This window comes from Paracoccus sulfuroxidans (assembly GCF_007830335.1).
Lineage (GTDB): Bacteria > Pseudomonadota > Alphaproteobacteria > Rhodobacterales > Rhodobacteraceae > Paracoccus > Paracoccus sulfuroxidans.
In genome coordinates this window covers 277,973-334,045 of record NZ_VLKU01000002.1, presented here as the reverse complement: position 1 = coordinate 334,045, position 56,073 = coordinate 277,973, and the positions used below count along the sequence as shown (strand labels likewise).

Genomic DNA, 56,073 nt, shown 5'->3' with positions numbered 1-56,073 from the left:
GTCTTCGGCCTGACCATCCCAGAGGAATTCGGCGGGCTGGGTCTGACCAAGGCCAGCATGGTCGTCGTGTCCGAGGAACTGTCGCGCGGCTATATCGGCGTGGGCTCGCTGGGCACGCGCTCGGAAATCGCGGCCGAGCTGATCATCGGCGGCGGCACGGATGAGCAGAAGGCGCAATGGCTGCCGAAGCTTGCCTCGGGTGAGATCCTGCCGACGGCGGTCTTTACCGAACCCAACACCGGCTCGGATCTGGGCAGCCTGCGCACCCGCGCGGTCAAGGTGGGCGACGATTGGGAAGTGACGGGCAACAAGACCTGGATCACCCATGCCGCGCGCACGCATATCATGACCCTGCTGGCGCGGACCGACCCGAACACGACCGATTATCGCGGTCTTTCCATGTTCATCGCCGACAAGACGCCCGGCACCGATGAAGAGCCCTTCCCGACCCCCGGCATGACCGGCGGCGAGATCGAGGTTCTGGGCTATCGCGGCATGAAGGAATACGAGCTTGGCTTTGACGGCTTCAAGGTCAAGGGCGAGAACCTTCTGGGCGGTGAGCCGGGGCAGGGCTTCAAGCAGCTGATGCAGACCTTCGAATCGGCCCGTATCCAGACCGCGGCCCGCGCCATTGGCGTCGCGCAGTCGGCGCTGGAGATCGGGCTGCGCTATGCCGAGGATCGCAAGCAGTTCGGCAAGTCTCTGGCCGAATTCCCGCGCGTTGCCGACAAGCTGGCGATGATGGCCGTCGAGATCATGATCGCCCGCCAGCTGACCTATTTCAGCGCCTGGGAAAAGGATGAGGGGCGCCGTTGCGACCTGGAAGCCGGGATGGCGAAGCTTCTGGGCGCGCGCGTGGCCTGGTCCTCGGCCGACAATGCGCTGCAGATTCATGGCGGCAATGGATTCGCGCTGGAGTACACGATCAGCCGTGTTCTGTGCGATGCGCGCATTTTGAACATCTTTGAGGGTGCAGCAGAGATACAGGCGCAAGTTATTTCGCGCAGGTTGCTGGGCTGACACCATAAAATCGCCCTGAGCGCTGGAACAAGGCGGGTTGGCTTGGCATTATGCACGCAATTCTATCTATGGAGCTGCCCATGACCCGCCTTCTGACGATTCCCGCCGCGCTGGCCGCGACGCTTGTGCTTGCGGCCTGCGAGCCGACTGCGCCTGCCGAGCCCGGCAGCGTGATCCCGACTGGTCCCTATGTGCTGGTCGGCATCGGCCAGGACACCGTGCCGCAGCGCAACGTCGGCATCCAGATCGACGGCCTGAAGCTGTCGGGTCAAGGTCCGTGCAACAGCTATGCCGCGAACCAGACCGGCACCCCTCCGGGCTTCAAGGTCGAGGGTCTGACGACCTCGGGCCAGTCCTGCAGCGGGACCGCTGGCGCGCTTGAGTCGCGTTACTTCCAGCGTCTGCAGGAAGCCGATGGCATCAAATATCTGGGCAGCGTGCTGACCATCACCGGCCCCGTCGATTACCTGACCTTCGAGCCGGGCTATCGCAAATAAGCCCTGCGCGATGACCCAAGCGTGATTGCGACTTCAGGAACGCCGCCCCTCGGGGCGGCGTTTTTCATGGCATTCAGATGGAGAGCCCTGGCGATGAAACAGCTGCTGATCGCGGCAAGTCTGGTGGCGCTGAGCGCCTGCAGCGTGCTGTCTGAGAATTCGAACGCGATCCCCGGTTCCTACCGGTTGGTGGACATCGACGGCGAGACACTGACCGGGACGGCCACCGCCAGGATCGAGATCAATGGCGCGATCAGCGGGCAGGGGCCTTGCAATATGTTCTCGGGCGCGAACCGCGCGGCGCTGCCCACGCTTGACTATGCCGCGTTGGCGACGACGCGACGGGCCTGCATCATCGAGGGCGGCGAGGGGCGGTTCCTGACGGCTCTGGCTGCGGTGCGTGAGGCCAGCACCACGGGCGACCGGCTGGTGATGCGTGGGCCGGGCGTGACCATGACCTGGCAGCGGGTCAGCGATCTTCCCGCGCAATAAGCCGCGCGACCAGCCGCGCCCTTGCGGCGGGAAGCGGTCGGGCGGCATGCGATTCGGCCAGGCGCTGCTGCAGGAAATGGCCGGTGAGGGCGAAGGCGTCCTCATAGCCGCCATTTCCAACTCCGCCCAGCAGGGCGGGCAAGGGCAAGAGGCGAGGGGCCCAATCTCCGGCCGCTGCCGCGCTGACCGCGCGACCGCTGCGCGGGCTGACATAGGCGAGACCCGCGCGCGTGCCGGTCACCGCGCAGGTTTTCAGGTCGAGGCCGAAGCCCATTTCATCGAGAAGCAGCATCTCCCACGCGAGATAGTCCTGTGCCCAGCCGGGGCCTTCGTCCATGAGGTCGAGAAGCCGCTCGGTCTGGTCGGTCAGGCGCGGGTGCGGGTCGTGTTCGGGCAAGGCAAAGCGCAGAAGAGTGGTGACAGCATTCACGCCCGCCAGCGCATCGCCATCGCCCAGAAGGCCCGGGCGAGCGCGGGCAGGCTCGATGGTGAAGGTGCCGAGCTGGCCCTCGATCCGGGACCGCCAGCGTAGCGCCAGCCGGTTGCCGGGTTGCAGGAGTGCCGCGCGTTTCGAACTGGCCCCGCCCGGGACCATGCCCGAGATCAGCCCGGCGTCCCGCGCAAGCACGGTGAGGATCACGGCATTCTCGCCATGTTTGCGTTGGCCGATGACGCTGGCTTCGCCGCTCCATTCCATGGGTGAGGGCCCTTTCCTTGCGGTCACCCTGCCGTGAAACCGGGGGCGGGGACAAGATGCGGGGTGGGGGCTGGCGTCGCCGGGTTTTGGGTATTTTTACAACAGAGAAGCGGTGGAGGTCGTGCCTTCGCGGCTGACGGCGAGCCTTTGGGCCGAGGGGCCGAGGTCTTCGAAGAGGTCAGAGCCGGTTCCGGTCAGGAAGGATTGCGCCGGAAGGGCGGTGATTTCGGCATAAAGGGCGGCGCGGCGGTCGGCGTCGAGATGGGCCGCGACCTCATCGAGAAGCAGAATCGTGCGTTCGCCCGTCAGCGCGCGGGCATTGGCGAGGATGAGCGAGAGGAGGAGCGCCTTCTGCTCTCCGGTCGAGGAGAGGGCGGCGGGCATGTCGGCGGGGCCCCAGCTGGCGCCAAGGTCGGCGCGATGCGGGCCGGTGAGGCTGCGTCCGGCGGCCATGTCGCGGCTGCGGCCCTGAGCGAGACGGTCGGCGATGGCTTGCGCGTCCGGGTCATCGGCGAAGCCTTCGCCCGGCAGAAGTTGAAGCCGGGCGGCGGGGAAGCTGGTCGCCGCGCCCTCTTGGGCATCAATGAGGCGGGCGAGGGCGTCGAGACGGTTGCGGGTCAGGGCCGCACCTGCCGTCGCCATCTGCGTCTCGAGCGCCTGATACCAGCCCCGGTCGCTGATCTGATCCTTGAGGAGGCGGTTGCGTTCGCGCATGGCCTTTTCATAGGCCAGCGCGTCCTCGGCATGTCCCGGCGCAAAGCTGAGCGTGATGCGGTCGAGAAAGCGGCGGCGAGTTTCCGGCGTATCGGTCCAGAGGCGGTCCATCGCCGGGGTCAGCCAGATCACCCGGACCAGACGGCCAAGTGCGATCTGCGGTGCGGGTTTGTCGTCAATCGTGACTTCGCGCGGTTGGCCCGGCTGGGCACGGATCTCCAGCGGGTGGTCGCCGATGGTTGCGGCGATCCGCCAGCCTACATCCGGGCCCCGCCGCGCCTGATCGCCGGGCGCCGCGCCACGCATGCCGCGACCGGGGGCAAGCATCGAGATCGCTTCGAGAATATTGGTCTTGCCCGCGCCATTCGGGCCGTAGATCGCCAGCGGGCGCGTGTCGGGGTCCAGTTCCAGCCTGGCCCAGCTGCGAAACTGGGTCAGGTGCAGGTGGGAAAGCGTCACACGCGCATCGGCATGACGACATAGACGGCGGAATTGTCGCCGCCTTCGCGAATCAGCGCCGCGTCGCCCGAGCCGTTGAAGAGGAAAACGGCATTCTCGCGGTCGATCTGACCGGCAATTTCGTGCAGATATTTGGCGTTGAAGCCGATTTCCAGCGGCTCATCGGCATAGGCGACCGAGAGCTCTTCCTCGGCGGCACCGGCATCGGGGGCGTTGACCGAAAGGACCAGCCGGTCCTCATCCAGCGCCAGCTTGACCGCGCGCGAGCGTTCGCTGCTGACAGTCGCAACCCGGTCGACGGCCTTGGCGAAATCGCCCGCGTCCACCTCGAGCTTGCGGGTGTTGCCCGAGGGAATCACCCGGCTGTAATCGGGGAAGGTGCCGTCGATGACCTTCGAAGTCAGGGTCAGCGTGGGGGTGGCAAAGCGCACCTTGGTCTCGCTGACCGAAACGGCGATCTGCGCCTCATCATCGTCGAGCAGCTTGCGCAGCTCGGTCACGGTCTTGCGCGGCACGATGACGCCGGGCATGTCGGCCGCGCCTTCGGGCAGGGCGGCGTCGATGCGGGCCAGACGATGACCGTCGGTCGCCACGCAACGCAGCGTCGGGCCATCCTCATTCGACGTCACATGCATATAGACGCCGTTCAGGTAATAGCGGGTTTCCTCGTTCGAGATGGCGAATTTTGCCTTGTCGAACAGCCGGCGCAGTACGGTCGCAGGCGCCGAGAAATTCGCCGTATATTCGCTGGTCGACATGACCGGGAAGTCCTCGCGCGGCAGCGTCGCAAGGCTGAAGTTCGACCGCCCGGCCTGAACCGACAGGCGGCCCGAGGCGGCGTCGAGGCTGATCTGCACCAGCGCACCATCGGGCAGTTTGCGCGAGATGTCGTTGAGCATGCTGGCCGAGACGGTGGTCGCGCCGGGGCGTTCGACCTGGGCATGGGCGCGGTCGACGATCTCGGTGTCGAGGTCGGTCGCGCGGAAGCTGATGCCCTCGGGCGTGGCTTCGATCAGCACGTTGGACAGAATCGGAATCGTGTTGCGCCGCTCAACGACGGACTGTGCCTGGGAAACGGCTTTTACCAGATCGGCACGCTCGATCGAAAATTTCATGTTCGGTCCTCTGTACGTCTCGCGGGCCGGGGAAACGCGGCGCGGTGCAGGGCAATTTCGGTAAATTTGCCCCCGTGGTCAAGCAGATCAGGTTTCCAGCAACCGACGAAGCAGGTCGATGTCCTCGGCAAGGCTGCGGTCGGCCGAGCGCAATTCCTCGATCTTCTTCACGCCGTGCATGATGGTGGTGTGATCTCGGCCCCCGAAACGGCGGCCAATCTCGGGGAGGGAACGCGAGGTCAGCTGCTTGGCCAGATACATGGCGATCTGGCGCGGACGGGCCACGGTGCGCACCCGCTTGGGCCCGATCATGTCGGCCAGACGGATGTTGTAATGCTCGGCGACTTTGCGCTGGATTTCTTCGATCGAGACCTTGCGGTCGCTGGCGCGCAGGATGTCGGCCAGACATTCCTGCGTCATGTCCAGCGTGATCGCGCGGCCCATCAGGCTGGCAAAGGCAAAAAGCCGCTGGAGCGCGCCTTCCAGAACGCGGACGTTCGAGGTGATGCGATGGGCGAGGAATTCGATCACGCCGGGCGCGATCTGCAGGTCCTGATGCTGGGCGCGGAACGCCTCTGCCTTCGATTGCAGGATGCCAAGGCGCAGCTCGTAATCGGTCGGGTGCAGGTCGACCACCAGCCCGCATTGCAGGCGCGAGCGGATGCGCTCCTCGAGGTCCTTGATCTCACCCGGGGCCCGGTCGGCCGAGATGACGATCTGCTTGCCCTGATCGACCAGCGTGTTGAAGGTGTGGAAGAATTCTTCCTGCGTCGAATCCTTGCCCGCGATGAACTGGACGTCATCGACCATCAGCACGCTGACGGTGCGGAAAAGCTCTTTGAAATCCATTACAGTGCGATCCCGCAGCGCTTGCACGAAACGGTACATGAACTGCTCGGCCGAAAGATAGAGCACGCGGGCTTCGGGCTGGCGCTGCTGGATCTCGCGCGCGATGGCGTGCATCAGGTGCGTCTTGCCGAGACCAACGCCGCCGTAAAGAAACAGCGGATTGAAGGTCACCGGGCCGCCTTCGGCCACGCGGCGGGCGGCGGCATGGGCCAGCTCGTTCGGCTTGCCGACGACGAAATTCTCGAAGGTGAAGCGGCTGTCGAGCGGCGAGGACATCTCATCCTCGGTCGCGCGGGTCGAGGCACGCGCCATGGCGGGCGTCTTGACCGACGGGCGTGGGGCGGGCGCTGCGGCAGCAGCCCGGCGCGGGGGCGAGGGCGCACGGGTCTCGAACTGCAGGCGCTGGACCTGGCTGCCCATCTGTTCGAACACGGTCAGGATGTCATTGCTGTAATGACGCGACACCCAGTCCGACAGGAAGCGGGTCGGGCAGGCGATCTGGGCGGTGCCGTCCTCGATCGCGCTCAGGCGCAGCGGTTCGATCCAGGTTGCGAAGCTGTCAGCCCCCACGATTCGCAGAAGTTCCTCACGTGCCTGCCCCCAGATCTTGTCCATGTCGCCCAATTCCGTGTCTTTCTATCCCCTTCTCCCGCCCCATCGGGTGGCGAGAGGCCAGACATCCCTCACCGGGGAAACATCGAAGGAAACAGGTGCCCATCCCCCGCCTTATGAAGCGGTGACGACGGGCCGTCCTGCGGCCAGAGATGATCCAGACATGAAACAACGTGGGCCGATGGCAGTCGGCCTGCATGTTTCGCGGCGGCAGGTCACGGATGACCCTTCGCGGCCCGGGCGTCGATGGCAGTTCGATCGTCCGGGCGATGTCCCCCAGGTGCGAAATGAATCGCAAGGGCCAAGCTATCAAGAACCGCATGCGAGCGGCAACCGATCTTCTCGCTTGACAGTCCATTTGGCAGATCGAATCTGATGACGTTGCGTTAAATCGCCGACGTCAAAAAAATCTTTAGAAAACAGAAATTTATTCAGGCTGCATGAAATGCAAAAGGGTGTGCCCGGTACAGGCACACCCTAACTGATTGCAACCGAAAGTTGCGGAATTGTCGCAGTCGCTCAGACGGTCGACAGCGCTTTGACGCGCGATGCCAGACGCGAGATCTTGCGCGAGGCGGTGTTCTTGTGAACGATGCCTTTGGTCACGCCGCGCATCAGTTCGGGCTGGGCAGCCTGCAGGGCGTCACGGGCGGCGTCGGCATTGCCGCTGGCGATCGCTTCTTCGACCTTGCGCAGGAAGGTACGGATGCGCGAACGGCGGGCTTTGTTGACGGCGGTACGGCGCTCGATCTGACGGGCGCGCTTTTGCGACTGGGGCGTATTGGCCATGGGTGCTTTCTTTCTATCGTATCAATGTTACGCAAAGCCCCACAGTCCCGTCCCCGGAAGGACGGTCATGATTCTTGCCTTAAGCGGGCCCACGCGCATGTAAGCCCGGCTCTATATAGACAGGCCGGGCTCAAGCCAAGAGGGAATCACCGGTCGCGGAACTGCGGCTCGCGCTTTTCCAGGAATGCATGCATGCCTTCCTTCTGGTCCTCGGTGGCAAACAGGCCCTGGAAGACGCGGCGCTCGAACAGGATGCCTTCGCGCAGGGTCGTCTCGAAGCTGCGGTTGACGCATTCCTTGGCGGTCAGGATGGCGATCTGCGATTTCTCGGCGATCTTGCGGGCGACGGCCATGACCTCGGGGATCAGCTTCGCCGCAGGCACCACGCGCGAGACGAGGCCCGCGCGCTCGGCCTCGGCGGCCTCCATGAAGCGGCCGGTCAGGTGCATGTCCATCGACTTCGACTTGCCGATGGCGCGGGTCAGGCGCTGCGTGCCGCCGATGCCGGCGATGACGCCCAGGTTGACCTCGGGCTGGCCGAATTTCGCGTTATCGGCACAGATGATGAAATCACAGGCCATCGCCAGCTCGCAGCCACCGCCAAGCGCATAGCCCGCGACAGCGGCGATGATCGGCTTGCGGGTGGCGGTGATGCGGTCGATCTGGTCGCCGAAGAGGTCGTCCATATAGGCCTCGACCCCGGTCTTGTCGGCCATTTCCTTGATATCCGCGCCCGCCGCGAAGGCTTTTTCGCTGCCGGTCAGGACGATGCAGCGCACGCGCTCGTTCTTGTCGGCCTCTTGCAGGGCGTCCGACAGTTCGGACAAGAGCTGCGAGTTCAGCGCGTTCAGGGCCTCGGGCCGGTTCAGCCGGATCAGCGCCACATAGTCGTCAATCTCGATGTTCAGTGTCTGGTAAGCCATCGTCGCATCGCCTTTGAAAGAATTCGTCAGCGGCGACTCCTAACAGGACCGTGAGCTGTAATCCAGCGCCGCGCTTAACGCTGGCAGACCGGGCAGTAATAGCTGGAGCGTCCCGATTGCACGATGCGGTGGATGTGCCCCGTGCAGCCGGGGGTGGGGCAGGGCGCGCCTTCGCGGTCATAGACGCGGAAGCTGTGCTGGAAATAGCCCAGCTCTCCCGTGGCCTGGCGGTGGTCGCGCAGGCTGGACCCGCCCGCTGCAATCGCCTCATCCAGCACGTCGCGGATATGCCCGACCAGCGCCGCGATTCTGGTCCGAGAGATGCGCCCCGCCGCCCGGCGCGGGTCGATCCCGGCGCGGTAGAGCGCCTCGGAGACATAGATATTGCCCAGCCCCGCGACGTTCTTCTGGTCCAAGAGTGCGGTCTTGACCGGGCTTTTGCGGGCCTCGAAGGCCTGCGCCAGAACCTCGGGGGTAAAATCCGCCGACAGCGGCTCGGGGCCCAGATGCGCCAGCAGCGGATGCGTCTCGACCCCGGGCGGGATCAGGTCGACCATGCCGAAGCGGCGGGCATCGTTGAAGATGATCGTGGTGCCCAGATCGGTCTGGAACACCACATGATCGTGGCGCGGCAGAATCGCCGGGTCGCGGTGGAAATCGCCCATGGCCGCGCCCTCGATCACCATCCGGCCCGACATGCCCAGATGCAGAAGCACGCTGCCCCGGTCCTGCAGGTCGATCAGGATGTATTTCGACCGCCTGCGCAGCCCGGTGACACGCGCGCCCGTCATCACCTGCACAAGGTCCGGCGGCAGCGGCCAGCGCAGATCGGGCCTGCGCGCCTCGGCCCGGGCGATGATGCGGCCCTCAAGATGCGGCGCAAGCCCGGCGCGGACGGTTTCCACTTCTGGCAGTTCTGGCATTTTCTTCCCAATCGTCGCATGGTGCGCGGCGCGCTTTTGTCTTAACTGGGCGCGAAACAAGGAATGGGCAAGCAGCATGACCGCAAACGAGCGCAAGGAAACCCACTTCGGGTTCAAGACTGTCGCCGAAGAGGACAAGGCCGGGCTGGTCCATGGCGTGTTTTCCAGCGTGGCCTCGCGTTACGATGTGATGAACGACGTGATGAGCGTGGGCATCCACCGGCTGTGGAAGACCGCGCTGATGGACTGGCTGGCGCCGCGCGACGGTCAGCACCTTCTGGACGTCGCGGGCGGCACGGGCGACATTGCCTTCCGCTTTCTTGAGCGCGCACCGGGGGCCCGCGTCACCGTCTGCGACATGACCGAGTCGATGCTGGTCGAGGGCCGCAAGCGCGCCGAGGCGCAGGACCGTCCCGACCGTCTGTCCTGGGTCACCGGCGACGCCATGGCGCTGCCCTTTCCCGATAACAGCTTTGACCGCTACACGATCAGCTTCGGCATCCGCAACGTGACCCGCATCCCCGATGCGCTGGCCGAGGCTTACCGCGTGCTGCGTCCCGGCGGGCGGCTGGTGGTGCTGGAGTTCAGCCAGCTTCCCGTCCCGATGATGCAATGGCTTTATGACCGCTATTCCTTCAACGTCATCCCGGCGATGGGGCAGGTCGTGGCCGGGGATCGCGACAGCTATCAGTATCTGGTCGAATCGATCCGCAAATTCCCCGATCAGGAGACGTTCTGCGACATGATCCGTGATGCGGGCTTCGGCCGCGTGCAATGGCGCAACCTGTCCATGGGCATTGCCGCGCTGCATTCGGGCTGGAAGCTGTAAGCGATGCGGGGCCCTCATAATATCTGGCGGTTGATCCGCACCGGAGCCACGTTCGAGCGGACAGGCGCCATGAGCGTCGCGCTGGACGCCGTCAATGCGCCTGCTCGGGTCCGTCTGGCCGCGCGCGTGCTGGGCTGGCCCTTTGCCTGGCTGGGCTATCGCGGCGATCCCTCGCTGCCGCCGGTGACGCGCGCGATCACCGCGCTTGGACCGGCCTATATCAAGTTCGGGCAGATCCTTTCGACCCGCCCGGATGTGGTGGGGGTCGAGCTTGCGAACCAGTTGACCATGCTGCAGGACCGCCTGCCGCCCTTCCCGCTGGCGACCGCGCGCCAGATCATTGCCGATGAGCTGCACCAGCCCGTCGAGGCGACATTCGACGAATTTTCCGAGGCCGTGGCCGCCGCCTCGATCGCGCAGGTCCACCGCGCGCGCCGCATCGACAACGGGCAAGAGGTCGCCGTGAAGGTGCTGCGTCCGGGGATCGAGCGTGCCTTCAGTCAGGACATCGACGCCTTCCACTTCGCCGCCTCGATGATCGAGACGATCTCGCCCTCCAGCCGCCGCCTGCGCCCGCGCGACGTCGTGCTGCATTTCGAATCGGTGGTGAACGGAGAGCTGGATCTGCGGCTGGAGGCGGCATCGGCCTCGAAATTCGCCGAGAACACCAAGAGCGACGAGGGCATGCGCGTGCCGAAGCCACATTGGCATCTGGGCGCGCGCCGGGTGTTGACCTGCGACTGGGCCGAGGGGCTGCCTCTGGGCGATGTCGAGGCGCTGAAGGCTGCGGGCCATGACACCGAGGCACTGGGCCAGCGCATCCTGCAGCTGTTCCTGAGCCATGCGTTGCGTGACGGGTTCTTCCACGCCGACATGCATCAGGGGAACCTGAAGGTCGCCGAGAATGGCGATATCATCATCTATGATTTCGGCATCATGGGTGAAATCGACGAATACACCCGTCGCGTCTATGCCGAGATCCTGATGGGCTTCATCCAGCGCGACTACGAGCGCGTCGCCCGCGTCCATTTCGAGGCGGGCTATGTGCCCCGCGACCGCGACATGAACGAATTTGCCCGCGCGCTGCGCGCCGTGGGTGAACCGATCTTCGGCGCGGATGCGAGCCGCATCTCGATGGCCAACCTGCTGGCCTATCTTTTCGAGGTGACCGAGCGTTTCGGCATGGCCACGCGGACCGAGCTGATCCTGTTGCAGCGCACCATGGTCGTGGTCGAGGGCGTCGCCCGCTCGCTCGATCCGCAGATCAACATGTGGCAGGTCGCCCGGCCGGTGGTCGAAAGCTATATCCGTGACAGCATCGGGCCGCGCGCCATGGCGCGGGATCTGGTGCGCACGGCGGGCGTCTATGCCCGCTTCGCCCCCCTCATCCCCGAGTTTCTGGAGCGCCGCATGCCCGCGCTTCTGCGGGGCGAGGATGCCGCGCCCCAGCCCCGCAAGCGGCGGCTGGACCCGGCCTCGCTGCTGACGGGTGCGGCCATCGCACTCGGGGCGGCGCTGATCGGCGTGTGGATCGGCTGAATGGGGGACTTGAGCGGCGCGCGCCTTTCACATAACGCTTCGGGATGCGTATTCTCTATCTTGGCGATGTGATGGGCCGTGCCGGACGGCGGGCGATTACCGAACGGCTGGCCGGGCTGAAAGCCCGTCTCAAGGCGGATTTCACCATTGTGAACGGCGAAAATGCCAGCGGCGGCATGGGGCTGACCGGCGGTCATGCCCAGGTGCTGCTGGAGGCGGGGGCCGATTGCATCACGCTGGGCGATCACGCCTTCGACCAGAAGGACATGCTGTCCTATATCGAATCCGAACCCCGCATCATCCGCCCGCTGAATTTCGCGCGTGAAGCGCCGGGCCGGGGCGCGCGCGTCTTTGAGGCCACGCAGGGCCGCAAGGTGCTGGTCGCGCAGATCCTGGGGCAGGTTTTCATGAAGCGGCCCTTCGACGATCCCTTCTCGGCCATCGATTCGGTGCTGCGCGCGCATCCTCCGGGCGGGCTGGTGCAGGCGGCGGTGGTCGATATTCATGCCGAGGCCACCAGCGAAAAAATGGCGGTGGGGCATTATTGCGACGGTCGCGCCAGCCTTGTGGTCGGCACGCATACCCATGTGCCGACCGCCGATGCGCAGGTCCTGCCGCGCGGCACGGGCTATCTGTCCGATGCCGGGATGTGCGGCGATTATGACAGCGTCATCGGCATGGAAAAGGCTGAACCCATGCGCCGTTTCCTGACCGGGATGAGCCGCGACCGCTTCACCCCCGCCGAGGGCGAGGCCACGCTCTGCGGCGTTCTGGTGGTGACCGATGACCGCACCGGAATGGCCCGTTCGGTCGAGCCGGTGCGCGACGGCGGACGCCTTCAGCAGACACATCCGGCAGGATAAATCTTCTACACGACTTGCGGGGTAGAGATAAAACACCCTAAGACCTGCCAGTCTGGCCCGTGAACGGGTCGCTTGAGCGGGAAGATCATGCTTGGCTTTGAACTGACCGGCACCAACGCTGCCATTGCGATGCTGGTCATCCTGACGATCACATTCGTCCAGTTCATCCGCGAACGTCACCCTCCGGAAGTCGTGGCCATCGGCTCGGCTGCGACGATGATGGTGCTGGGTTTGCTGCCGGTGAAAGACGCGGTGGGGGTGCTGTCGAACGCGGCGCCGTGGACCATCGCTTTCATGTTCCTGCTGATGGGCGCGTTGCAGCGCACCGGCGCGCTGGAGATCATGTCGCGCTTCGTGACCCGCGATGCCGCCGATCATCCGCTGCGCACCGTCGGCCTGACCTTCGCCTTCGTGATCGTCGCCGCAACGGTGATGAACAACACGCCCGTCGTCGCCGTGATGATCCCGATCGTCATTCAGGTCGGGCTGAAGGCCAATATCGCGCCCTCGAAACTGCTGATCCCGCTCAGCTATATGACCATTCTGGGGGGCATGATCACCCTGATCGGCACCTCGACGAACCTGCTGGTCGATGGCGTGGCGCGCGAACAGGGGCTCAAGCCCTTCACCATCTTCGAGATTGCCCCGGTCGGCATCGCGATCACGCTGGCGGGCATCGCCTATTTCGTGCTGTTCGGCTGGAAGCTTCTGCCCGACCGCACCTCGCTCGCGGGTTTTCTGGGCAACCGGCGCGAGATGAAATATTTCACCGAGGTCGCCATTCCCGAAGACAGCAGCCTTGTCGGGCAAGAGGTGCTGACCGCGCCGATCTTCAAGCGTGACTCGGTGCGGGTGATCGACGTGCTGCGCGGCGACGCCTCGCTGCGCCGCAATCTGGCCGAGGTCGTGCTGGAGCCGGGCGACCGGGTCGTTCTGCGCTCGGAAATGCCGGACCTGCTGGAGATGCAGGCCAACAAGAACTTCCAGATGGTCGACAAGCTCAGCTCGGTCGCCACCGATACGGTCGAGGTACTGATCTCGCCCGGTGCGCATCTGATCGGCCGACGTCTGGGTGACATGCGCCTGCGCCGCCGCTATGGCGTCTATGTGCTGGCCGCCCATCGCCGCAGCCAGAACATCGGCCGCCAGCTGGACGATCTGGTCGTGCGCGTGGGCGACACGCTGCTGCTGGAGGGCGCGCCCGAAGACATCGCGCGTCTTGCCGCCGATATGGAGCTGGTGGACGTCTCGCGCCCCTCGGCCCGGCCCTTCCGCCGCAGCCGCGCGCCCATCGCTGTTGCCGCCCTTCTGTCGGTCGTGACGCTGGCCGCGCTGGATGTCGCGCCGATCATGGCGCTGGCCTTCGTGGCCTCGGCCGTCATCCTCATCACCCGCTGCGTCGATGCCGAAGAGGCGTTTTCCTTTGTCGACGGACGCTTGCTGGCGATGATCTTTGCCATGCTGGCCGTGGGCGAGGCGCTGGAGCATACCGGCACGGTCCAGCTGATCGTCGAACAGATCGCGCCCTGGCTGAAGGGCCTGCCGCCCTTTGTCACGCTGATCGCGGTCTATTTCCTGGGCCTCGTGATGACTGAGGTGCTGTCGAACAACGCCGTCGCCGTCCTGCTGACGCCCATCGCCATCGCGTTGGCCCGCTCGCTGGAGCATGACCCGCGGCCCTATGTGGTCGCCGTCATGTTCTCGGCCACGGTCGCCTTCGCGACGCCCATCGGCTATCAGACGCATATGATGGTCTACGGCCCCGGCGGCTATAAGTTCAGCGATTTCGTCCGGGTGGGCGTGCCGCTGGACATCATCTGCGGCATCGTCGCCTGCCTGACGATCCCGCTGTTCTGGCCGCTCTGATCGCTGAACACCATCCGCAGAAGCGAAAGGCCTGTCACCCCCGGTGCCAGGCCTTTTCAATGGCGGTCTCGGCCTTGGCGGAAAGCGTCTTGCGGCTTTCCCCCTCGACCGGGATCGGCGGCAGCAGATGCACCGTCACGCTGCCCTGACGGGCGCGCGACAGCACGGCCAGCAGATGCGGTCCAAGGTCCATGCGGCCCCACCAGCCATAAAAGCGCGCGTCCTCTCCCTTGGGGGCGTGATAGACGGCAGCAATCGGCTGGACCGCCAGACCCGAGGGCAGGGCAGGGTCGAGAAAGCCCTGAAACAGCGTCGCCTTGAACGGCAGCAAGCGGCGGCCGTCGCTGCTGGTGCCTTCGGGGAAGAACAGCAGGCGGTGGCCCGCGCGGGTGCGCTCGGCGAATTCCTCGGCTTGGGCGCGGGCGAGCTTCGGGTCGCGGGTGACGAAATGCGTGTCGGTCACGCGTGTCAGGATGTTGATGCCGGGCCAGGTCGAGACCTCGGCCTTCGAGACGAAGAACACCGGCATCGCGGCATTCAGCACGAAGATGTCAAGCCAGCTGGAGTGATTGGCGACGACCGCGCCCGGGCCCTTTAGGGGCTTGCCGATGCAGCGCCAGCGGATGCCCATGAAGATCAGGCACAGCCGGCACACGCCCTGCACCCAGGGACCCGTCACCGGGCGGCGGGGGCCGGCGAAGAGCTGCTCGATCCAGCGCATCGGCAGGATGCAGAGCACGCCGATCAGCAGCGTCAGGGCAATCGGCAGGCCGCGCAGGACGACCAGCGCCCAGCCAAGAGGGCCAGGTTTCGGCAACGCCATCTCCGGCTCGGTTTCCCACCAGATGGTGCGCGGGCTTTCGGTCATGCGGTGCTGTTGCGGGCCGAATAGAAGTCGCGGTGCTTCTGCGACATGGCCTTGGTATCGACCAGCAGGAACACATCGGTCGTGTTGAACGCATGGTCCAGATAGGCGCCATGGCCGATCGAGCCGCCCAGCCGTAGATAGGCCTTGATCAGCGCGGGCATCTGCTTCATCGCCTCGCGCCGGTCCAGATCCTCGGCCGGGATCAGGTCCATCCGCTGGAAGCCCTCGGGCAGGGCGGTGGCGCGCAGACCCTCGGGGGCCAGATGGTGGTGATGCAGCCATGACAGCGGCTGCGCCAGCGCTTGCGCATCGGTGCCATGGAACGAGGCCACGCCGAACAGCAGGTCGATGTCATTGCGCAGCACATATTCGGCCAGCCCGCTCCACAGCAGGAACATGCCCGAACCGCCGCGATAGGCCGGATCGACGCAGGACCGGCCCAGCTCCAGCACCGAGCGGCCGGTGTTGCGCAGCGGCGCCAGATCATATTCGCTGTCGCAATAGAAGCGGCCGAATTCCTTCGCGCGGTCGCCCGGCAGCAGGCGATAGACGCCCACCACATGATCGAGGCTTTCGACCGAGCGTCGCTTGTCGATCAGGATCAGGTGGTCGACGACGTCGTCAAACTCATCGCGTTCGAACCGGTTTTCGTGATCGACCAGCGCACCGTCACCGCCCAGCTCCTCGACAAAGACGCGATAGCGCAGCCGCTGCGCGGACAGAAGGTCGGACGGCGCGGTGGCGATCCTGACTTCGAAATACGACGTGTCGGGGGTCATTATCGGGTTCGCAACCATGCGTCGTTGACTTTAACCGCGTGTCTAGGCGTGCACGCACGACATTGCAACCGGCCAGAGCGTCACACCTGAATGCGATTTATTGGCGATTGACACACGCAATGGTTGTATAGAACAGTCAGCAAGACACGCCGTCATGTGTCCATGCTTACCAGGACAAGGCTGACATGCCGACCATCCAGAACCTGCTTGCCAGCATTGGTGAAATTGACCGTGATCCGGTCTCCGATCCGCGACTGGACCTGTCCCACGCCCCATTCGGGCATGGTCGGATGGCGCACCAGCATCCCCGGTTCCAAAATCTCGTTCATGCGGGATCCTTTCCTGCGTCAAAGACAGGCTAACTTTCGATGAATGCTCATTCAACCGAACTTGCGCCGGAAGCAGGCCGACTGGAAGCGGCGCAACTGGCGGCCCTGATCGGATCGCGGCTTTGCCACGACATCGTCTCGCCCCTGGGGGCCATCGGTAACGGGCTGGAGCTGTTGCAGATCTCTGACCAGTTTCCCGGTCTGGCCAAAAGCCCCGAGCTGCAGCTGATCGCCGAAAGTGTCGAGGCGGCACGCATTCGTATCAAATGGTTCCGCATGGCCTTTGGTCATGTCGCCGCCGATCAGCGGCTGGCCTGCAACGAGCTTTCGGCCCTCTTCCGAGAGATTGAGCGCGGCGGACGCCTGCGCATCACGCTGGATTGCACCGGCGATTTGCCACGGACCGAGGCGCGGATGATCCTGCTGGCGCTGATGTGCGTGGAAACCGCCATGCCCTGGGGCGGGCAGGTGCAGATCGCGCGAACGGCCACCGGCTGGCGGCTTCAGGCCGAGGCCAGCCGCACCCGGCAGATGCCCGTGCTTTGGGCCTGGCTCGACGGCACCCATGGGCCAAGCGTGGCCGAGCCGCCCCCGGCCGAGGTGCATTTCCCATTGCTCGCCGCATTCGCGCGCGATCATGGTCGCGAGATTTCATGGTCTGTCGGGGAAAACCGGGCCGAACTGGCCTTCTAGAACCCGCCGTTGCGGTCAATGGCCCGGGTGATCCGACCCATCCAGCGTTGGGGCGGATCGGGCACATCCTCCAGAAGCTGGGACAGCAGGTCGAAGGCACCGGGGAGCTGCAGGTCGATCATCTGGATCGCCGCTTCAAGCCGCTGCTCGGCCTCCGCCTGCGGGTCCTCTACGATCTGACGCAGTGCCGGGGCAGCACGCGCCGGGTGGCGGGTCGAGGCCGCCATGGTCAGCCGCAGCCGATAGCGCCCGGACTGGCTGCGCAGCTTCCGATGCAGGGCGCGAACGGCGCCCGCGTCGATGGCGGCCTCGATCACCATGCCCGTCACCGTCCCGACCGCCCCGGCATCATTCAGCGCCCCGGTCGCGGGATGGCCGCCATAGGGCAGGGCGCAGGGGCTGAGCCTTGGAAAATGCGCGGCAATCAGGGCCGCATGCTGGCGATCAGGGGCAATGGTAGGATCATAGATCAGCAGGCCCGTCACCTGCGTATCGCCCATCTCTTGCGGCAGAGGCATCGGACGCCCGATCAGCCGAAACTTCCGGTGCCGCATGGGGTCGAAGGGCGCGACGGCGGGGTCGATGGAATATTGCGGCGAGACCGCCAGCACCCGCCGCGCATGCGCCGCGCGTGAGTATAGCAGCGCGGCATAGGCCCCCATCGAAAAGCCCGACAGGACGACATCGCGGTAGCCCTCGGTCAGCTGCGACAAAGCCTCGGCCAGCGCCCCGCTGCGATACGAGACATACCAGTCGCGCCGCGCTGTCTGGACGGCCATCACCTCAAGATCGTGGCGCCCGGCCAGCTTGGGCCAGGTCGGGGGGCCGAAACGGCGCATGCCGTCCCGGCCATGTTCAAAGGTCACCAGCAGGCGTTGCCCCGTTGTGCCGGAAGGGGCGGGCCAATGCAGGATCCGGTGGCGCCGGTCTGCGTAAAGCTGGCGCGGCTCGATCAAGACCGGACGGTGCCGTCACCCGTGACCAGATATTTGAAGCTGGTCAGCTGCTCGGCCCCGACCGGACCCCGCGCATGCATCTTGCCGGTGGCGATGCCGATTTCGGCGCCCATCCCGAACTCGCCGCCATCGGCGAACTGGGTCGAGGCGTTGCGCATCAGGATCGCGCTGTCCAGCCGCTTGAAGAACAGATCGGCGGTGGCGTCATTCTCGGTCAGGATCGCCTCGGTATGGCCCGAGCCGTATTTGCGGATATGCGCAATCGCCTCATCCACGCCATCGACCAGCTTTGCGGCGATGATCATGTCCAGATACTCGCGCCCGAAATCATCGGGTTCCGCCTTCGCCGTTCCGGGGATCGAGGCAAGCTCGCCCTCGGCCCGGACCTCGACTCCGGCGGCCAGCAGATCCTCGATCAGGACCGGGCCGTGTTTCGTGTAGAACTGCCAGTCGATCAGCAGGCATTCGGCCGAGCCGCAGATCCCGGTGCGCCGCGTCTTGGCGTTCAGCACAACCCGGCGGGCCTTCTCCAGATCGGCATCGCGATCGGCGAAGACGTGGCAGATCCCTTCCAGATGGGCAAAGACCGGGACGCGGGCCTCGGCCTGAACGCGCCCGACCAGACCCTTGCCGCCGCGCGGCACGATCACGTCGATCAGCCCCTGGGCACGCAGCATGGCCCCCACAGCCGAGCGGTCGCGGGTCGGGATCATCTGCACGGCCGCCTCGGGCAGGCCGGCCTGTCGCAGGCCCTGCAGGAGACAGGCATGGATCGCCTGCGCCGAGTTCAGGCTCTCCGAGCCCCCCCGCAGGATCACCGCATTCCCGGCTTTCAGCGCCAGCGCCGCCGCATCGGCGGTGACGTTGGGCCGGCTCTCATAGATGACGCCGATGACGCCCAAAGGGGTGGCGACGCGCTGGATATGCAGCCCATTGGGCCGGTCCCATTCCGCCAGCACGCGCCCGACAGGATCGGGCTGCTCGGCCACTGCGCGTAGGCCCTCGGCCATCGCACGAATGCGCGAGGGATCCAGCTTCAGTCGGTCGATCATCGCTGGCGCCAGACCCTTTTCCTCGGCAAAGACCAGATCCTCGGCATTGGCATCAAGGATCGCATCTTCACCGGCCTTCAGGGCATCAGCAGCGCCGATCAAGGCGGCGTGCTTGCGCTCGGCGCTCGTCTCGGCCAGCACTTGCGCGGCCGCACGGGCATCCGCGCCAATCCTTGCGATCAGCGCATCGGCATCGGTCTGTGTCAGGTCATTCATCGTCGCATACTCCTGCATGCCCCAAGAAATAGGGGCGCAGAGCGATGATGGCCAGAGAGTAAGGAGGGGAAAGTGCAGGATTCTGTTGCCAGGCTCCTGCGGGCCCCGCCTAACGCGGCTAAGCGATAGGGCTTAAGTTTCGGTTACCCGAGCTGCTTACGCAGCCAGAGCGACCGGAGCACGGTTGTCGTTGGCAACTGTACAATTTGCACCGATGACGGTGGTAGCTCACCGAGACAAAGCAAACATCTTTAGACGTTCGTCGATCCTGTTTCGACCCCATTCGCCCCCAACGAGGGATGGTTGGTGGAGTCGCCGGGTACCGCCCCCGGGTCCGATCCGCTTATTACATGCGCGTTTATGTCCATAGCCCGGGCAAGCCCGAACAAACCCAATATAGAAACAGTTCCGATGATCCGCAAGACAGGGGAACGCCGTTCCCCTCTTGCCTCTTTCAGAGGCAATTCACCCCAAGGGGTATTTATCCAACGAAGAAATGCCTGCCATCGCTCGGGACATCAGCCATTTCTCCGTTGTCAAAATACCCATGCGGCGCTTGCATCAAATGAAGACGCCCCGCGATCTGGCGGGGCGTTTCAGCGCGCTATAGCAGGGATCAGAAGCCGGCCTTGATCTTCTCGAATTCCGCAAGCTGACGCTCGCGCTGACCGGGGTCGTTCGGGGTCTGCGCCAGAATCGGGGCGTCGATGGGGGAAAGGCCCTCTTTCACCGCCGGCTCGTCCTTGATGGTGTCCATGGCGACCGTTGAGGTGTGGCCATAGCCGATCGTGTCCAGAAGGCCCTTGGCCGCCGAGGGCGCGAGCCAGGCGTTGATGAAGTCATAGAGCTTGTCTTCGCTGCCCGGGCCGTTCTTCAGGTTCACGAAGCCGCAGAAGAAGGTCGACGAGCCCTCTTTCGGTGCGCGCTGGAAGCCCACCGGGAAGCCATCGTTTTCCAAGAGGACGACGCCGTCGTTCCAGGACCATGCGACATCGACCGCGCCCGAGGCCATGAGCTGCGCCTGCTCTGACGGGTCGGCCCAATAGGCGGCGACGTTCTGATGCGCCTCGCGCAGCCAGGCGGCGGCCTTCTGGAACTGCTCGTCCGTGACATCGGTCCAGTCGGTCGTCCCGGTCGCGAGATAGGCCAGAGCCCAGACGTCATCGGCCGAATCCGGCAGCGAGATACGTCCCTGATAGGCGGGGTTGGTGAAGACGTTCAGCGTCGCGACGTCCTCTTCCGGCACTGTCTCTTTGTTATAGGCGATGGCGGTCGCGCCCCAATCGGTCGGGATGTACCAGACGCCCGAGTCGTCCTTGAAGATCTCGGAATCGAGGAATTGTGGGGCGAGCGTGTCGAAGGCCGGGATCCGCGTGGTGTCCCAGGGCTCGATCAGGCCTGCGTCACGATATTTCGACACCATCTGCGAGCAGGGATGCGCGGTGTCGGCTTTGAACCCCGAGGCGAGTTTCTGATAGGCCTCATCATCGTCGCCGTAGAAAGCGTAGGTCGGCGGCTGGCCGTATTTGTCGACATAGCTCTGCCAGATCACCGGCTCTTCGAAGCCTGCCCAGTCAAAGACGGTCAGCTCGGCATCGGCGGCAAAGGATGGGCTGGCCAGTGCCAGCAAGATCGCGGTTGAGCGCAGAAATGTCATGGGAGGCCTTTCAGAGCGGGAGTTCCGTCCTGACGCTAGCGGCGCAATGCGGACCTCGCAAGCGTCGAGAGGCGGACCTGCCGAATTCGCTACCAGCGCCCCGAGGCGCCGCCGCCCGACGATGAGCCGCCGCCGAAGCCAGAGGACGATCCGCCGCGCAGGCCCGCGCGTGCGGCCCCGTTGCGTTCGCTGCGCAGATAGGCGCCGGTCGGGCCGTAATACATGATCTGCGGGCTGGGGATCTGGCGTTCATCCTGCCAGCCGCAGGCGGGGCAGCGGCGCGTCTGATGGGTCTGCGAGACCAGATGGCCGCCGTCAGGCAGCGGCGTTTCCACCGGTGCGCTGCTGGTGACCAGACCGCGATGGCCGCATTTCGGGCAGCGGTTCCGGCCAAGCGCGCGGCGGATGATCATGAAGATCACGAACCCGATGAAGCCGAAGGTCACGACCGGAACGGCATTGTCCAGAAGCGCATTGCCGCCCGACGCGCGCGACGCCAGTGGCTGACCTGCCGCGACGGGGCGGGCGATCAGGTCGATGGCGGCCATCGTGCCGTCGCGGATGCCCTGTGACATGCGGTCTTCGCGGAAGGCGGGAAGGACCGTGTTCCGCATGATGTCCTGAGCAAGGATATCGGCCTCGGTCGAGAAGCCCTTGCCAAGCTCGATCCGCGCTTCGTGGTTGTCGGTCAGCACCAGCAGCATGAAGCCCAGGTTCGTCTGTGCATCCCCCACGCCCCAGGTGTTGAAAAGCCGGGTCGCGAAGGGCTCGAGCCCATCCGTTCCGCCGAACTGGCGACGGTCGCGCAGGGTGACGACCGTGCCTTCGACGCCGGTTTCGTCATGCAGGCGGATCAGGGCTTCGTCGATGGCGCGGGTGTCCTCGGGCGTCAGGACGCGGGCGAAGTCGTTGACCGAGGTGTGCTGCCATTGGGGCAGGCCCTGCGCCTCGGCCTGTGGAGCAGGAGCAGCGTTCTGCGCAATGGCCATGCTGGCGGGCAGAAGCAGCGCCAAAAGCGCGAGGACGGGCAGAAGGCGGATGCGGCGCGGAAGCTGCATGGCCCTCCCCCTCAGCTGACCAGAATGTCCGGGCCGCCGGTGATCGCTGGGTCGGGCATGCCGATCACCTCGGGGTCGCGGCCCTCGAAGTCGACGGCCATCAGGATCGTCTGGATCGCGGCGATGCGCGCGCGGCGCTTGTCATCCGAGCGGATGACCGTCCAGGGCGCGATCAGCGAATGGCTGCGGGCCAGCGTCTCATGGATGGCGGCGGTGTATTCGTCCCATTTGCCCAGACCCTCAATGTCGATGGCGCTGAGCTTCCATTGCTTCAGCGGATCGCTTTCGCGATCAAGGAAGCGTTGCAACTGCTCGGCGCGGCCGACGCTGAGCCACAGCTTGACCAGAATGATGCCGTCATCGACCAGCATGTTCTCGAACGGGGGCAGCTGGCGGAAGAAGATCTCGCGCTGCGCATCGGTGCAAAAGCCGAAGACATGCTCGACCACGCCGCGGTTGTACCAGCTGCGGTCGAAGAGCACCATTTCACCGCGGGCGGGCAGCCAGTCGATGTAACGTTGGAAGTACCATTGCCCCGCCTCACGCTCGGTCGGTTTCGGCAGCGCCGCGATATAGGCCGAGCGCGGGTTCAGGTTCTCGCGCACCCGTTCGATGGTGCCGCCCTTGCCAGCGGCGTCGCGGCCCTCGAAGACGACGACCACGCGCTTGCCGGTGGCGATCACGTCGCTCATCATCCGGACAAGCTGGATCTGCAGCCCCTCCATGTGACGGTCGTAGTCCTTCGACTTCATCTCTTCGGGATAGGGATAGCTGGGGTCGGGGATGCGGTCGCCGCCCGCCTCCTTGATGATCTTGCGGATCTCGGCCGGGGCCTTCTTGTCCAGAAACTTTCGGACCTTGCCGATGAAGGGATGCTGGGCTTGGGATTTCGCGCTCATTCCTCACCTTTCCCGATCCGGTCCAGATCGAACGGGGTCGTCTGGTAGATGTCGTTGATCCAGTTGCCGTAAAGCAGATGGGCGTGGCTGCGCCAGCGGTTCGAGGGCTGCCGCATCGGATCGTCGTCGGGATAGTAATTCACCGGGACGGCAATCGGTTTCCCACTTTCGACATCGCGGTCATATTCATCCTTCAGCGTGGTGCTGTCATATTCGAAATGGTTGAAGACATAGATCGCGCGGTGGTCGGGGTCTTCGATCAGGCAGGGCCCCACCTGATCCGAGGCGATCAGTGTGCGCAGGGCGGGGATTGCGTCGACCTCGGACTGGCGCACCTCGGTCCAGCGGCTGACGGGCACCAGCACATCATCCGAGAAGCCGCGCAGATAGGGGCTGGCGGGAACAAGGCTGCGGTGGCGGAAGCAGCCGAAGGCCTTCTGGTCCAGCATGTGCTTTTTCAGCCCGTGGAAATGCCAGGCCATGGCCATGCCGCCCCAGCAGACGCCGAAGGTCGAATGCACATGTGTCTGCGTCCATGCAAAGACCCGCTCGAGTTCTTCCCAATAGGTCACCCGCTCGAACGGCAGATGTTCGATGGGCGCGCCGGTGATGACCAGCCCGTCGAATTTCTCGCCGGTCTCTTCGACCTCGGAGAACTTGCGATAGAAGGACTCCATATGGTCGGCGGCGGTGTTGCGGCTTTCGTGGTCCGACATGCGGATCAGCTGGAAGTCGATCTGCAGGGGCGTCGCGCCGATCAGCCGGGCGAACTGGTTCTCGGTCTGGATTTTCTTCGGCATGAGGTTCAGAAGCCCGATGCGCAGGGGCCGGATGTCCTGCATCTCTGCCCGGCCCGGCGACATGACCATGACGCCTTCGTTCGACAGGATGTCATAGGCGGGCAAGTCATTGGGCAGGGTGATGGGCATCAGGTTTCCTTTCTGTCGATGGCGGCGGCGATCAGGTCGCAAAGCTGGTCAGGGGCGCGGATCTGCGCGACCTCCTCGGCCAGCAGGGTAATTCCGCGCCGCGCCATCGCCTCGTAGCGGGGCTGACGGTGGGCGAGGGCGCGGGCATAGGTCCAGCGGATGAAGTTGTCGGGGTTGACCTCATCCTCTTCGAGGCCCTCTTCCATGCGATAGGCGGTCCAGGCGCGTTCCAGAAACTGGGGTTGGTAATACATGGGTTTTGGCGCGCGGTCGAAGCGGCGCACCAGCTCGGATGTATGTTCGTCCGAGCCCTTGATCCAGACCAGCAGCACATCCTGTTCCAGCATGTCGAGGACCGGGTCGCTGTCGGCGAATGGGTCCACCACCTCGCAGATCGACCCGCCCGAGTCGCAGACGAAATTCGCGATGCCATAGATCTCGCGGGCGCGCTGGATGAAATGGCGCGTGTCCTTCAGCGCCGCGATCTCGGCCGTGCGGTGTTGATCCTGACGGCGCATGTATTCGTCAAAGGGCAGGCCGCCGCGCGTCTGGCTGCCGGGCTTGCCCAGATAGGTCGAGAGCGGCGCAAGGTTCTCGAAGGTGATGTTCGAGGCGATATAGACCGAGTCCGACAGCAAGAGCTCGCGCAGGAAGGGAACCTTCATGGCCTCGCGCTTGAAGTTGTCGGCGATCAGCTCGCCCATGTAGCGCGTGCCGATGCGGTAATCGACCGAGTAGTGGAACCAGTCCCCGGCATCGCGCAGCATGGCGGCCAGATAGGTCTTGCCCAGTCCCGACATGCCGAAAAACAGAACGCGTTTCTGCGTGGCCGACTGCCATTCTGCGCTTGAGCGATAGATCATGCCACTTCCCTTGTCCGATCCCAAGGATAGGTAATTGCCTCTGCCGCAAGAAGAAAGGGGCCAGTTTGCGGGCACAGGCCCCAGGGTGAGGCCGGGCGGCCTGCCGCGTTCGCAGCGTCAGTTCCGGAAATCCGCAGTAGCGCTGTGCGGGCAGACGCGCTATGATTCGCGAACAGACCCGGCAAACGGGCGTATCTTGAGGCAGTGACGGCGGTATCCCATGACCGAGATGGTCTTTGGCGCCACGCCCGTGCGGGCGGGCGATCCTATTGTTCCCCGATGGTGGCGCACAGTCGATCGTTGGTCCCTGGCATGTGTGCTGGGGCTGTTCGCGATCGGGCTGTTGCTGGGGCTGGCGGCCTCGGTGCCGCTGGCCGAAAAGAACGGGCTGCCTCAGTTCTATTACGTGACGCGACAGGCCTTCTTCGGCGGTGTCGCGGTGGTCGTGATGATCGTGATCTCGGCCTTCAGCCCGCGCAATGTGCGCAGGCTGGGCGTTCTGGGCTTTGCAGGCGCGATGCTGGCCATTCTGGCGCTGCCCTTCATCGGCACCGACTTCGGCAAGGGCGCGGTGCGCTGGCTGAGCTTCGGCTTCGCCTCGGTCCAGCCGTCCGAGTTCCTGAAGCCCTGCTTCATCGCGCTTTGCGCCTGGTTCATGGCGGCGGGGCAAGAGGTTGGTGGCCCGCCCGGTCGCGTGCTGTCGGCGGGCGTGGCGATGGTCGTCGTCCTGCTGCTGGCGTTGCAGCCCGACTTCGGGCAGGCCTCGCTGGTGCTTTTTTCCTGGTGCGTGATGTATTTCGTCGCGGGCGCACCACTGACGCTGCTTTTGGGCGTGGTCTCGGTGGCGGGGCTTGGCGGGCTTTTCGCCTATGAGACCTCGGACCACTTTGCCCGCCGCATTGACGGCTTTCTGTCAGCCGAGGTCGACCCGCGCACCCAGCTTGGCTTTGCCACCAATGCCATTCAGGAAGGCGGCTTCTTCGGCGTCGGCGTGGGCGAGGGGCAGGTCAAATGGTCGCTGCCGGACGCGCATACCGACTTCATCATCGCCGTCGCGGCCGAGGAATATGGCCTTATCATGGTGCTGGCGATCATCCTGCTTTACGGCACCGTCGTCTTCCGCTCGCTGATGCGGCTGCGCAATGAGCGCGACCCCTTCACCCGGATCGCGGGCACGGGGCTGGCCTGCGCCTTCGGCGTGCAGGCGCTGATCAACATGGGCGTGGCCGTGCGGCTGCTGCCCGCCAAGGGGATGACGCTGCCCTTCGTCAGCTACGGCGGCTCGTCCGTCATCGCCTCGGGCATCGCGGTCGGCATGTTGCTGGCGCTGACGCGCAGCCGCGCGCAGGGCAAGATTGGCGACGTGCTGGGACGGGGCCGGGGATGACCACGAATTCTTCGGCGCCTTTGTGCCTGATCGCCGCGGGCGGGACGGGCGGACATATGTTTCCCGCGCAGGCTTTGGCCGAGGTGCTGCTGTCGCAGGGCTGGCGGGTGAAGCTGTCGACCGATGAGCGCGGCGCGCGCTACGCCGGGGCCTTCCCGACCGAGGTCGTGCGTGAGGTCGTCAGCTCCGCCACCACTGCACGCGGCGGCCTTCTGGCCAAGCTGGCCGTGCCGGCGCGGATCGCAGGCGGGGTTCTGTCGGCGATCTCGGGCATGCGCCGCGACCGTCCGGCGGTGGTCGTGGGATTTGGCGGCTACCCGTCGATCCCGGCGATGACAGCGGCGCTGGCGCTGCGCATCCCGCGCATGATCCACGAACAGAACGGCGTCATGGGCCGGGTGAACGCCCGCTTTGCCCCCCGCGTCGATGTTGTGGCCTGCGGCATCTGGCCCACCGCCCTGCCTGCCGGGGTCGAGGGCATTCACACCGGCAACCCGATCCGTGGCGCGGTGGCGGCATATGCGGGTGATCCCTACCACGCGCCCACGCCCGAGGGGCGGATGCGCATCCTTGTCATCGGCGGCAGCCAGGGCGCGCGTGTTCTGTCCGAGATCGTGCCGCAGGCGATCGCCTCGCTTCCCGAAGACATGCGCTTCCGCCTGCGCGTCAGCCATCAGGCCCGCCCCGAGGATGCGCGCGAGGTCGAGGCGATCTATGGGGACGCAGGCATCGACGCCGAGGTGCAGCCCTTCTTCACCGATGTCCCCGAGCGGCTTCAGGCCTGCCAACTGGTCATCAGCCGGGCAGGGGCCTCGTCCATCGCTGACATTACCGCGATTGGCCGCCCGGCGATCCTTATTCCCCTTGCCACCGCGACCGGCGACCATCAAACCGCCAATGCGCGATCCATGTCCGAAACCGGCGCGGCGGTCGTGCTGCCGGAATCCGCGCTTGACGTCCCGACGCTGGCGCGTGACATCAGGGATATTCTGGCAGATGGCGCACGCGCCTCCACCATGGCTGCGGCATCCCTTGCCCTTGGTCGCCCTGATGCGGCGCAGCAACTTGCAGAAATAGTAACGGAATTGACCCGATGAACGCAGCGACGAAACTTCCCGGCGAACTTGGCCCGATTCATTTCGTGGGCATCGGCGGCATCGGGATGTCCGGCATCGCCGAAGTGCTGATGACGCTGGGCTATGAGGTGCAGGGCTCGGACGCAAAGCGCTCGAAGATCACCGACCGGCTGGAAAAGCTGGGCGCGACGATCTTCGAAGGCCAACGGGCTGAAAATATTGGCGATGCGGGTGTCGTCGTGATCTCGACCGCGATCAAGAAAGGCAACCCAGAGCTGGAGGAAGCCCGCCGCCGTGGCCTGCCCGTCGTGCGCCGCGCCGAGATGCTGGCGGAACTCATGCGTCTGAAGTCGAACGTCGCGATTGCGGGCACGCATGGCAAGACCACGACCACCACCATGGTCGCGACCTTGCTGGATGCGGGCGGCTTTGATCCGACGGTTATCAATGGCGGCGTGATCCATGCCTATGGCTCGAATGCGCGCGCCGGTGCGGGCGAATGGATGGTGGTCGAGGCCGACGAATCGGACGGCAGCTTCAACCGCCTGCCCGCGACCATTGCCATCGTGACCAATATCGACCCCGAGCATATGGAGCATTGGGGCTCTTTCGATGCGTTGCGGAAGGGATTCCTGGATTTCGTCTCGAACATCCCGTTCTACGGTCTGGCGGTCTGCTGCACCGACCATCCGGAAGTGCAGGCACTGGTCGGCAAGCTGACCGACCGCCGCGTCCGGACCTTCGGGTTCAACGCGCAGGCCGATGTCCGCGCGATCAATCTGACCTATGAAAACGGCATCGCGCATTTCGACATCGCCCTTCAGGGCGAGGCCGAACTGAACGATGGCGAGGTTCCGGTGATCGAGGGCTGCACCCTGCCGATGCCGGGCGATCACAACGTCTCAAACGCGCTGTCGGCAGTGGCGGTGGCCCGTCACCTTGGCATGAAGCGCAGCCAGATCCGCGAGGCGCTGGCGAAATTCGGCGGTGTCGGGCGTCGCTTCACCCGCGTGGGTGAGGTGAACGGCGTTACCATCATCGACGATTACGGCCACCACCCGGTCGAGATCGCGGCCGTGCTGAAGGCCGCACGTCAGGCGACCAAGGGCCGCGTCATCGCGGTTCACCAGCCGCACCGCTATTCGCGCCTGTCGAACCTGTTTGATGATTTCTGCACCTGCTTCAACGAGGCCGATGTGGTCGGCATCGCCGAGGTCTATGCGGCGGGCGAAGACCCGATCCCCGGCGCCTCGCGCGACGATTTGGTCGCGGGCCTCATCGCGCATGGCCATCGCCACGCCCGCGCTGTCATCGACGAAAGCGATCTGGTCCGGCTGGTGCAAGAGCAGGCGCGCCCCGGCGACATGGTGGTCTGCCTTGGGGCAGGGACGATCTCGGCTTGGGCCAATGCGCTGCCGGACCTCCTGCAGGAGAAAGCGGCGTGAGTTCGCTCTTCGGCAGCAGTCTGGCCGCGTTCATCGCCATCGCCATCGCGGTGGTCTGGGTGGGGTTGGCCTGCCTTCTGCCGTTCGTGCCCTGGCGTTGGCGCTCGGCCGCGCTGTGGACGCTGGTGTTTCTGGGCGTGCCGGTGCTGGGCTGGGTCACCTTTTTCTGGGGGCCGGGCTTCGGCGTGCTGGTCTTTGCCATCGGCCTGTCGATCCTCGTCTGGCCGCCGGTCGGGCTGGTGCGCCGCAAGGGCGCGCAGGGTCTAAGCGATCATCCCCCGGCGGCGATGGACTGAGATGTTCGTCGCGTTCCCTGACGGCAGGACAAAGCCATGAAACCGGAAGGCTGGATCGTCCTCGCGGTGATCTTTCTGGTGCTGGCGATTGTCGGCTGGCTGCTGGGGCGGGCGCGCAATCTGCCCATTCTGATCCTGTTCGAGGGTCTTTTGCTGATGGCCGCGACATGGCTGCGCAGCTCTGCCGCGCGCAGCAGCGCGACCGAGGCCGCCGTGACCCATTACGTCCTGCATCTGCTGTGTCTGGCCGCGATGGCTGGGATTGCGGCAGGCGGCATCGCGGGCTGGATCGCCCAGTCGCGTCGGCGCTGACAATCTTCAAATACTCTGCGGAATGCATTCGCTCCGGTCATCGCGGCGCGGGGGCTTCTGATCGGCAAAAAGCGGTGGTAAGGGCAGGGCATGACGCATGATCTGACCCTTCCCGCGCCGCGCGGCACGCTGACCGCGAACCGCCCCCTCGACAACCTGACCTGGCTGCGCGTCGGCGGCCCCGCCGACTGGCTGTTCCAGCCCGCTGATGCCGAGGATCTGGCGGCGTTTCTGGCGGCACTCGACCCTGCGGTCCCGGTGTTCCCGATTGGCGTCGGCTCGAACATGATCGTGCGCGATGGCGGCATCCGGGGTGTGGTGATCCGGCTGGGGCGCGGCTTCAACGGAATCGAGACCCGGGGCGATGAGGTCATTGCCGGGGCCGCCGCGCTGGATGCCCATGTCGCCCGCAAGGCGGCGGATGCGGGGCTGGATCTGACCTTCCTGCGCACCATTCCCGGTGCCATCGGCGGGGCGGTGCGGATGAACGCGGGCTGCTATGGCAGCTATATGGCCGATCATCTGGTCTCGGCCCGCGCGGTGTCGCGCGACGGCCAGTGGCACGACCTGACGCCCGATGATCTGGCCTTCGCCTATCGCCATTCCGAGCTGCCCGAGGGCTGGGTGCTGACCGAGGCGCGCTTGCGCGCCGAACGCGGCGACCCCGAGGCAATGATCGCCAAGATGGAGGATCAGCTTGCCCGCCGCGACGCCAGCCAGCCCACGAAAGAGCGCACCGCAGGCTCGACCTTCCGCAATCCGGCCGGGTTCTCCTCGACCGGGCGCGCCGATGACAGCCATGAGCTGAAGGCCTGGAGCCTGATCGACGCGGCGGGCTTGCGCGGATACCGCCACGGTGGCGCGCAAATGTCCGAAAAACACCCGAATTTCCTGCTGAACACCGGCGGCGCGACCGCCACCGAGCTGGAGGAACTGGGCGAGATCGTCCGCCGCAAGGTGCGCGAGACCAGCGGCCACGACCTGCAATGGGAAGTGATCCGCGTCGGCGAGGCGTGATTCGGCTTATCCACGGAAATATCGATCCGACCGCGAAAAGCCTCTTTTGCCAGAGTCTGCAAGGCGCTAGACTGTGGGAATATCAAAGCACCGGATCAACCGGGCGATAGAGGCAGAAGTTGGTGGGCATGTCGAGCAGGGCAGCCCCGAAAGTCGCCGTCCTGAAAGGCGGACCCTCGGCTGAGCGCGAGGTGTCGCTGTCATCGGGGCAGGAATGCGCGCATGCGCTGCGGCTGGCGGGCTATGACGTCGTTGAAATCGATGCGGGCAAGGATCTTCCCGCGCAACTGGCCTTGGCCGGGGCGGATGTCGTGTTCAACGCGCTGCATGGCCGCTGGGGCGAGGATGGCTGCGTTCAGGGCCTGCTGGAATGGCTGGGCGTGTCCTATACCCATTCGGGCGTGCTGGCCTCGGCCCTCGCCATGGACAAGACCCGTGCCAAACAGGTGCTGCGTGATGCGGGCTTGCCGGTCATGGAAAGCGTCATCGCCGATGCCGATGAGGTGCGCGCGCGCCACGTGCTGCCGCCGCCCTATGTGGTGAAGCCCAATAGCGAAGGCTCTTCGGTGGGCGTCTATATCGTGGCGGCTGGCGCGAACACGCCGCCCCAGCTTTCGCCGCAGATGCCCAGCCGCGTGATGGTCGAGACCTATGTGCCGGGGCGCGAGCTGACCGTTGCGGTCATGGGCGACCGCGCGCTTGGCGTGACCGAGATCATCGTCGAGGGCTGGTATGACTACGATGCCAAGTACAAGCTGGGTGGCTCGCGCCATGTCGTGCCCGCCGAAATCCCGGCCGACATCACCGCAGCCTGTCTGGATTACGCCCGCCGCGCGCATGAGGCGCTTGGCTGTCGCGGCCTAACGCGCACCGATTTCCGCTGGGACGATAGCCGCGGGCTGGCAGGGCTGATCATCCTTGAGGTGAACACCCAGCCCGGCATGACGCCGACCTCGCTCGCGCCCGAGCAGGCCGCGAAAATCGGCATCACCTTCCCCGAGCTTTGCCACTGGATCGTGAAGGAGGCGCTATGCAGGGACTGAACCCCTCGAACCGCCCGCATGGCGATCCGTCGCGGCACGCGCCGAACCGGCCCGCGCCCGCGCGCCCGGTCGCGCCGCAGCAGCGTCGCCGCGATCCCGCGCCCTCGCGTCTGGCCTATCGCCTGAACCGGCTGATGCTGACGCCGCTCTATCGGCGGCTTCTGCATGTCGGGCTTCCGGCGTTTCTGGCCGTCATGGTCGCCGGGATCTGGCTGTCGGACGAAGATCGCCGTGCCTCGCTGACTGGCGGCATCGACGGGCTGGTCCAGAAGGTCCAGAACCGCGATGAGTTCATGGTCCGCATGATGACCATCGAAGGCGCCTCTCCGGTCGTCGACAAGGGGCTGCGGGCCATGCTTCCCGTCGAGCTTCCCGCTTCAAGCTTCGATATCGACTTGGAAAAACTGCGCGAGCGCGTGCTGAAGCTTGACGCCGTCGAGGCGATCGAGCTGCGCATCAAGCCGGGCGGCGTGCTGTCGGCCGTTGTGACCGAGCGTGTGCCGGTCATGCTGTGGCGCCATGCGCGCGGCATCGAGCTTTTGGACAAGACCGGGCACCGCGTCGCCTCGGCCACCTCGCGCGATGTGCGCAAGGATCTGCCGGTGATCGCGGGCGAGGGGGCGGACAAGGCCGCAGCCGAAGCGCTGGCGCTGATCGATGCGGCCGGACCGATCCTGCCGCGCCTGCGCGGGCTTGAGCGTATGGGCGAGCGTCGCTGGGACGTCGTGCTGGATCGCGGTCAGCGGATCATGCTGCCCGAGGACAAGGCGGTCATGGCGCTGGAGCATGCGATTGCGCTGGTGCGCGCGCAGGACCTGCTGGCGCGGGACGTGTCGGTCGTCGACCTGCGCATGGGCAACCGCCCGATCCTGCGTCTGGGCCTTGATGCACAGAACATGCTGCGCCGGGCGCGCGGACAAGAGGAAATTCCCACCGGGGATTCGGCAGATGGTGACCGCGCGGTCGCGTCAAACAACAAGAAAAAAGCCGGCTAACAGGTTGAAAGGGCAGAGAAGATGAGGGATTTGTATCGTAATCAGCGCGCCATGCGGAACATGCGCCGCCAAGCGATGCAACGGGGCGTGATCGCCGTGCTGGACATCGGCACGTCGAAAATCGCCTGCCTTGTCCTGCAATTCGACGGGCCCGGACAGTTCCGCGAAACCGACGGCGTGGGCCCCATGGCCGGTCAGTCGAACTTCCGCGTCATCGGCACCGCCTCGACCCGCTCGCGCGGGATGCGCTATGGCGAGATCGACAATATGGCCGAGGCCGAGCGTGCCGTGCGCACCGTGATCCAGTCCGCGCAGAAGGTCGCGGGCGTCCGCGTGGACCACATCATCGCCTGTATTTCCGGCGCGCGGCCTGCCTCCTATGGCCTTGCCGGAGAGATCACGCTGGATGGCGGCAAGGTCAATGAAGAGGATGTAGCGAGCGTTCTGGCCGCCTGCGAGGCCCCCGATTTCGGCCGTGGCCGCGAGGTGCTGCACGCCCAGCCGGTGAACTTTGCCGTCGACAACCGCAGCGGCCTTTCGGACCCGCGCGACCATGCCGGGAACCGGCTGGCCTGCGACATGCATGTGCTGACCATCGACGGCGATGCGGCGGGCAATCTTGTCCACTGCATCCGCCGCTGCGACATGGAGCTGGCGGGCGTGGCCTCGTCCTCCTATGCCAGCGGGCTCGCCTCACTGGTCGAGGATGAGCAGGAGCTGGGCGCGGCCTGCGTCGATCTGGGCGGCGGCACGACCGGCGTCTCGATCTTCATCAAGAAACACATGATCTTTGCCGATGCCGTGCGTTACGGCGGCGATCTGATCACCCAGGACATCGCCAAGGGCCTGCGCGTCAGCCATGCCGTGGCCGAGCGGCTGAAGACGCTGCATGGCGGCGTCGAGGCGACCGGGCGCGATGACCGCGAAATGATCGAACTGGGCGGCGAGACGGGCGACTGGGACACCGATCGACGCAGCGTCAGCCGCGCCGACCTGATCGGCATCATGCGCCCCCGCGTCGAAGAGATCCTGGAAGGCGTTGCGGGCATTCTGGACGCAGCAGGCTTTGACTATATGCCCTCGCGCCAGGTCGTGCTGACCGGGGGCGGCAGCCAGATCCCGGGGCTGGATCAGCTGGCCAGCCGCATCCTTGGCCAGAACGTCCGCATCGGGCGGCCCTTGCGCATTCAGGGGCTGCCACATAATGCCACGGCCTCGGCCTTCTCCTCGGCCATCGGGCTCGCGCTTCTGACGGCCCATCCGCAGGACGAGTGGTGGGATTTCGAGATGCCGTCCGAGGCCTATCCGGCGCGCAGTATCCGCCGGGCTTATCGCTGGTTCCGCAACAACTGGTAGGTTGCTGAATCGGTCATAAGGTGGTGGTGGGGCGCGCCCCCACCATATGCTGGAGATTGGGCAAGATACCGCCGACATCGGTCGGTTGTACCGCCATATTTTGTGGTTCGACTGTGTTTTTCGGGTGACGCTCTGGCGAAATCTGGGTAGGCTTGAGGGCACACGGGGGATTCGACCGGGGACAGGCCCTGGCACAACAGACAAGGCAGGCGAGAACATGGAACGTCAGATCCATCTGATGCTGAACGATGATCAGGAACTCAAGCCGCGCATCACCGTATTCGGTGTTGGCGGAGCTGGTGGCAACGCGGTCAATAACATGATCGACAAGCAGCTGGAGGGCGTCGAGTTCGTCGTGGCGAACACCGACGCGCAGGCGCTGTCCTCGTCCAAGTCCGAGCAACGCATCCAGATCGGCCCGAAGGTCACCGAAGGTCTGGGCGCGGGTGCGAAGCCTCAGATCGGCGCCATGGCCGCCGAGGAAACCATCGAAGATATCGTCGATCACCTGATGGGCGCGCATATGTGCTTCATCACCGCTGGCATGGGCGGCGGCACCGGTACGGGCGCGGCCCCGATCATCGCGCAGGCCGCGCGTGAGATGGGCATCCTGACCGTCGGCGTCGTGACCAAGCCCTTCCAGTTCGAAGGCACCAAGCGGATGCGTCAGGCCGAAGAGGGCGTCGAGGCGCTCCAGAAGGTTGTCGACACGCTGATCATCATTCCGAACCAGAACCTGTTCCGTCTGGCCAACGAAAAGACCACCTTCACCGAAGCCTTCGCCATGGCCGATGACGTGCTCTATCAGGGCGTCAAGGGCGTGACCGACCTGATGGTCCGTCCGGGCCTCATCAACCTCGACTTCGCCGACGTTCGCGCTGTGATGGACGAAATGGGCAAGGCGATGATGGGCACCGGCGAAGCCTCGGGCGAGAACCGCGCGGTTCAGGCGGCCGAGAAGGCCATCGCCAACCCGCTGCTGGACGAAATCAGCCTGAACGGCGCCAAGGGCGTGCTGATCAACATCACCGGCGGCTACGACCTGACCCTGTTCGAAATGGACGAGGCGGCCGAGAAGATCCGCGAGAAGGTCGACGCCGATGCCAATATCATCGTCGGCTCGACGCTGGACCCCAGCATGGAAGGCGCGATCCGCGTGTCGGTCGTGGCGACCGGCATCGACGCCAGTGTCGCCGAGGTCCCGGTTCCGCGCCGTGGCATTAAAGAGCCGCTGACCCAGAACCCGTCGGTCGCGCAGCGAGCGGTCGAGGAAGAGCTGCCGGTTCCGCCGCGCCGCTCGGCCCCGGTCGCTGAAGAGGTTGCGCCCGCTCCGGTCGCACCGCGCGCGCCTGTCGCCCGGATCGAGGAAGAGGACATGCCGCGTCCGGCCTATCAGCCCGCTGCCGAGCCGCGCGCTCAGGCCCCGGCGGCTGATCCGCTGGCAGGCGACTCGGAGAACTTCTTCGCGCCGCAGCGTCATGCTCAGTCCGCCGCAGGCACGCCGTCGCAGGCCGTCATGGACCGCCTGAGCCGCGCCGTCGCCCACGCCCCCGAGCGTGCCGCACAGAAAGCCGCGCCTGCCGCTGCTGCCCCCGAAGCCCCGCGCGCCGCAGGCCGCATGGGTGGTCTGGGCCGCATGATCGAGCGCATGTCGGGTCACGGCGAGCAGGCTGAAAAGCCCGCGAAACCCGCCGCAGCGACCCTGGCCGAGCGCGTGAGCGAGCGTGTCGCCAGCCGCAACCGCAGCGGATTCGATGCCGGTTTCGACGATCTGGCCAGCCCCGATCGTGCCGATGAAAACGTCGAAATCCCGGCGTTCCTGCGTCGTCAGGCGAACTGAAGCGTTCACAAATAATTCACCAAGAATCCCGAAGGGGCCGCAGCAGCGGCCCTTTTTTCTTTTCGTGCCAATGCTTTGCGATGGATGGGGCAACCTGCCGGACCAATCACCGGCGATTGTTACACCGAGTCACAATTCGTCATTTGAGAAGATCATGGGGTCTGCCTAACTGGATCATGAAGAAGGACCAAACCGGTCCTCGACATGACGACAAGCGCCGCAGGGCGAAGAAGAAAAGCAGGCAGGACCATGCAGACCACGATTGCTCAGAAAGCTCAGTTCCGCGGTGTCGGGCTGCACTCGGGTGCGGCCGTCCGTCTGACGATTCTGCCGGCCCCGGCCGATCACGGGATCGTCTTCTGCCGCACGGATCTGGGCGGTGCCCGCATCCCCGCGCGTTGGGACCATGTCACGCCCTCGCAGCTGTGCACCCTGCTGGACAATGGTTCGGGCGTCACCGTCTCGACCGTCGAGCATGTGATGGCTGCGCTCGCGGGTACCGGCATCGACAACGCGCTGGTCGAGGTGAACGGACCCGAGGTCCCGATCCTTGATGGCTCGGCCGCGCCCTTCGTCCATGGCATCATGGAGGCCGGGCTGGTCCAGCAGGCCGCACCGCTGCGTGCGATTCGCGTGCTGAAGACGGTCGAGGTCCGCAATGGCGAGGCCTTCGCCCGCCTGTCGCCCGCCGATCATCTGGAGATCCATTTCGACATCGATTTCACCGATGCCGCCATCGGCCATCAGGAAAAGCAGCTCGACATGGCGAACGGTTCGTTCGTGCATGAGCTGATGGACAGCCGCACCTTCTGCCGCCTGTCGGATGTCACCCAGATGCAGGCCAATGGTCTGGCGCTTGGTGGCACCTTCCTGAACGCGGTGGTGATCGACGGCGACAAGGTGCTGTCGCCCGGCGGCCTGCGCCACCAGGACGAGGCTGTACGCCACAAGATGCTGGACGCCATGGGCGATCTGGCACTGGCGGGGGCCCCGCTGCTGGCGCGCTATACCGGCCACCGTGCGGGTCACGCGATGACGAACAAGCTGCTTCGCGCGCTTTTCGCCCAGCCCGATGCATGGGAATGGGTGACGGTTTCGGCCGATCTGGAAAAGCGTTTGCCGGGCGCGGGAATCATCCCGGCGCAAATGCGTTCGGCTGAACCCGTGCGCCAGCTGGCCGTCGCTTGAGCGGCGGCCAGTAATTCCCGCTGCCTCAACGTTTTGGCATTTTGCGCAGCCAGATTTTCTGTGCTAGGACGACCAGGCTGCGTGCCTTTCATGGCCCGCCGCGCATGCGAATAACGGACGGACGGGTAGTGATGGCGGGCTTCAGATCGGCGGGTTCCTTGGTCGCGGTTACGCTGTCTCTGGGCCTGCTTGCAGCGTGCTCGGGCAGCGGTGGTCGCAGCAACGGCACCGAATCGCTTGAGAACTTCACCGCCGAACAGATCTACAAGCGGGGCGAGTATGAGCTGGAGAACAGCCGTAAGCCCAAGGACGCGGTCCATTACTTCTCGGAAGTCGAGCGGCTTTACCCCTATTCCGAATGGGCCAAGCGCGCGCTGATCATGCAGGCCTACGGCTATCACCGGGCCCGCGACTATGAAGAGGCGCGCGGTGCCGCCCAGCGTTTCATCGACACCTATCCGGGCGATGAAGACGCGGCCTATGCGAAATACCTTCTGGCGCTCAGCTATTACGATCAGATCGACGACATCGGGCGCGATCAGGGCCTGACCTTCCAGGCGCTGCAATCGCTGCGCGAGGTGATCGAGCAATATCCCGACACCGAATATGCGCGCTCGTCGATCCTGAAGTTCGACCTGGCCTTCGACCACCTGGCGGCGAAGGAAATGGAGATCGGGCGCTACTATCTGAAGCGCGGGCATTACACGGCGGCGATCAACCGCTTCCGCGTCGTGGTCGAGGAATTCCAGACCACCACCCATACGCCCGAGGCGCTGATGCGCCTGACCGAGGCCTATCTGGCGCTTGGCCTGACCGATGAGGCACAGACGGCAGCGGCGATTCTGGGCCATAACTTCCAGTCCTCGCCCTTCTATGAGGATGCCTTCAAGACGCTGCGCGGCCGTGGTCTTTCGCCCGAAGCACGCGGCGACAGCTGGCTGACCCGAGTCTACCGTCAGGTCATCCAGGGCAAGTGGCTGTAAGGCCCGATGCTCCGGCATCTCGATATCCGTGATATGCTGCTGATCGACCGGCTGGAACTCGAGTTCCGGCCGGGTCTGAACGTGCTGACCGGCGAAACCGGCGCGGGCAAGTCGATCCTGCTGGACTGTCTGGGCTTCGTGCTGGGCTGGCGCGGGCGCGCCGATCTGGTCCGTCAAGGGGCCGAACAGGGCGAGGTGACGGCGGTCTTTGACCTGCCGCCCGGCCATCCGGCCCGTATCGTTCTGGAAGAGGCAGGCCTGCCGGTTCAGGATGAGCTGATCCTGCGCCGCGTGAACGGTGCCGATGGCCGCAAGACCGGCTGGATCAACGACCGCCGCGCCTCGGGCGAGGTGCTGCGGACGCTTTCGGAAACGCTGGTCGAGCTGCATGGCCAGCATGACGACCGCGGCCTGTTGAACCCGCGCGGCCACCGGCTGTTGCTGGACGCCTTCGCGGGCCTCGATCTTGGCCCCCTGCGCGCCGCATGGGCCGCGCGCCGCGAGGCGCGGAACGCGCTCACCGAGGCCGAGGCGGCGCTGGCCGCCGCCAAGGGCGAAGAAGATTTCCTGCGCCACGCCGTCGCCGAACTCGACAAGCTAGACCCGCAACTGGGCGAAGAGGCCGAGCTCGACACCCGTCGCCGTGCCATGCAGGGCGCCGAGCGCATCCGCGAGGATGTGGCCCGAGCGCTTCAGGCGCTTGGCCCCAGCGGGGCAGAGGGGGCGATGCTGGATGCCTCACGCTGGCTGGATGCGGCGGCCGAGAAGGCCGAGGGGCGGCTTGAGGCCCCCGCAGCCGCGCTGCAGCGCGCGCTGATCGAATTGGGCGAGGCGTCTTCCGGCGTCGAGGCGGCTCTGGATGCGATGGATTTCGACCCACGCGACCTTGAGGCCACCGAAGAACGTCTGTTCGCGCTGCGGGCGCTCGCCCGCAAGCATGACGTGCTGGGCGACGATCTGGCGGGGCTCGCCGATCAGCTGCGCGAGCGTCTGGCGCGGCTTGATGCGGGTGAGGCGGATCTGACCCGCTTGCAAGAGGGCGTGGGTCAGGCCGACGCCCGCTATGACGCCGCTGCGACCGAGATGACGGCGCGGCGTCGCAAGCATGCGGCGCTGCTCGACAAGGCGATGGCGGCCGAGCTTGCGCCGCTGAAGATGGAGCGCGCGGTTTTCGAGACCCGCATCTCGGAAGGCGAACCGGGCCCCGAGGGGCGCGATGCGGTGGCCTTCACCGTTGCGACCAACCCCGGTGCGCCTGCAGGGCCGCTGGACCGCATCGCCTCGGGCGGTGAGCTGTCGCGCTTCCTGCTGGCGCTGAAGGTTTGTCTCGCACGCGGCAATGATGTGCTGGTGATGATCTTCGATGAGATCGACCGGGGCGTGGGCGGGGCGACCGCCGATGCCGTGGGCCGCAGGCTGGCGCGGCTGGCCGAAGGCGCGCAGGTGCTGGTCGTGACCCACAGCCCGCAGGTCGCGGCACTTGGCGTCCATCATTTCCGGGTGGCGAAATCGGTCAGCAAGGGCATGACCACCTCCCGCGTCATGGCGCTGAGCGCCGAGGATCGCGTTGACGAGCTGGCGCGGATGCTGTCGGGGGAAGAGATCACCCCCGCCGCACGTCAGGCCGCGCTCTCGCTGCTGGAAGGCTGAGGCCCTCCAACGAGTTCGGTTCAGTCGAGGATGCGGTCCACCTGCCGGATGACCGACAGCACGCGCGAGGTGCCGGGGTCGAAGCGGATCAGGCGTCCGTTCACGATCCCGTAGCGGCTGCCGCGCGGCGGCTCACCCATGCCATAAAGACCGGGACGGGTGATCACATGGATCTTGCCGGGGGGCAGGGCCTCGCCCACGCTGATGCCTTTTCCGCCTTGCTGTCCCTGCTGACCGCCGCCGCAGTTGCCCGCGCAATCCTGCGCGAAGGCCATTCTGCCGATCGGCTGGGCCATCAGGGAACAGCCTAGAAGAAACGCCAGGGCGGCGGCATAGATCGCCCTGTGCTGGGTCGTGAACATCTTGCTGGCTTTCATTTTGCTCAGACGACAACGCCCGACCCGGTGGCGGGTTTCACATCTGATGCGCAAAATCCCGCGTCAGCTGCGATGTCTTCCGACAAATCGGGGCAGCATGGCAGAAAAGTCACGCCCCTTGCCATCCTCGGATTCGACGAAAGTCGTATAGAGCGAGGTTGCGAGCGCCCCCATAGGCGTATCGGCATCCGCGCTTTCGGCGGCCTGCTGGCTGAGGCGCAGGTCCTTCAGCATCAGATCCGCCGCGAATCCGGGCTTGTAGCCGTTGTCGGCAGGCGATTGCGGGCCGACGCCGGGGGCGGGGCAATAGGCGTTCATCGACCAGCTGTAGCCCGAGGAGGTCGAGACGACGTCGAACATCTTCTGACGGTCCAGACCCAGTTTGTCGGCCAGCGCAAAGGCCTCACAGGTGGCGATCATGGTGACGCCAAGGATCATGTTGTTGCAGATCTTGGCAGCCTGACCGGCCCCGGCCTCGCCGCAATGAACGGCCTTCTGGCCCATGATCTCGAACAGGGGCTGGACCTTGGCGAAGGCATCAGCGGTGCCACCCACCATGAAGGTCAGCGTGCCGCCTGCAGCCCCGCCGACGCCGCCCGAGACGGGGGCGTCCAGCGCCCCCAGACCCGCCGCATGCGCCTGATCGGCCACGGCACGGGCGCTGTCGACATCGACGGTCGAGCAATCGCAGAGGACCGCACCGGGCTCCATCGCGGCGATCAGCTCGGCCGCGACGCTGCGCAGGATCTGGCCATTCGGCAGCATGGTGATGACGACCTGCGCGCCCTTGGCCACATCGGCGGCCGAGGCGGCGGCGGTGACGCCCTCGGGCATCGGCGCGGCCAGGTCGAAGCCCAGAACCTCATGCCCGGCCTTCGCCAGGTTCGCGGCCATCGGGCCGCCCATGTTGCCCAGTCCGATAAATCCAATCTTCATTTCTGATTCTCCCATTGCAGATCCTCATTCCCCAAGGGGGCCAGCATGCGCTTGACATGCTCTTCCTCGGCAGAGGCGGCCCATTGGGGATTGCGGTCCTTGTCGATGATCTGTGCGCGCACGCCCTCCAGGAAATCGGAATCCTGCGTGGCGCGATGCGTGAAGCGATATTCGCGCGCCAGGCTCTCGCGGATCGAGTGATCCCCGCGTGCGGCGCGCACCATGTTGAGCGTTGCCGCCATCGAAAGCGGCGAGTTGCGGCGCAGCGGCTTCAGGCTGTCCTGATCCCCGGCCTTGTCGAGCGCGGCGATGATTTCCTTGACCGTGCGGCCACCGAAGGCCGAAAGGTCCAGATTCTGCAGCGAAGCGTCAGGCCGCGCGCCGCCCTTCAGGACCGAGACATCGCCGCTGTCGGCCAGCCGCTCTTTCAGCGCGTCCCATTCGGCCTCGGGCAGGTAGGTGTCGGCAAAGCCCGCGAAAATCGCATCGCCCGCGTTCATCCGCGCGCCGGTCAAGCCCAGATATTCGCCGACGCGGCCCGGCGCATGGGCCAGAATCCAGGTGCCGCCGACGTCGGGCACCATGCCGATCCCGGCCTCGGGCATGGCGACCTGGGTCGTATCGCCCACAACGCGGTGGCTGGCATGGCCACCCACGCCCACGCCGCCGCCCATCACGAAACCCTGCATGAAGGCGACGATGGGCTTCTTGTATTCGGCGATCTTGGCATTCATCCGGTATTCGTCGCGGAAGAACTGGCGGCCAATGGTGTGATCTCCGGCCTTCCCGGCCTGATAGACCGCAGCGATATCGCCGCCTGCGCAGAAGGCGCGGTCGCCCTCGGCATCGATGATCACCAGCGCGACATCCGGATCATTGCGCCATGCGTCCAGCGCCGCGTCGATCTGCAGCGCCATGTCATGGCTGAGCGCGTTCAATGCCTGCGGGCGGGTAAACGTAATACGCCCGGCACGCCGGTCCTTTCGGATGCTCACTTCGCTCATCTGTCACCCTCCGCGACACTGGCACGGCGATCCGCCGCCCCGTTCTGTTCCTGTCCTTCGAAAACCGTGCAAAGGGCCGCAAGCCGCGATCCTCTCGATTCCGTCATCGGCAAGATAGCCGCATCGAAAGGGAAGTTGCAGGCATTGATTTTCACAGGGCGGTTTGTCGCGGCCGGATATCCGGTCCCGTATCCATTTTGCCGATGGAGAGGAATATTTTTGCGGGCATCCCTGAAATTCGGCGCTGCGCCCGCAAAAAGGCGTAAAATCAGCGCACTCCGGGTGATTTCTGCAAAGTTGAACGGGAGGTCAACATGCAAACGGAACAACCATCCCCACGGCTCTATAACGAGGACCTCGCGCCCGCGACCGATCGCAAATGGGGCGCGTTTTCCATCTTCAACGTCTGGACGTCGGATGTGCACAGCCTTTGGGGCTATTATCTCGCGGCCAGCCTGTTCCTGCTGTGCGGGAACCTGATGAACTTCGTGCTGGCCATCGGATTCGGCTCGCTGGTGATCTATGCGCTGATGCAGATGGTCGGCATCGCGGGCGTGCGCACCGGCGTGCCTTTCCCGGTGCTGGCGCGCGCCAGCTTCGGGACCTTCGGCGCCAACGTGCCCGCGCTGGTGCGGGCGGTCGTTGCCTGCTTCTGGTATGGCGCGCAGACGGCGGCGGCCTCGGGCGCCATCGTGGCGCTGGCGCTGCGCCATCCGGCCATGCTGGAGTTCCACCAATCCACGCAGATCCTTGGCCATTCGGGACTGGAGTTCCTGTGCTTCCTGCTGGTCTGGGTGCTGCAACTGCTGATCATCCAAAACGGGATGGAGACGGTCCGCCGCTTCCAGGACTGGGCCGGTCCGGCGGTCTGGGTGATGATGCTGATCCTGGCGATCTATCTTATCGTGAAATCCGGGAAGCTGACGTTCGGCTCTGAAATTCCGGAAGAAATCCTGCTGCAGGCGACGAAGGACGCGGGCGTGCCGGGCACGCCGGGGTCCTTCATCACGCTGATGGCGGTGGCGGCGACATGGATCACCTATTTCGCCGCGCTTTATCTGAACTTCTGCGACTTCTCGCGCTACGCCAAGGACGAAAGCGCCCTGCGTCGCGGCAATGCCTGGGGCCTGCCGGTGAACCTGCTGGCCTTCTGTCTGGTGGCGGGTGTGACCACCTCGGCCGCCTGGCATGTCTATGGCGAGGTGCTGCTTTACCCCGACCAGATCAGCGCCAAATTCGACAGCCTGTTCCTGTCGATCCTTGCTGCGGTGACCTTTGCCGTGGCGACGCTGGGCATCAACGTGGTTGCGAACTTCGTCTCGGCAGCCTTTGATTTCTCGAACACTTTCCCCAGCAAGATCAGCTTCCGCGGTGGCGGCCTGATTGCCGCGCTGATCGCGCTGGCGCTGTTCCCCTGGTCGCCCTGGGACACGAATGCGGCGCATTTCGTGAACTTCATCGGGTCCACCATGGGGCCGATCTTCGGCATCCTGATGGTCGACTACTACCTGATCCGCAAAGGCGTGCTGAACGTGGCTGCGCTCTATCAAGAGAATGGCGAGTTCAGGTTTCAGGGCGGATGGCATGTGAAGGCCTTCATAGCGTTCGGCGTGGGGATCCTGTTCTCGTCGGTGCTGCCGACGATGACGAACATCCTGCCCAGCTGGTGGGCGACCTATGGGTGGTTTTTCGGCGTCGCGATCGGTGGCGCGACCTATTACATTCTGCGCTCGATGGATCGCTGAATGTGAAGGGGGGCGGGCGAACCGCCCCCCGATCTTTCTGACGCGGCCTAGATCAGTCCAGCGCTTTGAAGTTCAGCGACGCGCCATCCTTGATCCCCGAGAACCAGCGCGCGGTCACGGTTTTCGTCTTGGTGTAGAAGCGGAAGGCGTCGGGACCGTACTGGTTCAGGTCGCCGAAGGCCGACTTTTTCCAGCCGCCGAAGGTGTAGTAGCTCAGCGGCACCGGGATCGGGAAGTTGATGCCGACCATGCCGACGTTGACGCGGCTGGCATAGTCGCGTGCGGTGTCGCCATCGGCGGTGAAGATCGAGGTGCCGTTGCCGTATTCGTTGTCGATGACCAGGTTCAGCGCCTCTTCATAGGTCTTGGCGCGGACGGTCGACAGCACGGGGCCGAAGATCTCTTCCTTGTAGATGTCCATGTCGGGGGTGACGTTGTCAAACAGCGACGGGCCGACGAAGAAGCCGTCCTCATAGCCCTGGATGCTGAGGTTGCGGCCGTCGACCACCAGTTTCGCGCCCTGTTCCACGCCCGAGTTGACCAGCCCGTTGATGCGGCTTTGCGCGGCCTTGGTGATGACCGGGCCGAAGTCGACATCGTCGCCACCGGTATAGGGGCCGACCTTCAGCTTCTCGATGCGCGGGATCAGGCGCTCGATCAGCGCGTCGGCGGTGGCCTCGCCCACCGGCACCGCGACCGAGATCGCCATGCAGCGTTCGCCCGCCGCTCCGAAGCCCGCACCGACCAGCGCGTCGGCGGCCTTGTCCAGATCCGCATCGGGCATGATCAGCATGTGGTTCTTGGCGCCGCCGAAGCACTGGGCGCGCTTGCCGTTCGCTGCCGCGCGGCCATAGATATATTGCGCAATTGGGGTCGAGCCGACGAAGCCCACGGCCTGAACGGTCGGATGGTCAAGAATGCCGTCCACGACGTCCTTGTCGCCGTTCACCACCTGCAGCACGCCATCGGGCAGGCCCGCTTCCTGGATCAGCTCGGCCAGCAGCAGCGAGGTTTCCGGCGTCCGCTCGGACGGCTTCAGGATCATCGCGTTGCCTGCGGAAAGGGCCGGGCCCATTTTCCACAGCGGAATCATCGCCGGGAAGTTGAAAGGCGTGATCGCGGCAACGACGCCCAGCGGCTGGCGCATCGAGTAAAGGTCGATGCCCGGACCGGCGCTGTCGGTGTAATCGCCCTTCAGCAGGGTCGGCGCGCCCATGCAGACCTCGATCACCTCAAGGCCGCGCTGCACGTCGCCGCGCGCGTCGGGCAGGGTCTTGCCATGCTCGCGGCTCAGCACCTCGGCCAGCTTGTCCATGTTCTGGTTGATGAGGTCGGCGAATTTCATCATCACGCGCGCGCGGCGCTGCGGGTTGGTCGCGGCCCATTCGGCTTGCGCCTTTTCCGCGCCGGCGATAGCGGCATCAAGCTCGGCCTGGGTGGCCAGCGGAACCTTGGCGATGATCTCGCCGGTTGCGGGGTTGTAGACGTCGCCGAAACGGCCCGAGGTGCCCTTGACCTGCTTGCCGTTGACCCAGTGGTAAAGCTCTTTCATCTTCGCCTCGCCCAGAATGTTGGATTTGGATGGAGTGTTCGCGGAATTTATAGCCGTGCAACATTGCCGTACAAAGGGGATATCTGGCAAAAGGGTTTTGCATTTTTGCAAAGGGCGGGCGATGGACTGGGATGACATGCGCATTTTTCTGGCGGTCGCGCGCGCCGACAGCCTGTCCGCAGCCGGGCGCAGGCTGGGCATCGACGCCTCGACCGTGGGGCGTCGCGTGCTGCGGCTGGAGACGGCGCTGGCGGTGAAGCTGTTCCAGAAGACCCCACAGGGCTATTCCCTGGCCCCCGAGGGCGAGCGTCTGCTGCCCCATGCCGAGACGATCGAGGCCGCCATGACCGGCGCCAGCGAGGCGCTGAGCGGGCCCGGCGGCATCTCGGGTCAGGTGCGGATCGGCGCGCCGGATGGCTGCGCGAACTACCTTCTGCCGCAGGTCTGCGCGCGGCTCTGTGCCGCGCATCCGGGGCTGGAGGTGCAGATCGTCGCGCTGCCCCGCGTCTTCAACCTGTCGCGGCGCGAGGCGGATATGGCGATTGCCGTGTCGCGGCCCACGGCGGGCAAGGCGGTGATTCAGCGGCTGACCGATTACAACCTGCATCTGGCGGCGCATGAGGATTATCTCTCGGGCCATCCGCCCATCCGCACGAGGGCGGATCTGAAGGGGCTGCGGATGATCGGCTATATCTCGGACATGATCTTCGACCGCGAACTGGACTATCTGGCCGAAACCGGGGTCGAGCGGGCGGCGCTGACCTCGAACTCGGTCTCGGTCCAGATGCAGGCGATCCGCGCGGGGGCAGGGGTGGGGATCGTGCATGATTTCGCCATTCCCTTCTGCCCGGGCGTGCGGCGGATCCTGACGGATGAGGTGTCGCTGACCCGCAGCTTCTGGCTGATCCGCCATGCCGATGACCGCTCATCGCAGCGCATGAACCGGCTGGCCGAGGCGCTGGCGCAGGGGCTGAAGGCCGAGGTCGCCCGCCTGCAGGGGCTTGTGCCGGTCGAGACCGAAATGTCCCCCGCTGGTCGTACTTGACGCAAGCGAATGATCCGGTGACGCTGGGGCTGTGGATAGAACACAACCCAGGCAGGAGGATTGTAAGTGCTGGTCAATCAGATTCTCTCAATCAAGGACAATACCTCGGTGGTGACGATCAAGCCGACGGCGACCGTTTCGGACGCCGTGCGGCTTTTGTCAGAGCGCCGTATCGGGGCGGTCGTGGTCAGCGAGAACGGCAGCACTCCGCTGGGCATCCTGTCAGAGCGTGACATCGTGCGTGAGCTGGGCCGCCGTGGCGCGGCCGCGCTGGAGCTGGAAATCGGCGAGCTGATGACCCGCAAGCTGATGACCTGCACCACCGGCGAGAATGCGCTGCGCGTTCTCGAGCGGATGACCGAGGGGCGCTTCCGCCACCTGCCGGTCGTCGACGAGAATGGCGAGATGATCGGCCTCGTCTCGATCGGGGACGCGGTTTCGGGCCGCCTGAAAGAGCTGGCGCTGGAAAGTGAGGCGCTGAAAAACATGATCATGGGCACCTGAGAAGGTCCCGGAAATGTGCGGAGGGGGTTGAAAATCCCTTCGCTTTCCTGTTGGTTGCGGGCGTCCAGAACCGCGAGGACCGCCCATGCGCATCGGCCTTTACCCCGGAACCTTCGACCCCATCACGCTGGGGCATCTGGATATCATCCAGCGTGCCATGGCACTGGTCGACCGGCTGGTCATCGGCGTGGCGATCAACCGCGACAAGGGGCCGCTTTTCTCGCTTGAGGAACGGGTCGAGATGGTGCGCGACGAATGCGCGGGCATTGCCGCGCGCTCGGGTGGCGAGATCCTTGTGCATCCGTTCGAGAACCTGCTGATCGACTGCGCCCGCGATGTGGGCGCGACGGTGATCGTGCGCGGCCTGCGTGCGGTTGCCGATTTCGAATATGAATTCCAGATGGTCGGCATGAACCGGGCGCTGGATTCGAACATCGAGACGGTCTTCCTGATGGCCGATGCCCGCCGTCAGGCCATTGCGTCGAAGCTGGTCAAGGAAATCGCGCGAATGGGCGGGGATGTGTCGAAATTCGTCACCCCCTCGGTCAATGATGCGCTGATCGGCAAATTCGCGCGCTAAGCGCAGCCAGACTTGCGACGCCCGACAGCTTTGGCGCGCCTGCCCCGGGGAGGCCGCCCATTGTGACGCAGAGGACGCACGCATGCCCAGCACGCCGCCAAAGCCCATCCCGACGCCCATTCCCGATCCGGACCGGCCACCGATGCCGGACCCTGCGCCCGACGATCCGGACCTTTAGCCATCGCGCATGAAAAAGGGGTGACCTATGGCCACCCCAGGCGCCTGCTTTGCAAGCAGGACGATTTATTCCGATTATTCGCTGTCGCGCGCCGCAGCGGCGGGGGGCGCAAGCTTCGGCGTCACGCCATTGGCCAGCGGGTCTTCCTGACGCTGAACCGAGCCCTCGAAATGGGCGCCGGATTCGATGGCGATGGTCTTGTGGATGATGTCGCCTTCGACCCGGGCGGTTGCCGACAGGCGGACCTTCAGGCCACGCACACGGCCCACGACGCGGCCGTTGACGATGATCTCTTCGGCGACGATTTCGCCACGGATGGTGGCGCTTTCACCGACGGTCAGCTGATGGGCGCGGATATCGCCTTCAACCGTGCCCTCGATCTGGACATCGCCCTGCGTCTTGATGTTGCCGGCAACCGTCAGATCAGCCGACAGAACCGAAGGCGCGCTGCGGGTGCGGCCTGCTCCTGCCGCGGTCGGCGGAACGTCATAGCTGGGCTCGAAGCTGCTGCGCGGCGCTTCGGTTTCAGGGGTCGACGGGTTGCGGGGGCCGGGTTCGGTGACGCGGGTCTTAGAAAACATTTTGGGCTGCCTTGATAAAGCTCATAGGATTCACGGCGCGGCCGTTCACGCGAACTTCATAGTGAAGATGCGAACCGGTCGACCTGCCGGTATTGCCCATATCACCGATCAAACTGCCGCGCGATACCTTTTGCCCGACCCTCACGCGAATCTTAGAAAGGTGACCATAGCGGGTCTCGGTGCCCAGCTCGTGCTGGATCTTGATGAGGTTGCCATAGCCGCTCTGCCAGCCTGCAAAGACCACCGTGCCTTCGCCGGTGGCGTGGATCGGCGTGCCCGAGGGCGCGGCCATGTCGATGCCCTCATGCGCGCGGCCCCAGCGATGGCCGAAGGGCGAGGTGAAGCGGAACGCGGTCCGCACCGGCATCGCCAGCGGCATCTTCTCGACCGCGATGCGATAGGTGTTGACCTGGTCCAGCGTGATCAGGATCTCGTTCGCCTTGGCTTCGCCCTGCGTGATCGCCGCGTCACCGCTGGACGAATAGCTGATCGGGTTCAGCGGGCCGCCCTGTCCGGAATAGCCACGGCGCACGGTGCGCAGGATGTCGTCGGGGTTCATGCCGACGCTGCGGAACATGTCATCCAGCGGCTTGACCGAGACGTTCACGGCCTCTTCCAGCTGGGTCAGGATCTCATCATTGCGGGCGACGATCTGGTCGCGCTCAATGCGGACGGCCTCGGCGGTCTGGCGGGCGTCCTGGGCCTCCTGCTCGGCGGTGGTGCGGGCCGAGGCGGTCTGGCGCAGCTCATCGGTCAGGATGTCAAGCGCGACGCGGAATTCCTCGTTCCGGCCCGACTCGGGAACCGAAACGGCGGCTTCGCCGTTTATGGCAATGGAGAGGCTTTGCGCTTCGGCCTGCGCGGCATTCTTGGCGGTGACGGCGTCATGCAGCGTCGATTGAACGATGCCCAGCCCGGTTTCCAGCTCGCGACGGCGAGTCTCGGATTCCAGAAGCTGCGACTGCATCTGCGACACCTGGTTCAGGGCCACGGCGAAGCGGTTCTGTGCGGCGGCGGCTTCGGCGGCCCGGGCGTCACGTTCGGACGAAAGGGCGGCCAGTCGCTGCTCGAACGCGCCTTGTGCGCGCTGCGAATGATCGCGTGAGCTTCCTGCGCTGACGGCGTCGATCACCAGGATCGAGCTTGCGACGATGGTCCAGCCCAGCACGATGGCTGTGCCGCCAAGTGCGGCCATCTGGGTCATCGGACGCAAACGGACGAAGCGCGTCGTGTCACCTGATTTCAGGAAAAGGCGCTGCTCGGGCAACCAGCGCTCAAGTGCGGAATTCAGGCTTTGGGTGATGCGCAATGTCCCGGGTCCATTGTTGTGGGTGGGCCCGCCGTCTTGAGCCGCGATTTCGGTCTGATAAATCCGACATGTGCTGAAAGCGCAACAGATGTGGCCTAGGACAAAAGGGCATGCGCGGATTGACGCCTATACCGAATGGTTCAGCAGGAAGTTCTTCGCCGGAGTCGCAAGGGCGCAGTTAGAGGTCATACACAAGTTAATTTCTTGGACCCTGACGGAAGTCTGCTGATTTTCAGGATAAATTCGCGTCTATGCGCTCCGGACGAATCGGAGCCGTCGGGGTCCGCAACGAAAATCGGCAATTTCCGCCCATTTGCACAAAAAACAGGCAGCAACCTATGGTTGAACCTGTTGTGGGTCACAGGGGCGTCTACCACAACTTCTTGATACGACCAAGGTCGTGGATCGAATCCGGAACGCTTCAGGCGAACTCATAGGGCAGGGGTCCCGAACGGTCGACGGGGATGCGAATATCGCGGTCGATCGGGGGGACCGAGCGCTGGTGGCAGGCCTGCCGGGGGCAGATCCGGCACGAGACGCCGATCGGCTCGAACAGTTGCGGATTGCCGACGTCAAGACCGTCGGCATAGACCATGTCGCGGGCCTGGCTGATCTCGCACCCAAGGCCGATGGCAAATCGGCGGATCGGCGCTCCGAACGCGCCGCCGGGTTTCGAGACGTCGCGCGCCAGCAGCAGATAGCGCTTGCCATCCGGCGTCTCGGCCAGTTGCCGCAGGAAACGGCCCGGCGTCTCAAAGGCCTGATGGACATTCCACAGGGGGCAGGCGCCGCCGAAGCGGGCGAATTGCATCTGCGTGGCCGAATGCCGCTTGGTGATCGTGCCCGCCTGATCGACGCGGACGAAAAAGAAGGGCACGCCGCGATTGCCGCCGCGCTGCATGGTCGAGAGGCGATGCGCCACCTGCTCAAGAGAGGCGCTGAACAGATGGGCCAGCCGCTCAAGGTCGTGACGCTCGCGCCGGGCGGCGTCGAGAAAGGCCGAATAAGGCATCATCACCGCCCCGGCGAAGTAATTGGCCAGCCCCAGCCGGGCGATCTCGCGGGCGGTTTCGCTGCGGAAGCGCGCCAGTTCCAGCGTGGCCTCCAAGAGGTCGCCATGCGCCTCAAGCGCCAGCAGATGCAGAAGCTGGAAGGCCTGCGTCGCAGGCTCGGCGGCGACGTTCAGCGAGATGCGCATTTCATCGCGCAGATAGACCGCGCCGCTGCCGAGTTCGGCCAGATCGACGGTGATGCCGTGATCGGCAAGCCCGGCGATGGCGCGGGCCAGCGGCGTCGGCTCATGCGCGTGGCGGGCGAAATTCTCGGCCGCGCGGTCGACGGCGTCGATGTAATTGTCGCAATAATGGAAGAAATCGCGCACCTCCTCCCAAGGCGAGGGGGTGGCGTTCTGGCCCGCCGCGCCAAGCGCCTCATCGAGCGCGGCCAGCCGCTCCTGCCCCTCGCGATGGGCGCGATAAAGGTCCAGAAAGGCGCGGACCAGACTGGGCGCGTTGGTCGCCGCCAGCCGCAGGTCGGCGCGGTGCGGCGGCGTGTCGAACAGCGGATCGGCCAAAGCCTCGGCCATGTCGATCACCATGCGTTCCGCATCGCCCACCGCCATCGCCCCCAGATCGACCGAAAACTCCGAGGCAAGGCGCAGCAGCACCCCGGCTGAAACCGGGCGGTGGTTGTTCTCCATCTGCGAGAGATAGGGCAGCGAGACGCCCAGCCGATCCGCGAAGGCCCGCTGCGTCAGCCCGACGCGGCCCCGGGTTTCGCGCAAGGCGACCCCGGCAAAGATCTTCTGGCTGGACATGGCGGCTCCCTGACTTTGCAAACTCGTTTCTAAGCTTTGCAAAGGGTTGGGGCAAGGGCTCGGTCAGTCCTCGCCGCGGATCAGGTTGCGTTCACGGGCCATGACCCACAGCACCGCCGCAATCGAGGCGCAGGATGAGGCCGCCATGATCGCCAGCAACGGGGCCGCGCCGCTGTCGTCATGCAAAAGCGCGCCCGCCAGCGCCGAAAGCGCAGCACCGCCGCCGACGGCCATCGCGCCGCCAAGGCCGCTGGCGGTGCCGGCAAGCTCGGGCCGCACGCTCATCATGCCGGCATTGGCGTTGGGCATGGTCATGCCGTTGCCAAGCCCGGTCATCGCGACTGCGCCGAAGAACAGAAGCGGGCTTTGATGCCCGGTCAGATCGCCGGTCAGCGCCATAATCAGCGCGAGGCTGCAGATGGCCGAGCCCCAGAGGATCATCCGGTTCATGCCGAAACGGGTCGAGCATTTGGCCGACATGAAATTGCCCACCGCATAGCCGACCGAGGGCGCGGCGAACCAATAGCCGACCTCGGCGGGGGAGAGGTGAAAGACCGTCTCGCCCACGAAGGGCGCGCCGCCCAGATAGGCGAAGAACGCGCCTGAGGACAGCGTGGCCGACAGCGCATAGCCCCAGAAGCGGCGCGAGCGGGCAAGTTCGGGATAGGTCGCGATCTGCTGGCGCAGGGGCACGCCATGGCCGCGCACGGTCTCGCCCATGTCCCACCAGCAGACGATCAGGACCAGAAGGCCCAAGGCCCCCATCATCGCGAAATTGGCGTGCCAGCCCAGCGTCTCATCGACGACGCCGCCGACGACGGGCGCGATCATCGGCACGATGGCCATGCCCATGGTGACATAGCCGATCATGCTGGCGGCCTGTTCCGCCGGGACCATGTCGCGCACGACCGCGCGGCTGATCACCAGCCCGGATGCGATCACCGCCTGCAGCATGCGAAAGACCAGAAACCAGCCTGCCGTCGGGGCCATCAGCGTGCCCACGGTCGCCAGAAGGAAGATCACCAGCGCGGCCAGCATCACCCGGCGTCGCCCGAAGCGGTCGCTGATCGGGCCCGCGCCCAGTTGCAGCACCGCGCACATGCCCAGATAGGCCGAGACCGAAAGCTGCATCGTCGCGTAATCGACGCCGAAGCCGCGCGCCATTCCGGGCAGCGAGGGCAAAAAGACGTTCATCGACAGCGCCGCCAGCCCCGACAATGCGACAAGGGTCAGGATATGGGGCGGAGACCGGCCCGGCGCCGGACGAAGATAGGGTTGCATGTGCATGTTCTGGCTTGGACTTCGCGGGAAGGCAAGCCGGCCTCTGCGCGCCCTAGCCCCAATCCTGGAAGATGAACCAGGCGCCAAGGCAGATCAGCGCAAAGCCCACGCCATGCTGCCAGGTGATGCGTTCGCCCAGATAGAGCCAGGAAAAGATCACGAAGACTGAGAGGCTGATGACCTCTTGAATGGTCTTGAGCTGGGCCGCGCTGAAATAGCCATGCCCCATGCGGTTCGCCGGAACCTGCAGGACATATTCGAAGAAGGCGATGGCCCAGCTGATCAGGATGACGGCGATCAGCGGGGCGGATTTGAACTTCAGATGGCCGTACCAGGCAATCGTCATGAAGACGTTCGAGGCGATCAGCAGGCCGATGGTCACGACCGGCGTGGGCAGGCTCATTCGTTATGGTCCCAGCTGCGGTTGCGCTCGAGGTTGCCGAAGCGGGTGAAGCGGCCCTCGAAGGCCAGTTCCACCGTGCCGATCGGGCCGTGGCGCTGCTTGCCGATGATGACCTCGGCCTTGCCGTGGCAGGATTCCATGATCTGCTGCCAGGCGGCCATCTTTTCCAGATCGTGGTCGGCGGGCTTTTCCCGCTCGCGGTAATATTCCTCGCGGAAGACGAACATCACGATGTCGGCGTCCTGCTCGATCGAGCCGGATTCGCGCAGGTCCGAAAGCTGCGGGCGCTTGTCCTCGCGGCTTTCAACCGCGCGGGACAGCTGCGAGAGCGCGATAACCGGGATGTCGAGTTCCTTGGCGACGGCCTTGAGGCCCTGCGTGATCTCGGAGACCTCGTTCACGCGGCTGTCCTTGGCGGTCGCGGCACGCAGAAGCTGAAGATAGTCGACGATCAGCAGGTCCAGCCCCATGGTGCGCTTCAACTTGCGCGCGCGGGCGGCCAGCTGGTTGATCGGCAACGCGGGCGTGTCATCAATGTAAAGCGGGCAGTTCTGCAGGTCATGGGCGGCGTTAACGAAGCTGCGGAACTGATCCTCGGTCATGTCGCCGCGGCGGATGTTTTCGGACGGCACCTCGGAGGCTTCGGAGAGGATACGCGCGGCCAGCTGTTCGGCCGACATCTCGAGGCTGAAGAAGCCCACGACGCCGCCTGCAACGGTGCCGGTGGTGCCGTCGGGCATCTCTCCGGTTTTGTGGGCCTTGGCGACGTTGAAGGCGATGTTGGTGGCAAGCGAGGTTTTCCCCATCGACGGACGACCTGCAAGGATGATGAGGTCCGAGCGGTTGAGGCCGCCCATCTTGCCGTCGAGGTCGATGAGCCCGGATGAGATCCCCGAGAGCCCGCCGCCCCGCCCATAGGCCGCGTTCGCGGCCTGCAGCGCACCGGTCACCGCCGAGAGGAAGCTTTGAAAGCCGCGCTCGGCCACGCCCTGTTCGCCCAGCTTGTAAAGCGTCTGTTCGGCCGCCTTGATCTGTTCCTCGGCGGAATCGTCGACGGTGACCGTGGTCGCGCGGGACGAGATTTCCTGACCGAGGATGATCAGGTCGCGCCGCATGGCAAATTCGCGGATCATCTGGGCATAGTCACGCGCGGCATGGGACGAGATCGCCGCCCCCGCGAGCCGTGCCAGATAGGCCGGGCCACCCAGATCGGCGAGGCCCGCGTCGTTTTCCATGAAGGCCTTGATCGTCACCGGGCTGGCGAGCGCGTTCTTGGTGATCCGGTCCATGCTGATTTCATAGATCCGCCGGTGGACGGGATCGTAGAAATGGCGCGGCTGGATGATGCGCGAGACGTGGTCATAGACCTCGTTATTGGTCAGAAGCGCGCCCAGCAGCTGCTGCTCGGCCTCGATCGAGAAGGGGACGGCCTGCTCGGCGACGGCAGAGGCGATCTCGCTGGGGTTTCTGATTTCGACGGCGCGCAGCTCGCTCATGCCTGAGGCTCCGGAGTTTCGATTCTGGCAGACCCACCTTATTCCATATCGGGAGGGTCCGGGTCCATGGGTCATGCGGCCGCGCCGGTCGGTGGCGCGGGCGGTGTCATTGGGTATTTGGGCAACGAAGAAGTCGCGGGCGGGAGCCTGCCTGTGCCATGAGCGAGAAACGGCGCCAAGTGGCGCCGTCCGTCGTCTCAGGGGTTGGCGGCCTGCCAGGCGCGCGGGTCGGTCAGGAAGCTTTCGACCTCGGACAGCGTGGCCTCATCGTAGAAGCCCTGGGTTTTTGCCTCTGCCAATACGTCCCACCAGGTGCAGAGGTGGTGCAACTGGACGCCGTGATCGGCGAGGCGCTGCGTCGTTTCCGGGAAGATGCCGTAGTAGAAGATGACCGCCGTATGGGCGCAGCTGGCGCCGGTTTCGCGGATCGCGTCGACGAAGCTGAGCTTGGATCCGCCGTCGGTGGTCAGGTCCTCGACCAGAAGGACGCGCTGGCCTTCGGTCATCGTGCCTTCGATGCGGGCGTTGCGGCCATAGCCTTTCGGCTTCTTGCGCACATAGGTCATCGGCAGTTCTAGGCGTTCGGCGACGAAGGCGGCAAAGGGGATGCCTGCCGTTTCTCCGCCCGCGATATTGTCGAAAGCGTCAAAGCCTGCGTCACGCAGCACCGTGGCCGCCAGAAAATCCATCAGCGTCGAGCGGATGCGCGGGTAGGAGATGAGCTTGCGGCAGTCGATATAGGTCGGGCCCTTGAGGCCGGAGGCATAGGTGTAGGGCTCGGCCGCGTTGAAATGGACGGCCTTGATTTCCAGCAACATGCGGGCGGTGAGGCGGGCGATTTCCTCGCGTGGGGGGAAGGGCAGGGTCATGCGGGATCCTCGACATGCCAGTAAAGCGGGAAGCCCGGATCGAAGACCGTGACGGTTTCGTCCCCGGCGGGAATGTGGGTCGGATAGCTGGCCGGGGTCTCGTGCCGGGTCAGGCGGATCCGGTCCTCGTTCGGGGGCAGGCCGTAGAAGGCCGGGCCGTTGAGCGAGGTGAAGGCCTCGAGCCGGTCGAGGGCGTCTTCCTCTTCGAAGACCTGAGCCAGGATCGACATGGTGTTGGGCGCGGTGAAGCAGCCCGCGCAGCCGCAGGCCGATTCCTTGGCGCGGTCGGGGTGCGGGGCCGAGTCCGTGCCGAGGAAGAAGCGCGCATCGCCCGAGGTCGCGGCCTTGCGCAGCTCCTCTTGATGAGAGGCGCGCTTGGCGATGGGCAGGCAGTAGTAATGCGGCCGGATGCCACCCACCAGCAGGTGGTTGCGGTTGATGACCAAGTGATGCGTGGTCAGCGTCGCGCCGATATTGTCGGTCGAGCGCGCATAATCGACGCCGTCCTTCGTGGTCACATGCTCCATGACGACGCGCAGGCCGGGGGTCGCGCGGCGGATCGGGTCAAGGACGCGGTCGATGAAGACGGCCTCACGGTCGAAGATGTCGACGGCCGGATCGGTCACCTCGCCATGGACGCACAGCGGGATGCCTGCTTCGGCCATTGCTTCCAGAACCGGGCGGACCTTGTCGAAATCGCGCACGCCGCTGGCGGAGTTCGTGGTCGCGCCGGCGGGGTAAAGCTTGACCGCGGTGATGATTCCCGCGGCATGCGCGGCGCGCAGATCGGCGGGATCGGTGGCCTCGGTCAGGTAGAGCGTCATCAGCGGACGTAACGTCATTCTGGCGGGCAGGGCCGCCAGGATGCGGTCGCGATAGGCGCTGGCCTGCGCGCCGGTCACCACCGGCGGAACCAGGTTCGGCATGATGATGGCGCGGCCAAAATGCGTGGAATATCCGGCCACAGCCTGCAGCATCTCACCGTCGCGCAGGTGCAGGTGCCAGTCGTCGGGGCGTCTGATTGTGATCGATTTGTTCATGATTTGCCTGTACACTGGGTGCCGATCTGTTTCCAGAGGGATCGCATTACCCAAAAGTTGGACTTGGCAATACTCGCGCCAGAAGGCAGCTTGTATCGTCTGATCGAATTGGGAGTTTAGCGCATGGGTTTGGGAAAATCGAACCTGTCGGCCATAACTGCACCGTTCGTGCTGTGGCAACAGATGGCCCAGGTGGCGTGGGATTCGCAAATGGTGATCGCGCTTCGCACGGCTGGAATGATGGGGCTGATCCGTCAGGACGCCTTCGAGCCGCAGCGGATGG

General features: G+C 65.2%; 55 protein-coding genes and 1 other RNA gene (2 of these 56 only partly in view). 26 read left to right on the top strand and 30 right to left on the bottom strand.

Annotated features, from left to right (window positions below):
• From IQ24_RS04140 to IQ24_RS04130, 3 genes are all read left to right on the top strand, one after another.
• A protein-coding gene (locus IQ24_RS04140) for an acyl-CoA dehydrogenase family protein (protein ID WP_145396507.1) crosses the window boundary here: on the top strand, positions 1-1,020 show its 3' portion. It extends 636 nt beyond the left edge of the window; 1,020 of the gene's 1,656 nt are visible here — the last part of the coding sequence; the start codon falls outside the window, past its left edge; its stop codon occupies positions 1,018-1,020.
• A gap of 80 nt (positions 1,021-1,100) precedes the next feature.
• Positions 1,101-1,517: an META domain-containing protein gene (locus tag IQ24_RS04135; RefSeq protein ID WP_145396505.1), complete on the top strand. Its 417-nt coding sequence runs from the start codon at positions 1,101-1,103 to the stop codon at positions 1,515-1,517.
• Between the two features lie 93 nt (positions 1,518-1,610).
• Positions 1,611-2,009, top strand: a complete 399-nt coding sequence (locus tag IQ24_RS04130; RefSeq protein WP_145396503.1) for an META domain-containing protein — start codon at positions 1,611-1,613, stop codon at positions 2,007-2,009.
• Here IQ24_RS04130 and recO read toward each other — a convergent pair.
• The 7 genes from recO to mutM form a co-directional block, all read right to left on the bottom strand.
• Complete coding sequence (gene recO, locus IQ24_RS04125) at positions 1,987-2,706, bottom strand: DNA repair protein RecO (RefSeq protein ID WP_145396501.1); 720 nt, start codon at positions 2,704-2,706, stop codon at positions 1,987-1,989. The two genes, IQ24_RS04130 and recO, sit on opposite strands and share 23 nt — an antisense overlap.
• A 96-nt stretch (positions 2,707-2,802) precedes the next feature.
• Positions 2,803-3,879, bottom strand: a complete 1,077-nt coding sequence (gene recF, locus IQ24_RS04120; RefSeq protein WP_145396499.1) for a DNA replication/repair protein RecF — start codon at positions 3,877-3,879, stop codon at positions 2,803-2,805.
• A complete protein-coding gene (gene dnaN / locus IQ24_RS04115) occupies positions 3,876-4,994 on the bottom strand; it encodes a DNA polymerase III subunit beta (protein WP_145396496.1) in 1,119 nt (372 codons plus the stop codon). Before dnaN ends, recF begins: the two co-directional genes overlap by 4 nt.
• An 87-nt stretch (positions 4,995-5,081) precedes the next feature.
• Positions 5,082-6,458, bottom strand: coding sequence for a chromosomal replication initiator protein DnaA (gene dnaA, locus IQ24_RS04110; protein ID WP_145396495.1), 1,377 nt, complete (start codon positions 6,456-6,458; stop codon positions 5,082-5,084).
• A 516-nt stretch (positions 6,459-6,974) separates the two neighbouring features.
• Positions 6,975-7,244, bottom strand: a complete 270-nt coding sequence (gene rpsT / locus IQ24_RS04105) for a 30S ribosomal protein S20 (RefSeq protein ID WP_145396493.1) — start codon at positions 7,242-7,244, stop codon at positions 6,975-6,977.
• A 146-nt stretch (positions 7,245-7,390) separates the two neighbouring features.
• Positions 7,391-8,167, bottom strand: a complete 777-nt coding sequence (locus IQ24_RS04100; RefSeq protein WP_145396491.1) for an enoyl-CoA hydratase — start codon at positions 8,165-8,167, stop codon at positions 7,391-7,393.
• 74 nt (positions 8,168-8,241) lie between these two features.
• On the bottom strand, positions 8,242-9,090 hold the full coding sequence (gene mutM / locus IQ24_RS04095) for a bifunctional DNA-formamidopyrimidine glycosylase/DNA-(apurinic or apyrimidinic site) lyase (protein ID WP_145396489.1): 849 nt from the start codon (positions 9,088-9,090) through the stop codon (positions 8,242-8,244).
• Between the two features lie 76 nt (positions 9,091-9,166).
• Between mutM and ubiE the strand changes: the two genes are divergently transcribed.
• The 4 genes from ubiE to IQ24_RS04075 all read left to right on the top strand — a co-directional run bounded on the left by ubiE (position 9,167) and on the right by IQ24_RS04075 (position 14,187).
• Entirely contained in the window at positions 9,167-9,919 is a 753-nt protein-coding gene (gene ubiE / locus IQ24_RS04090) for a bifunctional demethylmenaquinone methyltransferase/2-methoxy-6-polyprenyl-1,4-benzoquinol methylase UbiE (RefSeq protein ID WP_145396487.1), read from the top strand.
• Between the two features lie 3 nt (positions 9,920-9,922).
• Positions 9,923-11,458, top strand: a complete 1,536-nt coding sequence (ubiB, locus tag IQ24_RS04085) for a 2-polyprenylphenol 6-hydroxylase (protein ID WP_145396485.1) — start codon at positions 9,923-9,925, stop codon at positions 11,456-11,458.
• A gap of 44 nt (positions 11,459-11,502) precedes the next feature.
• Positions 11,503-12,321 carry a TIGR00282 family metallophosphoesterase gene (locus IQ24_RS04080; protein ID WP_145396483.1) on the top strand — a complete coding sequence of 273 codons (819 nt, stop codon included), beginning with the start codon at positions 11,503-11,505 and terminating at the stop codon, positions 12,319-12,321.
• An 87-nt stretch (positions 12,322-12,408) separates the two neighbouring features.
• Complete coding sequence (locus IQ24_RS04075) at positions 12,409-14,187, top strand: SLC13 family permease (RefSeq protein ID WP_145396482.1); 1,779 nt, start codon at positions 12,409-12,411, stop codon at positions 14,185-14,187.
• Positions 14,188-14,221: 34 nt separating this feature from the next.
• Here the strand turns inward: IQ24_RS04075 and olsA are convergent, their stop codons facing one another.
• The 3 genes from olsA to IQ24_RS04060 form a co-directional block, all read right to left on the bottom strand.
• On the bottom strand, positions 14,222-15,055 hold the full coding sequence (gene olsA / locus IQ24_RS04070) for a lyso-ornithine lipid O-acyltransferase (protein WP_145396480.1): 834 nt from the start codon (positions 15,053-15,055) through the stop codon (positions 14,222-14,224).
• Entirely contained in the window at positions 15,052-15,834 is a 783-nt protein-coding gene (gene olsB, locus IQ24_RS04065; protein WP_145396478.1) for an L-ornithine N(alpha)-acyltransferase, read from the bottom strand. The genes olsA and olsB overlap by 4 nt, the downstream gene beginning before the upstream one ends.
• 152 nt (positions 15,835-15,986) lie before the next feature.
• Positions 15,987-16,163, bottom strand: a complete 177-nt coding sequence (locus IQ24_RS04060) for a DUF3553 domain-containing protein (RefSeq protein ID WP_145396477.1) — start codon at positions 16,161-16,163, stop codon at positions 15,987-15,989.
• A gap of 39 nt (positions 16,164-16,202) precedes the next feature.
• Here IQ24_RS04060 and IQ24_RS04055 point away from each other — a divergent pair, with 39 nt between their 5' ends.
• On the top strand, positions 16,203-16,856 hold the full coding sequence (locus IQ24_RS04055; protein WP_145396475.1) for a histidine phosphotransferase family protein: 654 nt from the start codon (positions 16,203-16,205) through the stop codon (positions 16,854-16,856).
• On the opposite strand, the gene IQ24_RS04050 is transcribed toward IQ24_RS04055, so the two are convergent.
• The 8 genes from IQ24_RS04050 to IQ24_RS04015 form a co-directional block, all read right to left on the bottom strand.
• Positions 16,853-17,812, bottom strand: coding sequence for a hypothetical protein (locus IQ24_RS04050; RefSeq protein WP_145396473.1), 960 nt, complete (start codon positions 17,810-17,812; stop codon positions 16,853-16,855). The two genes, IQ24_RS04055 and IQ24_RS04050, sit on opposite strands and share 4 nt — an antisense overlap.
• Entirely contained in the window at positions 17,809-19,080 is a 1,272-nt protein-coding gene (locus tag IQ24_RS04045) for a glutamate-5-semialdehyde dehydrogenase (protein ID WP_145396472.1), read from the bottom strand. Before IQ24_RS04045 ends, IQ24_RS04050 begins: the two co-directional genes overlap by 4 nt.
• A 71-nt stretch (positions 19,081-19,151) precedes the next feature.
• Positions 19,152-19,506: a transfer-messenger RNA gene (gene ssrA / locus IQ24_RS04040) on the bottom strand.
• 190 nt (positions 19,507-19,696) lie between these two features.
• Positions 19,697-20,737, bottom strand: a complete 1,041-nt coding sequence (locus tag IQ24_RS04035) for an ABC transporter substrate-binding protein (protein ID WP_145396470.1) — start codon at positions 20,735-20,737, stop codon at positions 19,697-19,699.
• 89 nt (positions 20,738-20,826) lie between these two features.
• A complete protein-coding gene (locus tag IQ24_RS04030) occupies positions 20,827-21,795 on the bottom strand; it encodes a TPM domain-containing protein (RefSeq protein ID WP_242007901.1) in 969 nt (322 codons plus the stop codon).
• An 11-nt stretch (positions 21,796-21,806) separates the two neighbouring features.
• A complete protein-coding gene (gene ppk2 / locus IQ24_RS04025; RefSeq protein WP_145396468.1) occupies positions 21,807-22,694 on the bottom strand; it encodes a polyphosphate kinase 2 in 888 nt (295 codons plus the stop codon).
• On the bottom strand, positions 22,691-23,623 hold the full coding sequence (locus IQ24_RS04020) for a homoserine O-succinyltransferase (protein ID WP_145396466.1): 933 nt from the start codon (positions 23,621-23,623) through the stop codon (positions 22,691-22,693). Before IQ24_RS04020 ends, ppk2 begins: the two co-directional genes overlap by 4 nt.
• On the bottom strand, positions 23,623-24,486 hold the full coding sequence (locus IQ24_RS04015; RefSeq protein WP_145396464.1) for an ATPase: 864 nt from the start codon (positions 24,484-24,486) through the stop codon (positions 23,623-23,625). Before IQ24_RS04015 ends, IQ24_RS04020 begins: the two co-directional genes overlap by 1 nt.
• 220 nt (positions 24,487-24,706) lie before the next feature.
• On the opposite strand from IQ24_RS04015, the gene IQ24_RS04010 reads away from it, so the two are divergent.
• From IQ24_RS04010 to recN, 13 genes are all read left to right on the top strand, one after another.
• Positions 24,707-25,873, top strand: a complete 1,167-nt coding sequence (locus tag IQ24_RS04010) for an FtsW/RodA/SpoVE family cell cycle protein (protein WP_145396463.1) — start codon at positions 24,707-24,709, stop codon at positions 25,871-25,873.
• On the top strand, positions 25,870-26,970 hold the full coding sequence (locus tag IQ24_RS04005; protein ID WP_145396461.1) for a UDP-N-acetylglucosamine--N-acetylmuramyl-(pentapeptide) pyrophosphoryl-undecaprenol N-acetylglucosamine transferase: 1,101 nt from the start codon (positions 25,870-25,872) through the stop codon (positions 26,968-26,970). Before IQ24_RS04010 ends, IQ24_RS04005 begins: the two co-directional genes overlap by 4 nt.
• Entirely contained in the window at positions 26,967-28,394 is a 1,428-nt protein-coding gene (gene murC, locus IQ24_RS04000) for a UDP-N-acetylmuramate--L-alanine ligase (RefSeq protein WP_145396459.1), read from the top strand. The genes IQ24_RS04005 and murC overlap by 4 nt, the downstream gene beginning before the upstream one ends.
• Positions 28,391-28,690 (top strand): DUF2484 family protein, encoded by a 300-nt coding sequence (locus IQ24_RS03995; RefSeq protein ID WP_145396457.1) that lies wholly within the window; start codon positions 28,391-28,393, stop codon positions 28,688-28,690. Before murC ends, IQ24_RS03995 begins: the two co-directional genes overlap by 4 nt.
• Positions 28,691-28,726: 36 nt before the next feature.
• Complete coding sequence (locus IQ24_RS03990) at positions 28,727-29,002, top strand: hypothetical protein (RefSeq protein ID WP_145396455.1); 276 nt, start codon at positions 28,727-28,729, stop codon at positions 29,000-29,002.
• Positions 29,003-29,092: 90 nt separating this feature from the next.
• Positions 29,093-30,019: a UDP-N-acetylmuramate dehydrogenase gene (gene murB, locus IQ24_RS03985; protein WP_145396454.1), complete on the top strand. Its 927-nt coding sequence runs from the start codon at positions 29,093-29,095 to the stop codon at positions 30,017-30,019.
• Positions 30,020-30,138: 119 nt separating this feature from the next.
• On the top strand, positions 30,139-31,062 hold the full coding sequence (locus tag IQ24_RS03980; protein ID WP_422386258.1) for a D-alanine--D-alanine ligase: 924 nt from the start codon (positions 30,139-30,141) through the stop codon (positions 31,060-31,062).
• Entirely contained in the window at positions 31,050-32,057 is a 1,008-nt protein-coding gene (locus tag IQ24_RS03975; protein WP_145396450.1) for a cell division protein FtsQ/DivIB, read from the top strand. The genes IQ24_RS03980 and IQ24_RS03975 overlap by 13 nt, the downstream gene beginning before the upstream one ends.
• A gap of 21 nt (positions 32,058-32,078) precedes the next feature.
• A complete protein-coding gene (gene ftsA, locus IQ24_RS03970) occupies positions 32,079-33,413 on the top strand; it encodes a cell division protein FtsA (protein ID WP_145396448.1) in 1,335 nt (444 codons plus the stop codon).
• Positions 33,414-33,630: 217 nt separating this feature from the next.
• Positions 33,631-35,253, top strand: coding sequence for a cell division protein FtsZ (ftsZ, locus tag IQ24_RS03965; RefSeq protein ID WP_145396446.1), 1,623 nt, complete (start codon positions 33,631-33,633; stop codon positions 35,251-35,253).
• Positions 35,254-35,502: 249 nt separating this feature from the next.
• Positions 35,503-36,441 (top strand): UDP-3-O-acyl-N-acetylglucosamine deacetylase, encoded by a 939-nt coding sequence (gene lpxC, locus IQ24_RS03960; protein WP_145396444.1) that lies wholly within the window; start codon positions 35,503-35,505, stop codon positions 36,439-36,441.
• Between the two features lie 131 nt (positions 36,442-36,572).
• Positions 36,573-37,424, top strand: coding sequence for an outer membrane protein assembly factor BamD (locus tag IQ24_RS03955; RefSeq protein WP_145396443.1), 852 nt, complete (start codon positions 36,573-36,575; stop codon positions 37,422-37,424).
• Between the two features lie 6 nt (positions 37,425-37,430).
• Positions 37,431-39,074: a DNA repair protein RecN gene (gene recN, locus IQ24_RS03950; RefSeq protein ID WP_145396441.1), complete on the top strand. Its 1,644-nt coding sequence runs from the start codon at positions 37,431-37,433 to the stop codon at positions 39,072-39,074.
• A 20-nt stretch (positions 39,075-39,094) separates the two neighbouring features.
• Here the strand turns inward: recN and IQ24_RS03945 are convergent, their stop codons facing one another.
• The 3 genes from IQ24_RS03945 to IQ24_RS03935 all read right to left on the bottom strand — a co-directional run bounded on the left by IQ24_RS03945 (position 39,095) and on the right by IQ24_RS03935 (position 41,391).
• Positions 39,095-39,370, bottom strand: coding sequence for a hypothetical protein (locus tag IQ24_RS03945; protein ID WP_145396439.1), 276 nt, complete (start codon positions 39,368-39,370; stop codon positions 39,095-39,097).
• A 144-nt stretch (positions 39,371-39,514) separates the two neighbouring features.
• Positions 39,515-40,387, bottom strand: a complete 873-nt coding sequence (gene mmsB, locus IQ24_RS03940) for a 3-hydroxyisobutyrate dehydrogenase (protein ID WP_145396437.1) — start codon at positions 40,385-40,387, stop codon at positions 39,515-39,517.
• On the bottom strand, positions 40,384-41,391 hold the full coding sequence (locus IQ24_RS03935) for an enoyl-CoA hydratase/isomerase family protein (protein WP_145396435.1): 1,008 nt from the start codon (positions 41,389-41,391) through the stop codon (positions 40,384-40,386). Before IQ24_RS03935 ends, mmsB begins: the two co-directional genes overlap by 4 nt.
• A gap of 314 nt (positions 41,392-41,705) precedes the next feature.
• Between IQ24_RS03935 and IQ24_RS03930 the strand changes: the two genes are divergently transcribed.
• Entirely contained in the window at positions 41,706-43,136 is a 1,431-nt protein-coding gene (locus IQ24_RS03930) for an NCS1 family nucleobase:cation symporter-1 (RefSeq protein ID WP_145396433.1), read from the top strand.
• A gap of 52 nt (positions 43,137-43,188) precedes the next feature.
• Here the strand turns inward: IQ24_RS03930 and IQ24_RS03925 are convergent, their stop codons facing one another.
• Positions 43,189-44,688 (bottom strand): CoA-acylating methylmalonate-semialdehyde dehydrogenase, encoded by a 1,500-nt coding sequence (locus IQ24_RS03925; protein WP_145396431.1) that lies wholly within the window; start codon positions 44,686-44,688, stop codon positions 43,189-43,191.
• A gap of 121 nt (positions 44,689-44,809) precedes the next feature.
• Between IQ24_RS03925 and IQ24_RS03920 the strand changes: the two genes are divergently transcribed.
• The 3 genes from IQ24_RS03920 to coaD all read left to right on the top strand — a co-directional run bounded on the left by IQ24_RS03920 (position 44,810) and on the right by coaD (position 46,817).
• A complete protein-coding gene (locus IQ24_RS03920; RefSeq protein WP_145396429.1) occupies positions 44,810-45,733 on the top strand; it encodes a LysR family transcriptional regulator in 924 nt (307 codons plus the stop codon).
• Between the two features lie 66 nt (positions 45,734-45,799).
• Positions 45,800-46,237 carry a CBS domain-containing protein gene (locus tag IQ24_RS03915; protein WP_145396427.1) on the top strand — a complete coding sequence of 146 codons (438 nt, stop codon included), beginning with the start codon at positions 45,800-45,802 and terminating at the stop codon, positions 46,235-46,237.
• 85 nt (positions 46,238-46,322) lie between these two features.
• Positions 46,323-46,817, top strand: a complete 495-nt coding sequence (coaD, locus tag IQ24_RS03910; RefSeq protein WP_145396426.1) for a pantetheine-phosphate adenylyltransferase — start codon at positions 46,323-46,325, stop codon at positions 46,815-46,817.
• Positions 46,818-47,069: 252 nt separating this feature from the next.
• Here the strand turns inward: coaD and IQ24_RS03905 are convergent, their stop codons facing one another.
• From IQ24_RS03905 to pyrC, 8 genes are all read right to left on the bottom strand, one after another.
• On the bottom strand, positions 47,070-47,576 hold the full coding sequence (locus IQ24_RS03905; protein WP_145396424.1) for a bactofilin family protein: 507 nt from the start codon (positions 47,574-47,576) through the stop codon (positions 47,070-47,072).
• Complete coding sequence (locus IQ24_RS03900; RefSeq protein ID WP_145396422.1) at positions 47,566-48,885, bottom strand: M23 family metallopeptidase; 1,320 nt, start codon at positions 48,883-48,885, stop codon at positions 47,566-47,568. The genes IQ24_RS03905 and IQ24_RS03900 overlap by 11 nt, the downstream gene beginning before the upstream one ends.
• A 421-nt stretch (positions 48,886-49,306) precedes the next feature.
• Positions 49,307-50,701 carry a helix-turn-helix domain-containing protein gene (locus IQ24_RS03895; RefSeq protein ID WP_145396420.1) on the bottom strand — a complete coding sequence of 465 codons (1,395 nt, stop codon included), beginning with the start codon at positions 50,699-50,701 and terminating at the stop codon, positions 49,307-49,309.
• Between the two features lie 63 nt (positions 50,702-50,764).
• Positions 50,765-51,988, bottom strand: coding sequence for a multidrug effflux MFS transporter (locus tag IQ24_RS03890; RefSeq protein WP_199756476.1), 1,224 nt, complete (start codon positions 51,986-51,988; stop codon positions 50,765-50,767).
• A 46-nt stretch (positions 51,989-52,034) separates the two neighbouring features.
• Positions 52,035-52,385: a DMT family protein gene (locus tag IQ24_RS03885; protein WP_145396417.1), complete on the bottom strand. Its 351-nt coding sequence runs from the start codon at positions 52,383-52,385 to the stop codon at positions 52,035-52,037.
• A complete protein-coding gene (locus IQ24_RS03880; RefSeq protein ID WP_145396416.1) occupies positions 52,382-53,881 on the bottom strand; it encodes a replicative DNA helicase in 1,500 nt (499 codons plus the stop codon). Before IQ24_RS03880 ends, IQ24_RS03885 begins: the two co-directional genes overlap by 4 nt.
• A gap of 197 nt (positions 53,882-54,078) precedes the next feature.
• Entirely contained in the window at positions 54,079-54,750 is a 672-nt protein-coding gene (locus IQ24_RS03875; protein WP_145396414.1) for an orotate phosphoribosyltransferase, read from the bottom strand.
• A complete protein-coding gene (gene pyrC / locus IQ24_RS03870; RefSeq protein ID WP_145396412.1) occupies positions 54,747-55,790 on the bottom strand; it encodes a dihydroorotase in 1,044 nt (347 codons plus the stop codon). Before pyrC ends, IQ24_RS03875 begins: the two co-directional genes overlap by 4 nt.
• A 123-nt stretch (positions 55,791-55,913) precedes the next feature.
• On the opposite strand from pyrC, the gene IQ24_RS03865 reads away from it, so the two are divergent.
• On the top strand, positions 55,914-56,073 hold the 5' portion of the coding sequence (locus IQ24_RS03865; protein WP_145396410.1) for an antibiotic ABC transporter. Its footprint extends 158 nt past the window's final position; only the first 160 of its 318 coding nucleotides appear in the window; it begins with the start codon at positions 55,914-55,916; the stop codon falls past the right edge of the window.

Coding starts and splice junctions, on each gene's coding strand:
- IQ24_RS04135 (WP_145396505.1), top strand. CDS start 1,101: ATGACCCGCCTTCTGACGATTCCCGCCGCGCTGGCCGCGACGCTTGTG.
- IQ24_RS04130 (WP_145396503.1), top strand. CDS start 1,611: ATGAAACAGCTGCTGATCGCGGCAAGTCTGGTGGCGCTGAGCGCCTGC.
- recO (WP_145396501.1), bottom strand. CDS start 2,706: ATGGAATGGAGCGGCGAAGCCAGCGTCATCGGCCAACGCAAACATGGC.
- dnaN (WP_145396496.1), bottom strand. CDS start 4,994: ATGAAATTTTCGATCGAGCGTGCCGATCTGGTAAAAGCCGTTTCCCAG.
- dnaA (WP_145396495.1), bottom strand. CDS start 6,458: ATGGACAAGATCTGGGGGCAGGCACGTGAGGAACTTCTGCGAATCGTG.
- rpsT (WP_145396493.1), bottom strand. CDS start 7,244: ATGGCCAATACGCCCCAGTCGCAAAAGCGCGCCCGTCAGATCGAGCGC.
- IQ24_RS04100 (WP_145396491.1), bottom strand. CDS start 8,167: ATGGCTTACCAGACACTGAACATCGAGATTGACGACTATGTGGCGCTG.
- mutM (WP_145396489.1), bottom strand. CDS start 9,090: ATGCCAGAACTGCCAGAAGTGGAAACCGTCCGCGCCGGGCTTGCGCCG.
- ubiE (WP_145396487.1), top strand. CDS start 9,167: ATGACCGCAAACGAGCGCAAGGAAACCCACTTCGGGTTCAAGACTGTC.
- ubiB (WP_145396485.1), top strand. CDS start 9,923: ATGCGGGGCCCTCATAATATCTGGCGGTTGATCCGCACCGGAGCCACG.
- IQ24_RS04080 (WP_145396483.1), top strand. CDS start 11,503: ATGCGTATTCTCTATCTTGGCGATGTGATGGGCCGTGCCGGACGGCGG.
- IQ24_RS04075 (WP_145396482.1), top strand. CDS start 12,409: ATGCTTGGCTTTGAACTGACCGGCACCAACGCTGCCATTGCGATGCTG.
- olsA (WP_145396480.1), bottom strand. CDS start 15,055: ATGACCGAAAGCCCGCGCACCATCTGGTGGGAAACCGAGCCGGAGATG.
- olsB (WP_145396478.1), bottom strand. CDS start 15,834: ATGACCCCCGACACGTCGTATTTCGAAGTCAGGATCGCCACCGCGCCG.
- IQ24_RS04060 (WP_145396477.1), bottom strand. CDS start 16,163: ATGAACGAGATTTTGGAACCGGGGATGCTGGTGCGCCATCCGACCATG.
- IQ24_RS04055 (WP_145396475.1), top strand. CDS start 16,203: ATGAATGCTCATTCAACCGAACTTGCGCCGGAAGCAGGCCGACTGGAA.
- IQ24_RS04045 (WP_145396472.1), bottom strand. CDS start 19,080: ATGAATGACCTGACACAGACCGATGCCGATGCGCTGATCGCAAGGATT.
- IQ24_RS04035 (WP_145396470.1), bottom strand. CDS start 20,737: ATGACATTTCTGCGCTCAACCGCGATCTTGCTGGCACTGGCCAGCCCA.
- IQ24_RS04030 (WP_242007901.1), bottom strand. CDS start 21,795: ATGCAGCTTCCGCGCCGCATCCGCCTTCTGCCCGTCCTCGCGCTTTTG.
- ppk2 (WP_145396468.1), bottom strand. CDS start 22,694: ATGAGCGCGAAATCCCAAGCCCAGCATCCCTTCATCGGCAAGGTCCGA.
- IQ24_RS04020 (WP_145396466.1), bottom strand. CDS start 23,623: ATGCCCATCACCCTGCCCAATGACTTGCCCGCCTATGACATCCTGTCG.
- IQ24_RS04015 (WP_145396464.1), bottom strand. CDS start 24,486: ATGATCTATCGCTCAAGCGCAGAATGGCAGTCGGCCACGCAGAAACGC.
- IQ24_RS04010 (WP_145396463.1), top strand. CDS start 24,707: ATGACCGAGATGGTCTTTGGCGCCACGCCCGTGCGGGCGGGCGATCCT.
- IQ24_RS04005 (WP_145396461.1), top strand. CDS start 25,870: ATGACCACGAATTCTTCGGCGCCTTTGTGCCTGATCGCCGCGGGCGGG.
- murC (WP_145396459.1), top strand. CDS start 26,967: ATGAACGCAGCGACGAAACTTCCCGGCGAACTTGGCCCGATTCATTTC.
- IQ24_RS03990 (WP_145396455.1), top strand. CDS start 28,727: ATGAAACCGGAAGGCTGGATCGTCCTCGCGGTGATCTTTCTGGTGCTG.
- murB (WP_145396454.1), top strand. CDS start 29,093: ATGACGCATGATCTGACCCTTCCCGCGCCGCGCGGCACGCTGACCGCG.
- IQ24_RS03975 (WP_145396450.1), top strand. CDS start 31,050: ATGCAGGGACTGAACCCCTCGAACCGCCCGCATGGCGATCCGTCGCGG.
- ftsA (WP_145396448.1), top strand. CDS start 32,079: ATGAGGGATTTGTATCGTAATCAGCGCGCCATGCGGAACATGCGCCGC.
- ftsZ (WP_145396446.1), top strand. CDS start 33,631: ATGGAACGTCAGATCCATCTGATGCTGAACGATGATCAGGAACTCAAG.
- lpxC (WP_145396444.1), top strand. CDS start 35,503: ATGCAGACCACGATTGCTCAGAAAGCTCAGTTCCGCGGTGTCGGGCTG.
- IQ24_RS03955 (WP_145396443.1), top strand. CDS start 36,573: ATGGCGGGCTTCAGATCGGCGGGTTCCTTGGTCGCGGTTACGCTGTCT.
- recN (WP_145396441.1), top strand. CDS start 37,431: ATGCTCCGGCATCTCGATATCCGTGATATGCTGCTGATCGACCGGCTG.
- IQ24_RS03945 (WP_145396439.1), bottom strand. CDS start 39,370: ATGGCCCAGCCGATCGGCAGAATGGCCTTCGCGCAGGATTGCGCGGGC.
- mmsB (WP_145396437.1), bottom strand. CDS start 40,387: ATGAAGATTGGATTTATCGGACTGGGCAACATGGGCGGCCCGATGGCC.
- IQ24_RS03935 (WP_145396435.1), bottom strand. CDS start 41,391: ATGAGCGAAGTGAGCATCCGAAAGGACCGGCGTGCCGGGCGTATTACG.
- IQ24_RS03930 (WP_145396433.1), top strand. CDS start 41,706: ATGCAAACGGAACAACCATCCCCACGGCTCTATAACGAGGACCTCGCG.
- IQ24_RS03925 (WP_145396431.1), bottom strand. CDS start 44,688: ATGAAAGAGCTTTACCACTGGGTCAACGGCAAGCAGGTCAAGGGCACC.
- IQ24_RS03920 (WP_145396429.1), top strand. CDS start 44,810: ATGGACTGGGATGACATGCGCATTTTTCTGGCGGTCGCGCGCGCCGAC.
- coaD (WP_145396426.1), top strand. CDS start 46,323: ATGCGCATCGGCCTTTACCCCGGAACCTTCGACCCCATCACGCTGGGG.
- IQ24_RS03905 (WP_145396424.1), bottom strand. CDS start 47,576: ATGTTTTCTAAGACCCGCGTCACCGAACCCGGCCCCCGCAACCCGTCG.
- IQ24_RS03895 (WP_145396420.1), bottom strand. CDS start 50,701: ATGTCCAGCCAGAAGATCTTTGCCGGGGTCGCCTTGCGCGAAACCCGG.
- IQ24_RS03890 (WP_199756476.1), bottom strand. CDS start 51,988: ATGCACATGCAACCCTATCTTCGTCCGGCGCCGGGCCGGTCTCCGCCC.
- IQ24_RS03885 (WP_145396417.1), bottom strand. CDS start 52,385: ATGAGCCTGCCCACGCCGGTCGTGACCATCGGCCTGCTGATCGCCTCG.
- IQ24_RS03880 (WP_145396416.1), bottom strand. CDS start 53,881: ATGAGCGAGCTGCGCGCCGTCGAAATCAGAAACCCCAGCGAGATCGCC.
- IQ24_RS03875 (WP_145396414.1), bottom strand. CDS start 54,750: ATGACCCTGCCCTTCCCCCCACGCGAGGAAATCGCCCGCCTCACCGCC.
- pyrC (WP_145396412.1), bottom strand. CDS start 55,790: ATGAACAAATCGATCACAATCAGACGCCCCGACGACTGGCACCTGCAC.